The organism is Sphingomonas sp. GW821-FHT10F11, assembly GCF_058809095.1.
Genome location: NZ_JBXASH010000002.1, coordinates 834,199 through 889,826 on the forward strand (window position 1 = coordinate 834,199; position 55,628 = coordinate 889,826).

General features: G+C 65.5%; 55 protein-coding genes and 1 tRNA gene (2 of these 56 only partly in view). 23 read left to right on the plus strand and 33 right to left on the minus strand.

The window, feature by feature from the left end; genetic code table 11:
• Positions 1-580: the 3' portion of an alpha/beta fold hydrolase gene (locus AC1RT8_RS10260; RefSeq protein WP_493075512.1), read on the plus strand. The gene continues 191 nt to the left of window position 1, outside the view; only the last 580 of its 771 coding nucleotides appear in the window; the start codon falls outside the window, past its left edge; its stop codon occupies positions 578-580.
• Positions 581-739: 159 nt separating this feature from the next.
• Complete coding sequence (hmgA, locus tag AC1RT8_RS10265) at positions 740-2,023, plus strand: homogentisate 1,2-dioxygenase (RefSeq protein WP_493075588.1); 1,284 nt, start codon at positions 740-742, stop codon at positions 2,021-2,023.
• A gap of 64 nt (positions 2,024-2,087) precedes the next feature.
• On the opposite strand, the gene AC1RT8_RS10270 is transcribed toward hmgA, so the two are convergent.
• Entirely contained in the window at positions 2,088-2,885 is a 798-nt protein-coding gene (locus tag AC1RT8_RS10270) for a helix-turn-helix transcriptional regulator (RefSeq protein ID WP_493075589.1), read from the minus strand.
• 190 nt (positions 2,886-3,075) lie between these two features.
• Between AC1RT8_RS10270 and AC1RT8_RS10275 the strand changes: the two genes are divergently transcribed.
• The 4 genes from AC1RT8_RS10275 (at position 3,076) to AC1RT8_RS10290 (ending at position 6,034) form a co-directional block, all read left to right on the plus strand.
• A complete protein-coding gene (locus tag AC1RT8_RS10275) occupies positions 3,076-4,434 on the plus strand; it encodes an MFS transporter (RefSeq protein ID WP_493075513.1) in 1,359 nt (452 codons plus the stop codon).
• Between the two features lie 35 nt (positions 4,435-4,469).
• Complete coding sequence (locus AC1RT8_RS10280) at positions 4,470-5,063, plus strand: malonic semialdehyde reductase (RefSeq protein ID WP_493075514.1); 594 nt, start codon at positions 4,470-4,472, stop codon at positions 5,061-5,063.
• A gap of 84 nt (positions 5,064-5,147) precedes the next feature.
• Positions 5,148-5,528 (plus strand): nuclear transport factor 2 family protein, encoded by a 381-nt coding sequence (locus AC1RT8_RS10285; protein ID WP_493075515.1) that lies wholly within the window; start codon positions 5,148-5,150, stop codon positions 5,526-5,528.
• Between the two features lie 23 nt (positions 5,529-5,551).
• Positions 5,552-6,034, plus strand: coding sequence for a GlcG/HbpS family heme-binding protein (locus AC1RT8_RS10290; RefSeq protein ID WP_493075516.1), 483 nt, complete (start codon positions 5,552-5,554; stop codon positions 6,032-6,034).
• Positions 6,035-6,047: 13 nt separating this feature from the next.
• Here AC1RT8_RS10290 and AC1RT8_RS10295 read toward each other — a convergent pair whose 3' ends face one another.
• The 4 genes from AC1RT8_RS10295 to AC1RT8_RS10310 form a co-directional block, all read right to left on the minus strand.
• Positions 6,048-7,274: an MFS transporter gene (locus AC1RT8_RS10295; RefSeq protein ID WP_493075590.1), complete on the minus strand. Its 1,227-nt coding sequence runs from the start codon at positions 7,272-7,274 to the stop codon at positions 6,048-6,050.
• Positions 7,275-7,283: 9 nt separating this feature from the next.
• Positions 7,284-8,258 (minus strand): alpha/beta hydrolase, encoded by a 975-nt coding sequence (locus AC1RT8_RS10300; protein WP_493075517.1) that lies wholly within the window; start codon positions 8,256-8,258, stop codon positions 7,284-7,286.
• Positions 8,259-8,336: 78 nt separating this feature from the next.
• Positions 8,337-8,924: a cytochrome b gene (locus tag AC1RT8_RS10305; RefSeq protein ID WP_493075518.1), complete on the minus strand. Its 588-nt coding sequence runs from the start codon at positions 8,922-8,924 to the stop codon at positions 8,337-8,339.
• A complete protein-coding gene (locus tag AC1RT8_RS10310) occupies positions 8,921-10,462 on the minus strand; it encodes a class I adenylate-forming enzyme family protein (protein ID WP_493075519.1) in 1,542 nt (513 codons plus the stop codon). The genes AC1RT8_RS10305 and AC1RT8_RS10310 overlap by 4 nt, the downstream gene beginning before the upstream one ends.
• 177 nt (positions 10,463-10,639) lie before the next feature.
• Here AC1RT8_RS10310 and AC1RT8_RS10315 point away from each other — a divergent pair, with 177 nt between their 5' ends.
• On the plus strand, positions 10,640-11,728 hold the full coding sequence (locus AC1RT8_RS10315; protein ID WP_493075520.1) for a BTAD domain-containing putative transcriptional regulator: 1,089 nt from the start codon (positions 10,640-10,642) through the stop codon (positions 11,726-11,728).
• Between the two features lie 23 nt (positions 11,729-11,751).
• On the opposite strand, the gene AC1RT8_RS10320 is transcribed toward AC1RT8_RS10315, so the two are convergent.
• Both AC1RT8_RS10320 and AC1RT8_RS10325 read right to left on the minus strand, forming a co-directional pair.
• On the minus strand, positions 11,752-12,579 hold the full coding sequence (locus tag AC1RT8_RS10320; protein ID WP_493075521.1) for a hypothetical protein: 828 nt from the start codon (positions 12,577-12,579) through the stop codon (positions 11,752-11,754).
• Between the two features lie 28 nt (positions 12,580-12,607).
• On the minus strand, positions 12,608-13,213 hold the full coding sequence (locus AC1RT8_RS10325; RefSeq protein WP_493075522.1) for a nitroreductase family protein: 606 nt from the start codon (positions 13,211-13,213) through the stop codon (positions 12,608-12,610).
• Between the two features lie 223 nt (positions 13,214-13,436).
• Between AC1RT8_RS10325 and AC1RT8_RS10330 the strand changes: the two genes are divergently transcribed.
• Both AC1RT8_RS10330 and AC1RT8_RS10335 read left to right on the plus strand, forming a co-directional pair.
• A complete protein-coding gene (locus tag AC1RT8_RS10330; protein WP_493075523.1) occupies positions 13,437-13,871 on the plus strand; it encodes a lipocalin-like domain-containing protein in 435 nt (144 codons plus the stop codon).
• A 228-nt stretch (positions 13,872-14,099) separates the two neighbouring features.
• Positions 14,100-16,304: a TonB-dependent receptor gene (locus AC1RT8_RS10335; RefSeq protein WP_493075524.1), complete on the plus strand. Its 2,205-nt coding sequence runs from the start codon at positions 14,100-14,102 to the stop codon at positions 16,302-16,304.
• Between the two features lie 398 nt (positions 16,305-16,702).
• On the opposite strand, the gene AC1RT8_RS10340 is transcribed toward AC1RT8_RS10335, so the two are convergent.
• The 5 genes from AC1RT8_RS10340 to AC1RT8_RS10360 all read right to left on the minus strand — a co-directional run bounded on the left by AC1RT8_RS10340 (position 16,703) and on the right by AC1RT8_RS10360 (position 19,176).
• Positions 16,703-17,233 (minus strand): hypothetical protein, encoded by a 531-nt coding sequence (locus AC1RT8_RS10340; protein ID WP_493075525.1) that lies wholly within the window; start codon positions 17,231-17,233, stop codon positions 16,703-16,705.
• Complete coding sequence (locus AC1RT8_RS10345) at positions 17,230-17,712, minus strand: hypothetical protein (RefSeq protein WP_493075526.1); 483 nt, start codon at positions 17,710-17,712, stop codon at positions 17,230-17,232. Before AC1RT8_RS10345 ends, AC1RT8_RS10340 begins: the two co-directional genes overlap by 4 nt.
• A 44-nt stretch (positions 17,713-17,756) precedes the next feature.
• Entirely contained in the window at positions 17,757-18,347 is a 591-nt protein-coding gene (locus AC1RT8_RS10350) for a UbiX family flavin prenyltransferase (protein ID WP_493075527.1), read from the minus strand.
• 65 nt (positions 18,348-18,412) lie between these two features.
• Positions 18,413-18,859 carry a hypothetical protein gene (locus tag AC1RT8_RS10355; protein ID WP_493075528.1) on the minus strand — a complete coding sequence of 149 codons (447 nt, stop codon included), beginning with the start codon at positions 18,857-18,859 and terminating at the stop codon, positions 18,413-18,415.
• Positions 18,856-19,176, minus strand: a complete 321-nt coding sequence (locus tag AC1RT8_RS10360) for a hypothetical protein (protein WP_493075593.1) — start codon at positions 19,174-19,176, stop codon at positions 18,856-18,858. The genes AC1RT8_RS10355 and AC1RT8_RS10360 overlap by 4 nt, the downstream gene beginning before the upstream one ends.
• Between AC1RT8_RS10360 and AC1RT8_RS10365 the strand changes: the two genes are divergently transcribed.
• The 4 genes from AC1RT8_RS10365 to AC1RT8_RS10380 all read left to right on the plus strand — a co-directional run bounded on the left by AC1RT8_RS10365 (position 19,159) and on the right by AC1RT8_RS10380 (position 23,738).
• Positions 19,159-19,902, plus strand: a complete 744-nt coding sequence (locus AC1RT8_RS10365; RefSeq protein WP_493075591.1) for an alpha/beta hydrolase — start codon at positions 19,159-19,161, stop codon at positions 19,900-19,902. The genes AC1RT8_RS10360 and AC1RT8_RS10365 overlap by 18 nt on opposite strands.
• 2 nt (positions 19,903-19,904) lie before the next feature.
• Entirely contained in the window at positions 19,905-21,176 is a 1,272-nt protein-coding gene (locus AC1RT8_RS10370) for an alpha/beta hydrolase family protein (RefSeq protein ID WP_493075529.1), read from the plus strand.
• Between the two features lie 131 nt (positions 21,177-21,307).
• Entirely contained in the window at positions 21,308-22,852 is a 1,545-nt protein-coding gene (locus tag AC1RT8_RS10375) for a UbiD family decarboxylase (protein WP_493075530.1), read from the plus strand.
• 13 nt (positions 22,853-22,865) lie between these two features.
• Positions 22,866-23,738, plus strand: coding sequence for an enoyl-CoA hydratase/isomerase family protein (locus AC1RT8_RS10380; RefSeq protein ID WP_493075531.1), 873 nt, complete (start codon positions 22,866-22,868; stop codon positions 23,736-23,738).
• Between the two features lie 278 nt (positions 23,739-24,016).
• Here the strand turns inward: AC1RT8_RS10380 and AC1RT8_RS10385 are convergent.
• The 8 genes from AC1RT8_RS10385 to AC1RT8_RS10420 form a co-directional block, all read right to left on the minus strand.
• Positions 24,017-24,092, minus strand: a tRNA-Glu gene (locus AC1RT8_RS10385).
• Between the two features lie 51 nt (positions 24,093-24,143).
• Positions 24,144-24,539 carry a VOC family protein gene (locus AC1RT8_RS10390; RefSeq protein ID WP_493075532.1) on the minus strand — a complete coding sequence of 132 codons (396 nt, stop codon included), beginning with the start codon at positions 24,537-24,539 and terminating at the stop codon, positions 24,144-24,146.
• Between the two features lie 13 nt (positions 24,540-24,552).
• Entirely contained in the window at positions 24,553-26,316 is a 1,764-nt protein-coding gene (gene recJ, locus AC1RT8_RS10395) for a single-stranded-DNA-specific exonuclease RecJ (protein WP_493075533.1), read from the minus strand.
• Positions 26,317-26,388: 72 nt separating this feature from the next.
• Entirely contained in the window at positions 26,389-27,162 is a 774-nt protein-coding gene (locus AC1RT8_RS10400) for a hypothetical protein (protein WP_493075534.1), read from the minus strand.
• Positions 27,163-27,274: 112 nt separating this feature from the next.
• Positions 27,275-28,561, minus strand: a complete 1,287-nt coding sequence (locus AC1RT8_RS10405) for a glycosyltransferase (protein WP_493075535.1) — start codon at positions 28,559-28,561, stop codon at positions 27,275-27,277.
• A 32-nt stretch (positions 28,562-28,593) separates the two neighbouring features.
• Positions 28,594-29,292 carry a prolyl hydroxylase family protein gene (locus AC1RT8_RS10410; RefSeq protein WP_493075536.1) on the minus strand — a complete coding sequence of 233 codons (699 nt, stop codon included), beginning with the start codon at positions 29,290-29,292 and terminating at the stop codon, positions 28,594-28,596.
• A gap of 97 nt (positions 29,293-29,389) precedes the next feature.
• On the minus strand, positions 29,390-30,376 hold the full coding sequence (locus AC1RT8_RS10415; RefSeq protein WP_493075537.1) for an RcnB family protein: 987 nt from the start codon (positions 30,374-30,376) through the stop codon (positions 29,390-29,392).
• A 108-nt stretch (positions 30,377-30,484) separates the two neighbouring features.
• Complete coding sequence (locus tag AC1RT8_RS10420; protein WP_493075538.1) at positions 30,485-31,036, minus strand: (2Fe-2S)-binding protein; 552 nt, start codon at positions 31,034-31,036, stop codon at positions 30,485-30,487.
• Positions 31,037-31,128: 92 nt separating this feature from the next.
• Between AC1RT8_RS10420 and AC1RT8_RS10425 the strand changes: the two genes are divergently transcribed.
• Complete coding sequence (locus tag AC1RT8_RS10425; protein WP_493075539.1) at positions 31,129-31,929, plus strand: DODA-type extradiol aromatic ring-opening family dioxygenase; 801 nt, start codon at positions 31,129-31,131, stop codon at positions 31,927-31,929.
• Between the two features lie 32 nt (positions 31,930-31,961).
• Here AC1RT8_RS10425 and AC1RT8_RS10430 read toward each other — a convergent pair whose 3' ends face one another.
• The 5 genes from AC1RT8_RS10430 to AC1RT8_RS10450 all read right to left on the minus strand — a co-directional run bounded on the left by AC1RT8_RS10430 (position 31,962) and on the right by AC1RT8_RS10450 (position 37,865).
• The gene (locus tag AC1RT8_RS10430; protein ID WP_493075540.1) at positions 31,962-32,723 is read right to left on the minus strand and encodes a class II aldolase/adducin family protein; all 762 of its coding nucleotides are present in this window, start codon (positions 32,721-32,723) and stop codon (positions 31,962-31,964) included.
• 72 nt (positions 32,724-32,795) lie between these two features.
• Entirely contained in the window at positions 32,796-33,935 is a 1,140-nt protein-coding gene (locus AC1RT8_RS10435) for a CaiB/BaiF CoA transferase family protein (protein WP_493075541.1), read from the minus strand.
• The gene (locus AC1RT8_RS10440) at positions 33,932-35,068 is read right to left on the minus strand and encodes a CaiB/BaiF CoA transferase family protein (protein ID WP_493075542.1); all 1,137 of its coding nucleotides are present in this window, start codon (positions 35,066-35,068) and stop codon (positions 33,932-33,934) included. The genes AC1RT8_RS10435 and AC1RT8_RS10440 overlap by 4 nt, the downstream gene beginning before the upstream one ends.
• Positions 35,069-35,269: 201 nt before the next feature.
• On the minus strand, positions 35,270-36,454 hold the full coding sequence (locus AC1RT8_RS10445; RefSeq protein ID WP_493075543.1) for an acyl-CoA dehydrogenase: 1,185 nt from the start codon (positions 36,452-36,454) through the stop codon (positions 35,270-35,272).
• A gap of 166 nt (positions 36,455-36,620) precedes the next feature.
• Positions 36,621-37,865 (minus strand): TetR/AcrR family transcriptional regulator, encoded by a 1,245-nt coding sequence (locus AC1RT8_RS10450; RefSeq protein ID WP_493075544.1) that lies wholly within the window; start codon positions 37,863-37,865, stop codon positions 36,621-36,623.
• Positions 37,866-38,006: 141 nt separating this feature from the next.
• Between AC1RT8_RS10450 and AC1RT8_RS10455 the strand changes: the two genes are divergently transcribed.
• The 5 genes from AC1RT8_RS10455 to AC1RT8_RS10475 all read left to right on the plus strand — a co-directional run bounded on the left by AC1RT8_RS10455 (position 38,007) and on the right by AC1RT8_RS10475 (position 43,143).
• The gene (locus AC1RT8_RS10455) at positions 38,007-39,284 is read left to right on the plus strand and encodes an acyl-CoA dehydrogenase family protein (protein ID WP_493075545.1); all 1,278 of its coding nucleotides are present in this window, start codon (positions 38,007-38,009) and stop codon (positions 39,282-39,284) included.
• Positions 39,284-40,366 (plus strand): Zn-dependent alcohol dehydrogenase, encoded by a 1,083-nt coding sequence (locus tag AC1RT8_RS10460; RefSeq protein ID WP_493075546.1) that lies wholly within the window; start codon positions 39,284-39,286, stop codon positions 40,364-40,366. Before AC1RT8_RS10455 ends, AC1RT8_RS10460 begins: the two co-directional genes overlap by 1 nt.
• The gene (locus tag AC1RT8_RS10465) at positions 40,363-41,436 is read left to right on the plus strand and encodes a phosphotransferase family protein (protein ID WP_493075547.1); all 1,074 of its coding nucleotides are present in this window, start codon (positions 40,363-40,365) and stop codon (positions 41,434-41,436) included. Before AC1RT8_RS10460 ends, AC1RT8_RS10465 begins: the two co-directional genes overlap by 4 nt.
• A gap of 16 nt (positions 41,437-41,452) precedes the next feature.
• Positions 41,453-42,217 carry an SDR family oxidoreductase gene (locus AC1RT8_RS10470; RefSeq protein WP_493075548.1) on the plus strand — a complete coding sequence of 255 codons (765 nt, stop codon included), beginning with the start codon at positions 41,453-41,455 and terminating at the stop codon, positions 42,215-42,217.
• Between the two features lie 125 nt (positions 42,218-42,342).
• Positions 42,343-43,143, plus strand: coding sequence for an SDR family NAD(P)-dependent oxidoreductase (locus AC1RT8_RS10475; protein WP_493075549.1), 801 nt, complete (start codon positions 42,343-42,345; stop codon positions 43,141-43,143).
• Between the two features lie 385 nt (positions 43,144-43,528).
• On the opposite strand, the gene AC1RT8_RS10480 is transcribed toward AC1RT8_RS10475, so the two are convergent.
• The gene (locus tag AC1RT8_RS10480) at positions 43,529-43,942 is read right to left on the minus strand and encodes a helix-turn-helix domain-containing protein (protein ID WP_493075550.1); all 414 of its coding nucleotides are present in this window, start codon (positions 43,940-43,942) and stop codon (positions 43,529-43,531) included.
• 69 nt (positions 43,943-44,011) lie between these two features.
• On the opposite strand from AC1RT8_RS10480, the gene AC1RT8_RS10485 reads away from it, so the two are divergent.
• Both AC1RT8_RS10485 and AC1RT8_RS10490 read left to right on the plus strand, forming a co-directional pair.
• The gene (locus tag AC1RT8_RS10485) at positions 44,012-44,269 is read left to right on the plus strand and encodes a helix-turn-helix domain-containing protein (RefSeq protein WP_493075551.1); all 258 of its coding nucleotides are present in this window, start codon (positions 44,012-44,014) and stop codon (positions 44,267-44,269) included.
• Between the two features lie 250 nt (positions 44,270-44,519).
• Complete coding sequence (locus tag AC1RT8_RS10490) at positions 44,520-44,822, plus strand: hypothetical protein (RefSeq protein WP_493075552.1); 303 nt, start codon at positions 44,520-44,522, stop codon at positions 44,820-44,822.
• A gap of 9 nt (positions 44,823-44,831) precedes the next feature.
• On the opposite strand, the gene AC1RT8_RS10495 is transcribed toward AC1RT8_RS10490, so the two are convergent.
• Genes AC1RT8_RS10495 through AC1RT8_RS10520 form a run of 6 tightly spaced genes read right to left on the minus strand, consistent with a single transcriptional unit; the run spans position 44,832 to position 52,704 of the window.
• Positions 44,832-45,722, minus strand: a complete 891-nt coding sequence (locus tag AC1RT8_RS10495; protein WP_493075553.1) for an acyl-CoA thioesterase — start codon at positions 45,720-45,722, stop codon at positions 44,832-44,834.
• The gene (locus tag AC1RT8_RS10500) at positions 45,722-46,849 is read right to left on the minus strand and encodes an acyl-CoA dehydrogenase family protein (protein ID WP_493075554.1); all 1,128 of its coding nucleotides are present in this window, start codon (positions 46,847-46,849) and stop codon (positions 45,722-45,724) included. The genes AC1RT8_RS10495 and AC1RT8_RS10500 overlap by 1 nt, the downstream gene beginning before the upstream one ends.
• 46 nt (positions 46,850-46,895) lie before the next feature.
• Complete coding sequence (locus AC1RT8_RS10505; RefSeq protein ID WP_493075555.1) at positions 46,896-48,083, minus strand: acyl-CoA dehydrogenase family protein; 1,188 nt, start codon at positions 48,081-48,083, stop codon at positions 46,896-46,898.
• A complete protein-coding gene (locus AC1RT8_RS10510) occupies positions 48,080-49,399 on the minus strand; it encodes an amidase family protein (RefSeq protein WP_493075556.1) in 1,320 nt (439 codons plus the stop codon). Before AC1RT8_RS10510 ends, AC1RT8_RS10505 begins: the two co-directional genes overlap by 4 nt.
• Positions 49,396-51,426: a 3-hydroxyacyl-CoA dehydrogenase NAD-binding domain-containing protein gene (locus tag AC1RT8_RS10515; protein ID WP_493075557.1), complete on the minus strand. Its 2,031-nt coding sequence runs from the start codon at positions 51,424-51,426 to the stop codon at positions 49,396-49,398. The genes AC1RT8_RS10510 and AC1RT8_RS10515 overlap by 4 nt, the downstream gene beginning before the upstream one ends.
• 57 nt (positions 51,427-51,483) lie before the next feature.
• The gene (locus tag AC1RT8_RS10520; RefSeq protein ID WP_493075558.1) at positions 51,484-52,704 is read right to left on the minus strand and encodes a serine hydrolase domain-containing protein; all 1,221 of its coding nucleotides are present in this window, start codon (positions 52,702-52,704) and stop codon (positions 51,484-51,486) included.
• A gap of 202 nt (positions 52,705-52,906) precedes the next feature.
• Between AC1RT8_RS10520 and AC1RT8_RS10525 the strand changes: the two genes are divergently transcribed.
• Complete coding sequence (locus AC1RT8_RS10525) at positions 52,907-54,613, plus strand: class I adenylate-forming enzyme family protein (protein ID WP_493075592.1); 1,707 nt, start codon at positions 52,907-52,909, stop codon at positions 54,611-54,613.
• 10 nt (positions 54,614-54,623) lie between these two features.
• Here AC1RT8_RS10525 and AC1RT8_RS10530 read toward each other — a convergent pair whose 3' ends face one another.
• Complete coding sequence (locus tag AC1RT8_RS10530; RefSeq protein WP_493075559.1) at positions 54,624-55,088, minus strand: YcxB family protein; 465 nt, start codon at positions 55,086-55,088, stop codon at positions 54,624-54,626.
• 198 nt (positions 55,089-55,286) lie between these two features.
• Between AC1RT8_RS10530 and AC1RT8_RS10535 the strand changes: the two genes are divergently transcribed.
• Positions 55,287-55,628, plus strand: the 5' end (the start) of a protein-coding gene (locus AC1RT8_RS10535; protein ID WP_493075560.1) for a class I SAM-dependent methyltransferase. Its footprint extends 480 nt past the window's final position; only the first 342 of its 822 coding nucleotides appear in the window; it begins with the start codon at positions 55,287-55,289; its stop codon lies off the right edge, out of view.

Genomic DNA, 55,628 nt, shown 5'->3' on the forward strand with positions numbered 1-55,628 from the left:
TCTCGGCGAGGTCGCCGAGGATGCGATCGCGATCGCCGACGCGCTTGGCTGGTCGCGCTTTTCGATCGTCGGACACTCGATGGGCGGCAAGGTCGCACAACGGCTCGCCATCGCCCATCCCGGGCGCGTCGCCTCGGTCGCAGCGGTAACGCCGGTCCCGGCGACGCCGCTTGGACTTGATGAGGACACCAAGGCTTTCTTTACGCGGGCCGCCCAGGAAGACGAAGTTGCGCAGGCTATCGTTGCGCAGTCGGTCGGCGCGTCGCGCGATGCCGCCTGGATCGCCGGGCTCGTCACGCACACCAGGCAGACCGCCCGGCCCGAGGCATTTGCGCGCTATGCCCGTTCCTTCATCGACGACGATCTGTCGGCCGGCGCGGACACCTTGTCGATGCCGTTGCTTGTCCTGTTCGGGGCCGAGGACCGCGGGGTCGACCATCATTTTCTCGAGCCGGTCTACCGCGCCCTTTATCGCGATGCGCGGATCGAGGTGATCCCCGGAACCGGCCATTATCCGATGATCGATGGCCCCGCGGCGCTGGCCGGCCGGCTGGCCGCCTTTTTCGAAAACCCGGCATGATCGGGACTGTCACCGCCGGTTGTGACTGATCGCTTCAGGTGCCCCGCCTAGTCTTCCCACATGACAAACCAGGTCGATGAGATTGCCATGAGCCATGCCGCAGACTTCCAGACGCACGGCGAGGCCGTGCTTTCTCCGCCGGATGGCAGCCTTGCCTATATGCCGGGATTCCGGAACGGCTTCTCGACCGAAGCGGTCGCGGGCGCGCTCCCGATCGGGCGCAATTCGCCCCAGCGTCCGCCGCTCGGCCTCTATGCCGAACAATTTTCCGGATCGGCCTTTACCGCGCCGCGCGCGCGCAACCGGCGGACCTGGTTCTATCGCATCCGCCCTTCGGTGAGCCACGGGCGCGACTTCAAGCCGATGGACACGCGCCTGGTGCGAACGGCGCCCTGCCGCGACGAGAGCGAGATGCCGATCTCCCAGCTTCGCTGGCGACCGATCGCCATTCCCGACGACCCCTGCAACTTCCTCTCGGCGCTTCGCACCATCGTCACCACCGGCGATGCGTGGTTGCAGACCGGCATGGCGGCGCATGTCTATCTCGCCAACGAATCCATGGGGCGGCGATATTATCGCAACCTCGACGGCGAGCTGCTTCTCGTTCCGCAACAGGGCACCCTGTCGCTGTTCACCGAATGCGGGCGGCTTCAGGTCGGCCCGGGCGAGATCGCGATCATTCCGCGTGGCATGACCTTCAAGGTCGATATCGTCGAGGGTCCGGCACGCGGCTTCATCTGCGAGAATTACGGCGCCGCGTTCGAACTGCCCGAACGGGGGCCGATCGGCGCGAACGGACTCGCCAATGAAAGGGATTTCCTGACGCCGGTCGCTGCCTATGAGGAGGATGACGAGCCGGCCCGGCTCTACGTCAAGATGCTCGGCAAGATGTATGTGAGCGAGATAGCGCGTTCGCCGCTCGATGTCGTCGCCTGGCATGGCAATTGCGCGCCGGTCAAATACGACCTGCGCCGTTTCTCGCCGGTCGGGTCGATCCTCTACGATCATCCGGATCCGTCGATCTTCACGGTGCTCACCTCGCCTTCGGAAATTCCGGGGACGGCCAATGTCGATTTCGTGATCTTCCCTGAACGGTGGCTGGTCATGGAAAACACGTTCCGCCCGCCCTGGTATCACCGCAACGTCATGAGCGAATTCATGGGCCTGATCTACGGCGTCTATGATGCGAAGCCGGACGGTTTCGCGCCGGGCGCGATGAGCCTGCACAACGGGATGCTGGCGCATGGGCCCGACAGCCAGGCATTCGATGCCGCAACCAGCCGGGACCTCAAGCCCGACAGGCTGGCGGACACGCTCGCCTTCATGTTCGAGACGCGCACGGCGATGAATCCGACGGGCTATGCCAGCACTCTTGAATTGATCGACGGGACCTATCCGACCTGCTGGGACGGGCTCAAGGCCAGGTTCAAGGCGCCGGCCTGACTTGTCGGAATCCGCGCCTCATTCGCACAGTCCCGGCGGCGGGGCGCCGGAGCGCGGGCATCCGTCAGTTCATGACCGTCGCGACCTGCATCCGCACCGGGCCACCCGCCAGGCGGAGGAGTTCATTCTGGGAGGTGATGCCGAGCCGGGTATAGGCGCGCTTGCGATAGGTCAGCACGGTGTTGATGCTGATGCCGAGCCTGAGCCCGATCCCTTCCGAGCTGACGCCAAGGGCGATAAGCGCACATACCTGCCGTTCGCGCTCGGTAAGCACCGGAGCCACCTCGGCGAGCCGAAGGTCGAAATCCTCATAGGTCCGCAGCAGACGGTCGCTGCCCTTGGCGTGCCGCCACAGCAGCGGCATCAGCAATCCTGCAGCGTCGGCGATCGCGGCCTTTTGTTCGGGCAGGAAGCCGTGCGGATGGTAGAAGTTCGCGCGCATGATGCCATCGTCCCGCGTCTCGCAGAGCGAGATGCGCTCGGCGATCCGGACCGTCGTGTAGCAGTCGTCCCGATAATCGGCATTGTCGATGTCGTTCGGCCGAATCTCGATCATGTGGAAACCCGGAGCGAGTTGCCGCAACCGGGCATGAACGGGGTCGAGCTGCCAATAATGCCTGATGTAGCGGGTGCCCACTTCCCGCGCCACCTGGGACGCCCCTTCATTCCCGGCAAGCACCAGGAAGCGCCCATCGTCGCGGCCGAACGCGATCGCGTTCATGTGGATGCAGCCGATCGCATCGTGCACGAGGTGAAAGAGATCGTCCTCGAACCGGTCGATCCCCACCGTCTCGATCAGGTCAGCGACACTCCGCTGGAAAATATGCGCGCCCCGCGAAGCCGGGGGCAATTCGTGGATCATCACCGCTTCAGGACCCTCCCTCCAGCGCCGGAACGGGCCGGGCCCGTCCGCGCTGCTTTCGTCGAGCCTAGTGCGACGAAGGGGGCCTGACAATGCCGCGCCCAGCCGAGATGCGCCGTTCCGGGATTGGCGAGCGGCAACCGGCACGCATCGGGATTTCACGAACGGATAGAAAAGTTGGGATCAGGATATGAACCGCTCGGCCGCGCTTGTTGAGGAGAAGCCGGATGTCGACCTCGAGGCGTTCATCGATGAACGGCGCTTCGGCCGGCCGCATGTGCTTCTCATCGGATTATGCGCGTTGGCGGCCGCCATCGACGGATTCGACGCGCAGCTGATCACCTATCTCGCCCCGTCGATCGCGCGGGATCTCCATCTTTCGCGTGCGATGCTCGGGCCGGTCTTCTCGCTCGGCATCGTCGGCATGGCGCTCGGCTCGCTTGCCGGGGGCATGCTGGCCGATCGCTTCGGGCGCAGGCCGATCATCCTGCTGTCGCTTCTCTGGTTCGGCGTCTTCTCGATCCTGACGGCGTTCAGCACCGGCGCCGCGTCCCTTATCGCGCTGCGGTTCATTTCGGGCCTTGGCTACGGCGCGCTCATGCCGAACGCGGCGGCGCTCGTGGCCGAATTCGCGCCGAAGCGTTACCGGGCGACCGCCGTCATGATCATGTATTGCGGGGTGGCGGTCGGCGGATCGCTGGGCGGACCGGTGACGGCCCTAGTGCTCGAATATCATAGCTGGCATTTCCTGTTCGTCATGGGCGGCGTGCTCGGCCTGCTGATCGCACTCCTGCTCGGCGCGCTTCTCCCGGAATCCATTCGTTTTCTTCTCGCAACCGGCGGCACGCGCGACCGGCTTCAGAAGTCCATGCGGTTCATCGACGCGGGCTATGCGCTGGCGCCCGAGGCGCGCCTGGTTGCCGCGCCCGCGGCAAGCGCCGGGAAGGTTGCCGTGCGCCACTTGTTCCTGGACGGACGATTGCCGGTGACGCTGCTGCTCTGGGGAATCTTCCTGTGCGCGGCGCTCGATCTCTATTTCATCGTCACCTGGCTGCCGACCATTCTCCAGGATCATGGCGTGGCGCCGAGGGACTCGCTTCTCGTCACCTCGATGTTCCAACTCGGCGGCCTGCTCTTCCCGCTGCTGCTCGCCCGGATGATCGACGGGGAGCGCGCGATTGCGACGGTCTGTTGCATCTTCGGCCTGGGCGCGGTCACGACCTTCCTGATCGGTTTCGCCGGCACCTCGGTCGGCCTGCTTGGGCTGCTTGTCTTCCTGACCGGTGCCTTCGTCCAGGGCGGCATGACCGGGCTGACCGCGATCTCTGCCGGTCTCTACCCGACGTTGATCCGATCGAGCGGGGTCGGATGGGCGCTCGGGCTGAGCCGGGTGGGCGGAATCATCGGGCCGATGCTGGGAGCAGCCGCCGTTGCCGCCGGGCTGTCGTTCCAGGCGATCTTTGCGTTCTTTGCCATCCCCGCAATCCTCGCCGCGCTGGCGGCAGCCGGCCTCTCCCGGGTTGCTCGCCGGCAACCCGATCCCCGCTAGCGCCTGACCATTCAGCTCGATCTCAAGGAAATTTTATGAGCCACAAGCTTCAAGACACTGCCCTCGATGTGCTTTTCCGGGAAGCACGCAGCTACAATGCCTATCGCGCCGAGCCTGTCACCGAAGCCGACATGAAGGCCATCTGGGACATTGCGAAGATGGGCCCGACCTCCGCCAACCAGTTGCCGGCGCGCCTCGTCTGGGTAACCTCGCCGGAAGCGCGGGAGCGCCTGGCGAAGGTCGTCAGCGACAAGAACCGTCCGAAGATTCTCGGCGCTCCGGTCAGCGTCATTATCGGCATGGACGTGGATTTTCATCTCCATCTTCCCGACCTTTTTCCGCACATCGACGCGAAGAGCTGGTTCGAACACGACGCCGATCTGCGCTTCAGCTCGGCCTTCAGGAACTCGTCCTTGCAGGGTGCCTATCTGATCATGGCGGCGCGCGCCCTCGGGTTCGACACCGGCCCGATCTCCGGCTTCGATCACAATGGCGTGGAGGAAGCCTTCTTCTCCGAGACACCCAATGTGCGCGTCAATTTCATCATGACGCTTGGCTATGGCGATCCGTCATCGGTGTTCGGCCGGCTCCCGCGCCCCGAATTCGACCGCTTCAACCGGATCGCGTGAGCATGGGTCACATCGGCTGGTGGCTGCCGCGCGATCCAGCCCGGCGCATAGCCGGGCGGCGGATCAGCCCCGGGCGAACATGTCATGACCAGTGAAGCAGACCTGCGCGATCTCGAGGAGCGGCGCTGCCGGGCGATGATCGCCGTCGACCTGCCGGAACTCGACCGGCTGCTGGACGATGGCCTCGTCTGGATTCACGGTTCGGGCCGGGCCGAGGACAAGAAGGCGCTGCTCGCGACGATCGATCGCGAGAGACCCTATCGCGACCTGATCATCAGCCGGCACAGCGTTCGCGAGATCGGCACTGCCTGCATCTCGACCGGCATGGTCGAGATCACGCTCGCCTCGCCGAACGCGCCGCCGACCTATTTCAACCTGTTCACCAATGTCTGGCTGCTCGCAGGCGGGCAGCCCCGGCTTGTTCATGCCCAGTCGACCCGGTGCTCCGCGCCGGAGCCGCGCTGATTTTCACCGAAAGGACCGAGACGATGACCGCCGACACTCCAACGACCAACCAATCCGATCGCGCATGGATCGGACTCGCCCAGGCGTCGATCATCGTCGACCAGACGCTTCAGGCGGCGCGGGATCGCGAATTGCCGCCCATGACGGTCACGGTCCTCGATCCGGGCGGCCGGCTCGTCGCGGCGAAACGCGAGGACAATTCAAGCTTCTTCCGCGCCGAGATATCGAGCGCCAAGGCCTGGGGCGCCCTCGCCATGGGCATGCCGACCCGCCTGCTCGCCGACAGGGCGGCAAAGGCGCCGGATTTCACCCAGTCGCTGACGGCACTTACCCAGGGTCGTTTCATCCCCGTGCCGGGCGGAGTGCTCATCCGCGATGCGCAAGGGCGCCTTCTCGGTGCCGTCGGGGTCTCGGGCGCGCATCCGGACGATGACGAGGCCTGCGCTGTCGTCGGCGTCGCGGCCGCCGGCCTGGTGGCCGATATCGAAGGGCCGCCGCGCAAATAAGCCGGCGCGGGCCCTATTGCTCTTGCGGCGCCGGCGAACCGATCCGGCCAGGCAGCGCCGCAATCAGCACGCCCGCCACGACCAGGCCGATGATCGCGCCGACGACCGCGATCGAATAGGACCCCGACAGGTCCCGGCTGCGGGCAAAGACGATTCCGCCGGCCGCCATGCCGAAATAGAGGAACACCGCGAGCCCGCCAAAGATGGCGCTATAGGCCTTCATCCCGAACAGCCTGGCGCAGAAGAACGAGATGAAGGCATGCTCGGACCCGACGCTCAGGCCGAGCGCCAGCGTCCCGACAATCGCCAACGCCATCGATCCGTCGGGAACAAGCCAGATCCCGAGCCCGAGCCCCGATGCGATGAAGAAGGCGGCGGCGGTAAGCCCCGGCGCGAAGCGATCGAGGCTCCAGCCGGCGGCCACCCGGAAAACCAGCACCGACAAGGCGAGGATCGCCAGGAGAATGCCAGATCTCTCCGCCGGCGCGCCATATTCGATCGCCACGGACTGGAGTTGCGACACGAACCCGACCGACGCCGCGCCGGCGAGGAAGATCGCAGCGCCGAATTGCCAGAACGCCATGGTCCGGATCGCCTCGCGCCGCTCGAGCCCGTCCACAGCGCCGACCCGCGCAGCCCGATCGGTCGGGCGGATCAACCAGATAGCGGCCAGGCCCCCGACCAACGCGATCGCCGCGAGCAGTTGATAGCCGGTGCGCCATCCCCCATGGGCCAGCAGATTCCCCAGCACGGGTGACAAGATTATCCCCGATATCGAAATGCCCGACAATGCGATCGCGATCGCGGCCCCCTTCGACGCTGAGAACCGTGCCGCGACTGGGCGCGTATAGGCAATCGGTCCCGTGGCGCAGCCGAGCAGGTTGAAGCCGATGAAACCGATATAGAAGGCGGCGAGCGACGGGCCGATCACCGACAGATAGAAGAACGAGGCAGCCATCGCCGCCGCCGAAATCGCGGCGACCGGCCGGACGCCGAACCGGTCGATCAGGCGGCCGGCGAAGGGCAGGGCGATCCCGGTCAGGGGCAGGGCAAGCAGGCCGACCGCAAGCGCCGTTTTCGACCAGCCGAACTCGGCCTCCAGCGCCCGGAAGAACATGCTCGTGATCGGCGTGTACATGCCCACGCCGCAGGCAAGGCCGATCGTCGCGCCGACAAGCTCCCGCCAGTTCCGGCGGAATTCTCCCGGTGCCACCATCGCATCGCCTTCACTCGCTGACATGGTCAAGGCTCAGTTCCTTCGCACGAAGTTGAGGATTTCGCGGGTGAGCGATGTGTCCGGCGTGTTGATCGAGTAGATTTCGGACATGTGGTTGTGCCCGGCAAGCAGGACACTGCTCACGCTTCGCGATCTGCCCGGGGGCACGGCGGACAGGAACTGCCGGCGCTGTCGCAGAAAATAATCAGGATCGAACTCGGCATTGGCGAGCAGCAACGGGATTCGGGAAGCGAGCAGGCCGTCGAGCGATGATTCAACGGCGAACTTGTCCGGGTCGCCGCCGAAATAGGCCTTGGCTCGCGTCAGCAGCGGCCTGTCGGCCGGCACAGCCGTTTCGGGCGCTTCGACCGTGAAGCTCCCCGACAGGAGGATCATCCCGCGCACCCCGGGCAGGTCGCCCTTCCACAGCGCCCGGTCGGCGCCATAGGAGGCGACATGGGTCGCGCCCGCCGAATGTCCCATCAGAAACAGCTTTTCCGGGTCCCCGCCATAGGATGCCGCCTTGATGCGCGCCCATTGAACCGCGGCGCCCACATCCTGCGCCGCCGCCGGCCAGGTCGCCATGGGCGCGAGACGATAGTCGATGCTTATGACGACAAAGCCATGGCGCGCCGCCCAGAGCCCGACATTGTCGTAGAACGGGCTTTCCGCCGAAAGCCTGCGCGCGCCGGCCGTGAAGCCGCCGCCATGGACGAAGATCAGGATCGGGCGCTTGCGCTTCCCGCGATGCTGCTCGACGAAGATGTCGGCGACCTGCTGATCGAGCGGACCATAGGCGACGCCCCGCGCCACGGTGATCCCGCGATAGGGCTCCTGTTCCTGGAGCGGGCCATAAAGTTCCGCCATGGCGCGGCCATCGACCGTGCGGCCGCCGGCGACGATGGCCTGTTTGATCGCCGGTGGGACCTGTGCCTGGACCGGCGCACAACAGGCCAGCAGACACGCCAGCGACGCCAGCCAGACCGGATAATTCGGGCCGATCGTCATGCTGCGCCTCTCCTGTTTCTCCATCGCGATCCTGCGGGCAGGGCTTCAAGAGACTCTCAAACCGCGATGCTGTCCATGTCACGATCGCCGCGGCAGGAAGATGCCGAGCGGCGCCATCCGCCATATCACGCCGTCGCGCGCGACCAGGTGCTTCACCGCGCCGGCAAGATGCAGCAGGAGCAGGCCGAGCGCGATCTTGCCCAGGACCGAATGGGTAAGCGAGAAATCCACATGGAGTTTTGCAAGCTCTGCCGGCGCCAATCCGCGCAGGAGCGGGAAATAAGGCCAAGACACGACGCCGAAATAATGGATCGGCGGTGCCGACGCCCGGGTGGTCACCGCGATCCAGCCAGTCAGCGGTAGGCCGATCATGATCAGATAGAGACCCGCATGGACGGCTTGCGCCAGGCCGCGCTCCCATCGCGGCATCGCCGCGGGAAGGGCAGGGGGCCGGTGCAGGATGCGCCAGGCAAGCCGCAAAAGGCTGAGCATCAGGATCGTGAGCCCGATCGACTTGTGATAGTCGAGGATCGCGAATTTCTCCGGCGGACGCGCGTCGCGCCCCATGACCCCGAGCGCGATATTGCCGACGATCAGCGCCGCGATGGTCCAGTGGAGGATGATCGACCCGGTCGCATATCGGCGCGGATTGGTTTTCGCGGTCATCTCATGCTCTCCGCTTCCCGGGTCGCAAGGGCGTCGACGAGAAACCGCTCCCTGATCGCGGCGGTGGCGATCTTGCCCGCGCCGGTCTTGGTCAGGGGAGCATCCGAAAAGTCGATGCGTTTCGGCGCCTTGTAGCCGGCGATCAGGCTCCGGCAGTGCCGATGGAGGTCTTCGTTCGTCGGCGCGACTGCTTCCGGCGACGCGTAGATCACCGCGCAGACTTCCTCTCCCCAGCGTTCGCTGGGAATGCCGAACACCGCGGCTTCCGCCACCGCCGGATGCGCCAGCAGTGCGTTCACCACCTCGGCCGGATAGACATTCTCGCCGCCCGAGATGATCATCTCCTTCTTCCGGCCGACCACCCGGTACAGGCCGGTATCCGTGCAGGTGCCGAGGTCCCCGCTATGGTACCAGCCATCGGCGAAGGCATTCGCCGTTGCCGCGGGATCGCCCCAATATTCCCGGAACAGGCGAGGGCCCTTGAGGACGATCTCGCCAATCTCGCCCGGTGCGACCTGCCGCCCCTGGTCGTCGACCAGGGCGATGTCGACATGGCGCGTCGGCCGCCCGACCGTATTGTACGCCGTCTCAGGATCGGGATTGTCGCCGGCCTGCTCGTGGCACACGAAGCCGGATCCCTCGGTCAGGCCGTAAGCCTGGCGCAGGCCGCATTTCAGCACCGATCGGCACCGTCGATAGACGGCATCCTGCATGGGCGATCCGCCATAGCTGATCAGGCGAAGCGACCCGAGATCGTGGCGCAGGTCGGGCCTTTGCCGCGAGATCCAGTCGAGCAATGTCGGCGGAAGGCTGGTCTTGGTGATGCGCTCGCGCTCGACCAGCCCGCCGAACGCCACCGGATCGAACTGGACCGCGACATGTGCACCGCCGGCCAGCGACATGCCCCAGATCGCAAAGGCGTCGACCAGGTGGAACATCGGCGCCGAATGCAGCCACACATCGTCGCGCTTGAACTCAAGCCTCTCCAGCGCGTCGATCGCGCTGGCCAGCAGATTGCCATGGGTCAGGCACACTCCTTTGGGCAGTCCGGTCGTCCCGCTGGTAAAGAAGATCTGGGCGATCGTATCGGCGGTGCAGCGTTCGGGCGGCGCGGCATGCGGGAGCGCATGGGCGATCGCCTCTTCATAGGGATTCCGGCCTCCCGGGCCATCCGCGTCGTCCCATGGCAGATACGCGATGCCATGATGCTCCGGCAAAGCGCTCCCGAGCAGGAGCTTGCAGCCGACCCGTTGAAGGATATCCCCGATCTCGCCCGGCGCGAGCCTCGTGTTGAGGGGCACCAGCACCAGGCCCAGCATCGCGCTGGCGAAATTCACTTCGAGATATCTGAACCCGTTCGGCGCGAAGATCGCCACCCTGTCGCCGGCCGCCAGGCCATGGGCCGCGAGCACCGACGCGAGCCGGCGGGAGCGGGCCAGCAGCTCGGCATAGGAAAAATGCCTGCCGTGAGTCGACACCGCGACCTGGCTGCCATGGATGGCATCGACTTGTTCGATCAGATCATACAGCGTGCGCATGGCGCATCCCTTCGAGCCCCCGGCTCAAAGGAGCGTCAAAAGCCGCGTCTCCGCGCCAGGCGATTGACTCGGCGATGCGATCGAGCGCACATCGCCGAGAGAATGAGACAGGGCGGCCCGAACGCCCTCGGACCCGCACCGGCGCGCAAATAGCCGGACCGCAGCAGGAGGGGAGGCATGTCGCACCTCGAAATGAAGGCCTTGGGACCGCTCCGGTTCGAGGATCCCAACGGCCAGGAACGGCGGCCGCCCACGCGCAAGACGGCGATGCTCGCCGCCTATCTCGCGATCCACCCTGAGCGCAGGTTCAGCCGGGAGATGATCGCCGGCATGCTGTGGGGCGAGAAGGATGAGGCGCGTGCTCGCCACAGCCTCAGTCAGGCGCTCTCCGACCTGCGCCGCACCTTCGGCGACCAGCTGGTCCTTGGCGATTCCCAATTTGTGTGGAGCCCATCGAACGCGATCAGCGTCGACGTCGCCCGCCTTTCGGCGATCGAGCCGGCCTATGCTTCGCGCGAGGAGCTGGAACTTTTCGAGACGCTCCATCAGGGCGAATTCCTGCAAGGATATGATTTCGCCCAGACCGGCCTGTCGAGCTGGCTTGAAGCCGAACGGGAGCGCCTCAGTCGCAGGCTCCACGACGCGCTGGCCCGGCTGGCCCAGATCCGCCTGTCAGCGCGGGAATATGATCTCGCTTTGTCGACGGCGCAGCGCATCCTCGACCTCGATCCCTATGACGAGACGGCGCATCGCACGATCATGCGCTCCCATGCCGGCAAGGGATTTCCGCGCCGCGCGCGCGATCATTACGAGGCGCTGTCGCGAGAACTCGAACTCGAACTCGGCGTGGCGCCGGAGGACGAGACGACCGATCTTTTGGGCCGGATCCTGAACGGCGAGGACCTTTCCTCCATTTCCCGGACGCTCGCCGATTTCGCGTTCGTGCTCGAGCAATTGCCCTATGCCGTCGCCGTGACCGACACGGAAAACCGCATCGTCGGCTGGAATCGCATTGCCGAGGATTCGCTGGGTTTCGCCAAGGACGAAATGTTCGGCCGCCCGCCGACTGCCGTTTATGCCCAGGGCGGGGATGCCGGTCTCGCCGAGCAGATCCTGCGCCAGGCCATTTCCGGGGGACGCTGGGTGGGCGATGTCTTTCTCACCTCGAAGGACGGGAACACCTTTGCCCAGCGCCGGATCGTCAGCCCTCTGTTCGGGCAGGACGGCAATATGGTCGGCGCATTCGGGCACGGCATCACGCTTTAGCGTGTCGATACCGGCTCGCGCCGTCAGTGCGTGTTGAAAGGACCAGGATAGGGACCGGGGAAGCGCGCCCTGATCTCCGACGCGTCGAGGATATAGCCGTCCCACAACCGTTTCCACAGCGCGGTGCGGCCGAGCGGCAGCGAGATCAGGAACACCACCGTGACGCTGCCCAGCGCGATCGCGAACCAGCGGTCGTGCCGCCCCGTCATCCACCATTTCAGGAGATAGAGCAGCAGCCCGAAGCAAAGCACGGGGCCGTAAGCGTACAGCGGCGGGGTGGCGGCCAGCAGGTCGGCGACCGGCACGCGGGCAAGCGCGCCGGACGCGATGACGATCGTCGCGGTCAGGATGAAGGGGCGATGCACCTCGGCCCTGGCGCGGTTGGCGATCGCGATCGCAATCAGGACGCCGAACAGCCCGATCTCGGTCAGCATCTCCATCAGGAAGAATTTCGGCCCGCTGAACATCATATAGGCCGTCGGATTGTAATGGGCGGAGAGGATCGCCATCGCCGCGCCGAGCCCGACCACGGCCACCGCGAGTACGGCGCCGACCCAGCCCCACATCCGATGCTGTCGCAACTTGCCGCGATAGACCAGCAGGCTTTGAGCCACGAGCAGGATCGTCCAGCTCGACATCGCGAAGGCATGCGGCAGGATGATGGAAACCACCTCGGGCGTCAGCGGATTGCCCATGAAGCCCTTGCCGCCCATGAGATAGAAATAGCGAAAGCCCAGCACCGCCGTGCCGAGCGAGATCAGGCTGGCAACGACGTAGAATAGCCGCTCGCGTTTCAGCGCGGCCCGTGGCCCGTCGTTCCTGGAGGGTAGCTCCTCATCCCGATCCTGCATGGTTTTTCGCTCTCCCCGGCCGGCCATTTTATGCCGTGGTTCCGCCAAAGCGCCCCTGCCAGGCGAAGGAGGTAACCGGATTGCGGCCGCTGGGCGCTTCGCGCGCACGCAGCGGCTCGGGGAGCGCGTCCCTGTCCGCCCGGCGGCCGACCACGATGGCCGCCTCGATGTGGAAATCGTCGGGAATGCCCAACTCGGTTTGCGCGCGTTCGAAATCGACCCCCGCCAGCCCATGGGTGGACAAGCCAATCCGGGTCGCCTGAAGCGCAAGGCAGGCCCAGGCCGCGCCCGCATCGAACGAATGGCTGCGCGAGACTTCGGGCCCCTCCCTGCCGGGGAGCTGGATCATCCTGTCCGACACCACGAAGAGGATGACGGAAGCACCTGCGGCCCAGGCCGCATTGAAGGGCCTCAACAGGCCCAGAAACCTTGCCCAGTCATCCGAATCGCGATGGGCATAGACGAAGCGCCAAGGCTGGCGATTATAGGATGAGGGAGCCCAGCGCGCGGCCTCGAACAGCACGCCAAGCTCCCGATCTTCCACCCTCGATCCGTCGAAGGATCGCGGCGACCAGCGCTGGGTGAAGATCGGGTCGATATCATGATCGGTGCTTCTTGGCGCTGCGGGCTGCATCAGGCTGGTTCCTCGTTCATCGAGAACTGGGCAGGCGCTGGCCGGGTATCCGATCCGCGTCGAAGGCTGGAGCGTTCGGGAATCCAGACCCAGTCCCAATTCATCATGACCGACCTGTCAGCGAGCACTCAAAGGAATCTCAAAGCGTCGCGACCATTTGACGGTTGCTTGATGCTGCCACCCCATTGCGGCGTGATCGGATGCCCGATCGGAGGACAGGTTCATGACACCAGCCAATGCCGAACTCGTCGGGGTTTGGGATATGCTTGGCGAGGAGGACGTGGACGAGCAGGGCAATCCGCTGCATCCGCCGGTGCCGCGCTCGGGCCGTCTCGTCTACACGCCCGGGGGCCTGGTGTCGGTGGTCTCTACGCCGGCGGTCCGGCCGAAGATCGCTGGCGTGAATCCCCGGCCGGTTATCGTCGGGGCGTCGGATGCCGATCTCAAGGCCGCCGTCACGGGATGCGCCGCCTATTCGGGGCGATACCGGATCGAGGACGATGTGGTGACCCATATCGTCGAGGTGGCGCTCAACCCGAATGCGATCGGTGCCGAACTCTCGCGGCGTTTTGCCATCGAGGGGCAGCACATGACCTTCCTGGCCGCCCCCATCGCGGGCGGGGCCGCGCTTCGAATCCGCTGGCGTCGGATCGGCTGATCGGCTCGCCGCGCCACGACTTGACCCCCCTTGAGTCAGAAGTTTTCCGACCCGTCGCACAGACCTGGAGTAGCAGGGCGAAGGTGCCGGCCGCGGCGCCGTAATTGACCTTGCTCGTCTCCATAGAATTCCCTGCATCCGGCTTTTGACGCTGCTTTGACTTCGCTCTCCTAGCTCGGCCGCCAATCCAGTGGTGACGCGGTGAAGCCGCGCAAAAAGGAGGGGACATTGTCAATTCAGCTCTCACGCGGAAATCTGCCACGCAAGCGCCGGTTGCTTCTGGGCGTAGCCTTCGTCACCGGCATCGGCTGGGCGAATGTCGCGGTGGCGCAGTCCGAACCGTCCCAGGAGGCCGCAGCGCCAACGGTCGAGGATATCATCGTCACGGCGCAGCGTCGGCAGGAACGCCTCCAGGACGTGCCGATCGCGGTCACCGCGATCACCTCGGCAACGCTCGAGACCCGGGGGGTGACGACCTCGTCGGATCTGGCGCAGGCTGTTTCGGGCCTCTCCGTCACCAACAACAGCGGTTATGTCCAGCCGCGCCTGCGCGGTGTGGGCAACAACGTCATCGGCCTCGGTTATGAGGGCGGGGTCGCCACCTATATCGACGGCGTCTATATCGGCTCGGCGCCCGCCTCGCTGATGTCGCTCAGCAATGTGGAACGGGTCGAGGTCCTGAAGGGCCCGCAGGGCACGCTCTTCGGGCGCAATGCGACGGGCGGCCTGATCCAGGTGGTCACGCGCGAGCCGAGCGCTCAACCGGGCGGCCAGATCTCGATGGGCTATGGCAATTACGGCACGATCTCGGCCGATGCCTATGTGACGGGCGGGCTGGGCGATTCCCTCTCGGCCGATCTTGCCGGCCACGCCATGGCGATGAAGGACGGCTTCGGCCGCAATGTCCATAACGGCCAGGACGTCAACAAGACCGACCGCGATCTCGCGCTGCGCTCCTCGCTGCTCTACAACAAGGGCGGCACCAGGATCCGGATCAGCGCCGACTATTCCGAGCTTGCCGGCTCCCTGTTCACGACCCTGCGGCCTGCGCCGGCCGGGCCGACCTATCTGCCGGTGGCACCGCTGCCGAACCGCTGGGATGTCGATAACGACTTCCAGCCTTATTACGCCTTTCGCGGCTGGGGCGTCGCCGGCACGATCAATCAGGATCTCGGCGGAGTCCGCGTCACCAGCATCACGGCCTATCGCCGTTCGCGCATGACCTTCAACCAGGATACCGACGGCACCGGCACGCCCGGCCTGAATATCCGCCTCGCCCAGACCGACAAGCAGTTCAGCCAGGAAGTGCAGCTCTCCTCGACTCCGGGATCGTCCATCAGTTGGGTGGTCGGCGCCTATTATTTCCATGCGACCGGCCTCAGCGATCCGACGACTCTCGACTTTTACGGCGTGGTCCGGCCGGTGATCCCCGGCTTTGGCGTCGTTACCAACAACATCAACTACGCCACGACCAAGACCGAGGCCCTGGCGGGCTTCGCCCAGGCGACCGTACCGGTCGCCCAACGCACCAATCTGACGCTCGGCTTTCGCTATAGCACCGAAAAACGCTCACTCGACAGCGACCTGACGACGGTGATCTCAGCACCGTTCGTTCCCTTCCCGATCACCAACCAGGCGGTGTCGTCGCAGTCGAAGCGCTTCTCGGATCCGACATGGCGCGTTTCCCTCGATCATCATTTCAGCGACGATGTGATGGTCTATGCCTCGTACAATCGCGGCTTCAAGAGCGGCGGCTATAATGCGGCCCTGGCGACCCAGGCGCCCTATAGCCCCGAACAGCTCGACGCCTATGAGGTGGGCGTGAAGAGCTCGCTCCTCGACCGGAGAGTCAGGCTCAACGCTTCGGGTTTCTATTACGATTACAAGGATATCCAGGTCGGCGGCTTCGCCCTTGGCCAGATCTATTATTACAACGGCGCGCGCGCGCGGATCTGGGGTGCGGAGCTCGAGCTGGAAGCTCGGGTGACGTCCGCGCTACGCCTGTCCGGCGGACTGACGGTGCTGGACGACAAGTTCACGTCCTTCCCGAACGCCATCTATTTCGTCGGCTTCAACCAGGTCGTCACGCGCGATGCCAAGGGCAACCGGCTGCCACAGACCGCTCGGTTCACCGGGAATGTCGCCGCCGATTACGAAATCCCGGTGAGCATCGGAAAGATCAACCTTTCAGCGACCTACAGCTACAATAGCGGCTATTATACCGAGGTGGACAACAACCTCTATCAGCCGCACTTCGGGCTGCTCAACGGGGGCGTCGGGCTGAACCTCGATAGCGGCATCGGCATCCGAGGATGGGTGCGGAACCTGACGAACGCCAAGGTCACCAACTCGATGAACACCACGAACATCGGCGCCACGACCAATTACCAGCCGCCACGGACCTATGGCGTGACGGTCAGCGCGTCCTTCTGAGCTGGGGGCGGGGGCGGGGCAAGGGCGCCGAAAGGCGACCTTGCCCCATTCGCGGGAGCGACACTCGGCACCGGCCTCATGCGTCGATTCATCATGACGGCCGATCATGGCAGCATGGGATCGGGCGGCACTCGGGAGCCGCTCGATCTTTCTCATGACAGTCTGAAATGCCGGTGCTTCGTCCGTCCCTGTTCCTGCACGAACGCTCCCTGTTCCGCATGAATTTCTCCCTGTTATTCAGGAACAGGGAGAATTCTGGTCAATATATTGAAATATAACGGAAATATCTCCAACAAAGTTGGAGATAACAGGGAGGAAAAATTTCCACCCTCTTCCGACCCAGTTATCGGCCCCTAACAGGGTGAAATGGGCGCCCCGCGGCGCCTATGTCACCCCGATCAATCCGTCGAAGTAGCGCGGGAATCCCGGAATTCGGCCAGGGTTCCAAGCAAGATGACGGGCATGAAAACAAGCGCGATCAGGCACCCGTGAAACATGTTCAGCGCGAAATGGCTGCCGACATTCATGGGCAGCAGTCCGAGGGCCTGGATGAGGACGAGGCGCAGCGGCAGCAGGAGCGGGAGCGCGATCAGGGAGAGCGCGACGGCCCGCACGATCACCTGGCGCGGCAACCGCGAGAAGCGGGCAAGGGAAATGGTCGACTCCATCGGCAATTGCCGTCCGAAACGCGCGCGCAGGACGATGGTCATCAATATCGTCATCAGCAGAACCGGGCAGATCGTCGCAAGCGTCCCGTCGAGCACGGCGCCCTCAGGGCCCAGTATCTCGCGCGGCGGCGGCAGGCCCGCTGCGCGGAGGAGAATGGGGAAGACGACCGCGTTCACGAAAACGGCGACCAGCGTGTCGATGATCAGCATCCGGCGCAGCGTCACCGCCTCCTTGCCTGCGTGCGTAGCCATGCCGTTCACGCCCCCGGCGGCGGGCCGCGCCGGCCGCCGCCCCGGGCGATCTCGAGATAGGCCGCGGCAAAGTCCGGCGGCAGGAACTCGCACATCCGCATATTCTCGATCCAGAATTCCATGACCGGGAATTCGGCGCGGTCGTTGCGCCGGCACAGCCAGCCTTCGCGATCGGCGATCGCCTGGATCTCTTCGCTCGGCCGCCGCACGCTCATCGCGAAATGCGTCGGACCATAATCGGGTGCGCGCGGTACGGCCTGCTCGAAGCCAGAGCCTTCCGGCACCAGCACCGTGCCCGTTTTGTGGATTTCGATCATCGTGCCGAATTCGTCCTTCTGGAAGACGAAGAAGCTGCCGGCATTGGGCGGGAACGGCCGGAAATCGCCTTCCATGACGTCGGCGAGCACGCGCGCGACCCGGTCGGGCTGGTCCACGCTGATCGAAAGGTGATGCAGCATCAAATCCTCCAGATATCCGGCTTCGGCCACCGAGCCATGGTCCGGCGGCATGGCGATGCGTCGTCAAAAAAGGGTCAAACAGGCTGCCGCGTGCCTTGCCAGCGATGGACTCCCGCGGCACTGACCCCGAAAAGATCGAGCACGCGCCCCACGGCGTGATCGACGAGGTCGTCGATCTGCTTCGGCCGGCCGTAAAAGGCCGGGACGGGCGGGGCGATGATCGCGCCCATCTCGGTCGCCGCGAGCATCGATTTGAGGTGCCCGGCATGGAGGGGCGTTTCGCGGACCATCAGCACGACCCGCCGCCGTTCCTTCAGCGCGACATCGGCGGCGCGCGCGAGAAGGCCGCTCGTCACTCCGGTCGCGATCTCGGACAGGCTCCGGATCGAGCAGGGCGCGACCAGCATGCCGAGGGTCCGGAAGGAGCCGCTCGAAATCGCCGCGCCGATATCGTCGGCGCGGTGCACCACGCTCGCCAGCGCCTCGACCTGGGCGACCTTGAAATCGGTCTCGTGCGCGAGCGTGACCTTCGCCGCTTGGGTCATGACGAGATGAGTCTCCACGCCCGCCTCGCGCAATCGCTCAAGCGCGCGGATGCCGAAGATCACGCCTGACGCCCCCGAAATGCCGACGACAAGGCGATCGGAACTGGATTCTGGTTGCATGAAAACCTCCTCGCGTACGCACGAGGGTCGCGATCCTGTCGCGGCGATGTCAAGCGTAGCCGATGTCACGGGGCGAAAGAGTGCAATCGGGAGATCTGGTTTCGCCATCGTTCCAGGGTCGAGGCCGTATCGGCAAGCTCGAAACCGATCATCGCCCGTACCTCGGCATAGGGCGCGCGGTGGCGGATGGTCTCGACGACCTCCATCTCGGCCATGAAAAGCCGGTTGTCGGCGAACAGTCGGCTCACCGTCAGCCGAGCTTCCCAGACGATTCCCCCGGCCGCCGCATGAAGGCTCGCGCGGCCGGATGCCTTGAGATTTTGCGCGGTGCCCGATGTCGGCCAGAGATACAGGCGCACCCGCTCGGGCGACACCGCAAGGATCTCGCCGCAGCTCAGATAGGCGACATGAGGCCAGCCGTCCCCGGCCGTGGCCAGAACTGCCGAGACGCCGGTCTTGCCCTCGATCGCGGTACCGTCGAACTGCGCCATCCATGCCGGGAATGTCGTCATCGCGCCGTGTCCGCCAGCGCGCGCCGAGCTTTGACGCTTCTTTGATCCCGTTGCCCAATTGGCGCGATCTTCGATCGGACAGGGATGGAGTTTTCAGGCGCATGGTGCTCGAGCGCATTTCCGAGACGATCAGGGCATCCGGCCAGGTGATCGATCTTCGGGAGATGGTTTCCCTTTACGCGCCGTTGCACGAGGCCGAACCCTATCGGGACGTGACCGTCCGACGCGACCTTGCCTATGGTCCCCACCCGCGGCACCGCGCGGACCTGTTCGTCGCGCCGGGAGCCGGCGATCGACCGGTGCTCCTCTTCGTCCATGGCGGGGGCTATATCGCCGGAGACCGGCGGGTGCGCACCGGAAGCCCGTTTTACGACAATGTCGGGCTCTGGGGCGCGCGGCATGGATTCCTCTCGGTCAACATGAGTTATCGGCTTGCTCCCGATGCGCCCTGGCCAGCCGCCCAGGAAGACATTGCTGCCACGCTTGCATGGCTCGATGCGAACGCCGCGGCGTTCGGCGGCGATCCACGGTCCGTCGTCCTGATGGGCCATTCGGCAGGCGCCACGCATGTCGCCTGCTTTCTCGGGCAGCCCGCCCATCGGCCCGACCCGATCTCGGTCAAGGCCGCGATCCTTCTTTCCACGACCCTGCAGGCCACCGCCGACAAGGACATTGGCCCCGAGGACGCGCCGTTCATCGAGCATGAGCGCGCCTATTTCGGGCATGATCAGGCCAGCTATCCGGCCCGGGGCGCACTGCCGGGCATGATCGACTGCGGCATTCCGGTCATGTTGCTGTCCCCGGAGTTCGATCCGCCCTTTTTCAAGCGCCACCACGACCATATCGCCCGGCTCCTTCCTTCCGACCGGAGCATATATCAGGTGCGATCGCTTGCCGGTCACAACCACATGTCACAGATTTTCTGCCTGAATACGCGCGATACCTGTCTTGGCGATGCTATCCTCGCCTTTGTCGGAAGTGCGCTGGGCGAAACGCCGGAAACAGGGGCACCAGCCCTCTCCCGACACTTCGATGGAGTATGATCATGAGCATGCCGCAGCTGTCACGCTATCGTCCGGGGACTGACCTGCTCGGCTTCGACCGTCCGCCCGAAGGCGTGGTCCCCGAAATCGTCCGGCTTGTCGCCAGGGACGGGCCCGGCTCGCGCGGCGTGCTCTATGCGAAGGGCGGCGAGAAGACCGTCATCTGCATCGTCCACCCCAAGGGCGACATGTCCCGCCATTATCTGATCCCGGGGTTCGTCGACGCCGGCTTCGCCGCCTTCGGGCATGAGAGCCGATCGCCGAACAACGATGCCAACATGACTCATGAGGCGCTGCTGGCCGATATCGACGCCGCCATGCGTTTCCTGCGCGGTCGCGGTTTCGAGAAGGTGGTGTGCCTTGGCTATAGCGGCGGCGGGGCTGCCTTCACCTTCTACCAGGCCCAGGCCCTGATCGCCCCGCCAGGACGGCTCACCGACACTGCCGCCGGCGACCCGTTCGACCTCAATGCGTTCGAGATGCCGCCGGCCGACGGGTTCATGTACGCAGCCGCCCATCTCGGCACCGGGGTCACCATGCAGGACGAGATCGATCCATCGGTGGTCGACGAGCATGACGGCCTTTCCTGCGATCCCGCGCTCGACATGTACGATCCGGCCAACGGCTTTCGCGAGCCGCCGGAGCAAAGCCGCTATTCGGCGGACTTCCTGGAGCGCTATCGCGCCGCCCAGCGCGCCCGCGTCGCGCGCATCGACGCCATCGCGCGCGACATGATCGCCACGCAGCGCACGTTCCGGGCACTCGTCCAAAGCGAGGATTCCGATCGCCTGCCGCCGCGCGAGCGCATCCTTCTCCAGCGCCGCGCGATGCACGGCCGGTTCCTCCAGATCCATCGAACGACCGCCAATCCGGCGCTGGTGGACCTTTCGATCGATCCTTCGCGGCGCACGATCGGTGACATCAATTGCCTCCGGCCGGATCTGTGGAACTACACCGAGAATGGCTTTGCCCGGATCCTGTCGCCCAAGTCGTGGCTCAGCCAATGGTCGGGAATCTCGTCGCGATCATCGATGCTCGACAATCTTCCCAAGGTGACCCAGCCGACCATCGTCATCGGGCTTTCGGGCGACAATGCGATCCTGCCGCATGTAAGCAAGGCGATCTTCGACACCAGCGGGGCCGCCGACAAGCGTATCGAGCGAGTCGATGGCGATCATTTCGGCATGCCGCTCGACGGAAATTCGGAAGGTGCCGGGCGGGCGGAGATTACGCGAATCCTGGTCGAATGGCTGCGAGAGCGGTTCCCGAGTTGATCCATTTGCGGCGCTGGCCGAAGCAGTTGGTTTGATGATCCTTTGAACTGTCGGAAGCAGGACGCATCCATGAAATCGAACGATTATCCTAGGGATAGCTTCTTCCGCACCGCCCTGTCCGGAGAGGCCGCATGACCGATTTCGCGCGCTTCCGTCTGCGGACCTTCCTCGAAGAACTCGTCAAGGTCGGGGAATGCCTCGTCGTGGAGGAGCCGGTCGACCTCATCGACGTCGCCGGCAGGCTCGAGGGAGAAACCCGCGCGATCTGGTTCAAGGCGGCTGGGCCGGACCGTCAGGAGCTTGTCGGCAATGTCGCCGGCGCCAGGAGCCGGCTTGCTTTGGCCTTCGGCGTTTCGGCGACCGAGCTTCCCCTTCGCCTCCGCGATGCGGCGACCAAGCCGATTCCGCCCGAGGAAGTATCGTCAGCCGATGCGCCGGTGCATCAGGTCGTCCAGCTTGGCGACGAGGCGAGCTTCTATTCGTTGCCGGTCCACCTCCAGCATCAGTTCGACGGCGCGCCCTATATTTCGGCGAGCCTGGATTTCGCGCGGGATCCGGCCACCGGCGGCACGAACATCGGCATTCGCCGCATGATGCTGCGCGGCGGCAGCGCCGCCGGCATCGATCTCAATGCCCCGAGCGATTTGCGCGTCATCTTCCAGGCGCGATGCGCCGAAGGCGCGCGCACCGAGGTCGCCTATGTCGTCGGATCGCATCCCGCCGATTTGCTCGCGGCCACGGCCTCCAATCGCGTGGCCGATGAGCTTGCGCTGATGGGGGCGATGCGGGGCAGCGCAGTTCCGGTCGTCAAATGCAGGACCATCGACGTGATGGTGCCGGCCGACGCCGAATATGTGCTTGAAGGCTATCTCGAACCGACCGGCTTTGCCGAGGCCGAGGGCCCCTATGGCGAATTCCTCGGCTATTATGGCGAGGTCAAACGCAACCCGGTGTTCCATCTGACCGCGATCACCAGGCGCGCTGACGCAGTATTCCAGACCGCCACCATCGGCGGCAAATATCTCTCCCGGACCGACACCGCGCAACTCGTCGCCGCGAAGACCGAGGCGACGATCTGGAGCGCGCTCGAACAGGCAGTGCGCGAGCCGCGCGCGGTGTGCTGCACGCCCTCCTGCGGCGGGATGTTCAACGTGCGCGTATCCTTGCGGCAGCGTTATCCCGGCGAGGCGCGCAATGCGATCGCCGCCGTGTTCGGCTCGGTTGCCGATATCAAGCATGTCTTCGTCGTCGACGACGATATCGACGTCTTCGACGACGGACAGGTCGACTGGGCTCTCGCGACGCGTTTCCAGGCTGACCGCGATATCGTGATCGGATCGGGCTTTCGCGCGGTGCCGATCGATCCGTCGCTGGCCGGCGCGCGCGTCGGCGCGAAGGCTGGCTTCGATTGCACGCGGCCGGTCACGGCCGAGCGTGGTCTCTCCAGCCATGTGCCGCTGCCGCCGATCCTGGAATCGAGCCCTTATGAAACCGCGCTGGCCGCGCTCGAAGCGGGTCCCGCCAGCTTCGTCGAACTCATGGCGGCCGAACATACGCGGGATGAGCGCGTGGTCCTGCGCCTGCTCGAGCCGCTCTACGCCGCCGGCCGCATCACCCGGGACCCCGACGGGCGGTACCGGTTGCTGCCTGACGACATCGCCATTTCCAGGGACTGAACGGGAGAAGATCGTGGCATCGACCACCAAGAACCAGAACGAAGCCGTCGTCCTCGACGACAATGGACTTCCGGAGGGCTTCCTCAACCTCACCGAGGATCGCACCCAGATCCGCTATGAGTTGACGGACGACGGCATCGGCATCATCACGCTCGCCCGGCCCGAAAAGCTCAATGCCTTTGATGAGCGCATGATCCGGGAAATGCGCACCGTCATCTGGCAGGCCAATTTCGATGACAAGGTCCGCGTCCTCATCATCACCGGGACGGGGCGGGCCTTCTGCGCCGGGCGCGACATCAACGGTCTCGATTATGAGAACAATCTCACCACGCCGCAATATCGCGCCTATGTCCGCGCCAACCACGAACTGTTCGACGACATAGAGGCGATCGAGAAGCCAGTGATCGCCGCGGTCAACGGCATCTGCGCCGGCGGCGGCATTGAAATGGCGATCGCCTGCGATTTCCGCATTGCCGCCTCCACCGCGACCTTTTCGCTGCCCGAGAACCAGCTTGGCGTGATTCCGGCGTCGGGTGCGTGCTCGCGCATGATCCAGATGATCGGCATCGGCCGCCTCAAACAGATGATCATGGCGGTCGAAACGGTCGATGCCGAAGAGGCGCTCTGCATCGGCCTGGTCGGGCAGGTGCATGCGCCGGAGGTGCTGCTCGACCGCACACTCGATTTCGCGCGTCGCCTTTTGACCAAGGCGCCCCAGGCCATGGGCATGGCGAAGCACATCATCAACGCCTGTCAGAATGTCGATACCGAGACCGGGCGCCTGCTCGAGCGGCTCGGCCAGTCCGTATTGATCCGCACCCAGGACAACAGCGAGGGCATGTCGTCTTTTCGGGAAAAGAGAGCGGCGCAGTTCAAAGGTCGCTGACGTCTGGAAAAGCCGCCTCGAGCGATCCGGCGAACGAAGACAGCTGTCGCGTATCCACGACTTCATCAAGTCCGGCGAAATCCCGATCGCCAGGGACCGCCGCTGCCCGTCCATTTTTCGTCGACAGCCTCGAGGCGGCGCCTGAACGTCGCCCGGTGCGGCGCTGCGCGTTTTCACTGATCGAGCATCTCGTCCGAGCGAATCCGGCCACGGATAGTCGAAGATTTCGACATGCCGCGTTTTGCAACGCAGCCTTCCACGCGAACCGTTGAAAAGACTGGTGACCCCTACGGGAATCGAACCCGTGTTTCAGCCGTGAAAGGGCCGCGTCCTAGACCGCTAGACGAAGGGGCCATACCCGTTACCGAGCGTGGGCGTGCCGGTTAGGCAAATGCGGAGGGCTGGTCAACCCACTGCGTGATCGACACGACGATGACATACCGCCTGGAGCTTGTTGCCATCGGGATCGCGAACATAGGCGCCGTAATAGTGGGGGTGATAATGCGGCCTGAGCCCGGGGGCTCCTTCGTCCGTACCGCCATGAGCGAGCGCCGCTGCATGGAACGCATCGACCGCAGCGCGATCGGGCGCAAGGAACGCCGCATGCGGTCCGTTGCCCGGATGGGCGTCGCCGCCGTCGAACGGGCTGACGACGAACAGCTTGAGGCCCGCCAGCTCTCCGAACACGAGCGTGCCCGGCAGCTTGAACGGCTGCTCGACGCCGAGCGTCGCCATCACCGGCTCGTAGAAGCGGCGCGCCCGTTCGATATCGTCGGTGCCAAGCGTGATGTGACTGAACATCGCAGTCTTCTCCTCAATCGGCCCAGGCCGCGTCGTCGAGATGAAGCTCGGCGGCCGGTTTCGCCCCCCAATCGTCGATCCGCGCTCGACCCGCGAGCCACAGCCGGCGATGCGGCGGCGCGCCGAGCAGGGCCGCGCCCAGCGCGGTCTCGGCCTGGCGGAACGCGACGGTCTTCAGCACGCGCCCGTCATCGCCGCTGACGATCGCGCGGACATGGCCGTTGCCGACGATATCCGCCTTCACGATCCGCACCGGCCCGGCGACCACGCGCGGCTGCGGCCAGCCCATGCCATAGGGTCCGCCCGCATCCATCGCTTGCACCAGGGCCGGGGTTACGCCGCCCGCGGTCAGCAGCGCATCGAGCAGCAGCGCCCGGTCGCCGATCGATCGGGTGACGGCTGCGTCGAGGCGCTCCTCCAGGAAATCGGCAAAGGCCTCGAGCTGGTCCTCGGCGATGGTCAGGCCCGCCGCCATGGCATGTCCGCCGCCCGCGACAAGCAGCCCGCTGTCCTTCGCCGCCAGCACCGCCGCGCCGAGATCGACGCCCGGGATCGACCGGCCCGATCCCTTGCCGATACCCTGCTCGTCAAGTGCGATCACCAGCGACGGCCGCCCGAATTTCTCCTTGAGCCGCCCCGCGACGATGCCGATCACGCCCGGGTGCCAGCCGCGCCCGGCAACGACCATCACCGCGCGGTTGCCCTTGGCACCGGCCAGCCCCTCGGCCGCTTCCTGCACCACCCCCTCGATCGCGCGGCGTTCCTCGTTCAGGCGATCGAGTTCGGCGGCGATGCCGGCCGCCTCGGCCGGATCGCGCGTGGTGAGCAGGCGCACGCCGAGATCGGACTTGCCGACCCGCCCGCCGGCATTGATCCGCGGCCCCAGCGCGAAGCCCAGGTCGGTCGCGGTCGGCGCGCGCGTCAGCCGCGAGGCGGAGATCAGCGCGTTGAGCCCGATATTGCGCCGTTGCGCCATCACCTTCAGCCCCTGGCTGACAAAGGCGCGGTTGAGCCCCTTGAGCGACGCGACATCGGCAACGGTACCGAGCGCGACGATATCGAGCAGATCGAGCAGGCGCGGCTCGGCGCGGCCCTCGAAAAAACCGCGCGCCCTGAGCCGCCGGATCAACGCCGCGCCGAGCAGGAACGCGACCCCGACCGCGGCGAGATGTCCGAACGCGGCGCCCTCGTCCTCGTCGAGCCGGTTCGGGTTCACCAGCGCATGGGCATGGGGCAGGGCGGCCGCGCATTTGTGGTGATCCACCACGATCACGTCGACGCCTGCGACACGCGCCATCTCCAGCGCCTCGAATGCCTGTGCGCCGCAATCGACCGTGACGATCAGGCTTGCGCCCTCCTCCTTCAGCCGGACCAGTGCCTCGCCCGAGGGCCCATATCCCTCCATCAGCCGGTCCGGGATATAGGCCCGCGCCTCCAGCCCCAGATCGCGCAGCAACAGGATCATCAGCGCGGCGGAGGTCGCCCCGTCCACGTCGTAATCGCCGAAGATCGTCACTTGTTCGTCGGCCTGAATCGCATCGGCGAGCCGCTCGGCGGCGCGGTCCATGTCGCGGAAGATGGATGGGTCAGGCATGAAGCCGCGGATGCTCGGCGCCTTGTGCGCGTCGAGTGCCTCGCGCGGGCACCCACGCGAGAGCAGGAGCTGGGTCACCAGGTCGTCGGGCGAAAAGCCCGGATCCCGCGTGTCGGTCTCCAGCGCGCGCCAGCGCCAGGGTTGGCCAAGGATCGAGCGCGAGATGTTGAGGACGGTGTTCACCCGACCTCTGTAGCGCCCGATGACGCCGGCGTGAAAGGCTGATCGCTGTTCCGGTGCCCGGGCGCGGATCGCTCAGCGCCGGCGCTCGCCCGGCGGGGTCGGATCCATCATCGGCTGGCCCGGGGTGAAATTGACATTGCCGGACGGGCTGGATTCGCTGCCGGGTCCGTCGGCCGGCCCCATTTGAGATTCCATCGGCCTGAAATCACTGCTGCCGTCGCGGTGCTGGCAACCGAGGCGACGCTGCTCCGCATCGAAGGCGTTCAGCCGTATGCCGGTCGCGGCGACCTGACCGATCGCGCCACGCAACGATTCGGGGCGTCCACCGGCACCGGCCTCCATATTCGCATCCTGGAAGCGCTCGAACAGTTTGGCGCAGGCCTCTGGATCGCCCGGTGCCGGCAGGGTCAATTCGTTGAGCTCACCCTCCAGCGCCATCGAGAACAGGCCGAGCGTGAGGCCCTTCGACCGAAAAGCCGGGGAGACGAAATCGTCGGGCGCGTTGCCGCGTTCGACATGCGCCGTCACATGGGTGCTCTTGCCGTCCGCGCTCGGCTTGAAATCGGCGATCATCGTCACCGCGATCTTGTCGCCGCTCATCACCTTCCACCGCATGGAATTGTCGGTGCGCTCCAGGTTGAACACCGGCGTGACGCCGCCCGACCGCGAGGGGTCGGTGCCGGGAGATCCGGGCTGGTCGCGGATGTCGAGATCCTCCAGCGCGCGCATCACCTCAGCCTGGGGACGCGCCACGTCGCGCGACCAGCCGCCACCGCCGAGCGCGCCGCCGACGTACATTCCGCCGAGAATCACTGGCAACGCGATCGCAAAGGTCTTGAAGAACATCGTAAGCCCCCGGAATTCCGATGGGGAGATGCTAGGCGGTCGTAATGAATCCGCCGCTAAGAGCGATGGTTAAAACCGCTTCTATTCAGGTGCTTGAGCGTTCGTTTCGGCTTTATCCACGCAAGGGTAGGAGCCGTTCGATCGCGATCGCCGCCGCCTCGGCGCCATTTTCCGGCCGGATGAGCGCCCCGATGCGCTCAGCCTCGATGCGATAGGCAGGCGTGTCGAGCAGGGCGGCGATCATCGGCGCAGCCCGGCGCGCTGTGAATCGCCGCGCCTTGAGGATCTGGCCGATGCCCAGTTTGCGGATGCGATGCGCATTGTCCGCCTGGTCGCCCATATGCGGCACGACCAGTTGCGGCTTGCCCGCCCGCAATGCCTGGCCGGTCGTGCCGATGCCGCCATGGTGGATGACGACCGCTGCCCGGGGGAACAGCATCGAATGCGGCGCGTAGGCACGGACCAATATGTCGCCGTCGGACCGCAGTTTCGTCTTCTCGCCGGTCAGCAGCACGGCACGGGCGCCGAGCAGCCGTGCCGTGGCCGCGGCCTCCTCGTAAAAATCCCCAGGCGCGTAAACCGCGAACGACCCGAGCGTGAAGACCAGAGGCGGCGGACCATCGGCCAGAAAGGCCTCAAGCTCCGGGTCGCGCGCCTCGGTATCGCCACCCTGACTGTCATAGACCGGGAAGCCGACGATCTCGGTATTGGCCGGCGCATCCTTCTGCGGCGGGCCGAAGACGGACGAATAGCAGCACAGGGTCAGCGCGGTTTCTCGGCTGATGTCGAACATCGAGGGATCGCATGCCGGGCTCAGGCCGTGGCGCGCGCGAACCTCGTCGACCTTCCGGCCATAGCGCAGCCGGAGGATCTTGCGGATGACGCCATAAGCGAGCCGATTCCACCTGACGCCGATCGGACCGCCCGGGGCCTGGATCAGCATCCAGAAATCCGAGGTCTTGGGCGGCGTGTGGACCGAGAGGATCGCCATCGGCTGAAGGATCACCGAGACGAGCGGCACGCGGCGTTTCTCCGCGATGATCGGCGCGCCGAACACGAACAGCGATCCGACCAGCACGTCGGCGTCGTCGATCACCGCGTCAAGCGCCGCCGTGCTCGAGTCGAGCCAGGGCAGCAGCAGCTGTTCGAGCAGATAGGTCTGGTCGGCCATGACTCGCTTGACCGCGTCGTCTTCGCCCAGGCCCATGCGTTCGCGGATCGCATCGAAGCTCGGCAAGACGGCAACGGCATCCAGCCCGGCGGCACGCGTCTTCGCGACGTGGTCCTCCGGCACCGCCAGGACGGGATGATGTCCGCGCCGCTTGAGCGCGAGGCCGATCGCGATGAAGGGATGAAGGTCGCCGAGTGTGCCGACGGTGGTAAGCAGAATCTTGTGCATGACTGGCTCGACGACACTCGGCTCGCGCCGCCTTACTGCTTCAGCCAGGCGCCCTCGCGGAACCACTTGGTGACGATGTATTTCGTGCCCTTCACCACTGGCATGCCCTCATGCAAGGTGAATTCGTTCGGGCTGCCATCGGGGTGCATGTTGTTCCACGCGAGCAGCAGCCCGCGCTTCGGCGCCACGCGGATGCCGGCCTGGGGGAACCAGGTCGCGCCGCCTTCCTCGACATTGTTGAGGTAGATCATCGCCGTCCAGGTGCGCTGCCCGCCGCTCGCCTTCATCGCCTCCCAATAATGCTGGCCTTCATGGAAGAAGTCGTGATGGGCGCGGAATTGCTGGCCGGGCGCGTAGCGTTGGCCCTGCATCGTCTCCCCGTTCGCCGGGGGCAGGCCGAGCAGATTGGCGATCGATTCGTCGATCGGCTGGACCGCCGGCGACCAGCGATCCATGTCGCAGCTCTCGCTCGTACGGAAGGTCGTGTCGCCGGATTCGGACAGCAGGGTGGAAGGCCGGCGGTTCGAATCGATCAGTCGCATCAGCGCGGTGCACTGCGCCGGGCTCAGGAAATCCATGTGGTAATAGACTTGCGCCTGATCGATCCTGGCGCGCTTCACCGCCGGATTCGCCTCCAGCCGTTGCGAAACGGTCTCGCCCGCCAGCTTGCGGATCGGGGAGGGGCCGCCCGGCTTTTTCGGGACGAGGGGTTTCTTCGAGAACAGGGACATCGCGCTGCAATCTGCCGCCATGCCCCCAAAAAACAAGGGCTCAAAAACAAGGGGTCCGGCGACCATGCCGCCGGACCCCTCGCTTCATCTCATCCTCTTACCAGAAGATGTCGTAGACCGTGTCGACCACCTGCCCGGTATAGATGTCGACCAGAAGCGCGTCGTTGTAATAGCGCACCCAGCGATACGGGCCGTAAGCCGGCGGCAGGCCATAATATTCCGGATCGTCGATCCAGTAGTTCTGCTCGAACAGGATCGAGTTCAGCGTCAGGCCGATGCCGAAGCGGCGATAGCCATAGTCCCAGCCATACGGCGCGTAGTAGCGCGGCAGATGGTAGTTGTTGCGGTACTGGTTGCGGCGCGACTGCCAGTTGTAGCGATTGTCGCTGCGCCAGCCGCGGTTCCAGTTGCGGCCGTCATTGCCGTTCCAGCCACCGTTGCGGCCGTTATTGCCCCGCCAGTTGCCGTCGTTCCGGCCATTATTCCCACGCCAGTTGCCGTCGTTGCGACCGTCATTGCCACGGCCGTTGTTGTTACGCCAATTGTCGTCGCGCCGACCGTCATTGCCACGCCAATTGCCGTCGCCGCGACCGCCATTGTTGTTGCGCCAGTCGCGATTGCCGTTGCCCTGGCCCTGCTGCCAGTCGCCACGGCCACCCGGGCGGCCGCCATTGGCCTGGGGCTGTTGCGGCTGAACGACCGCGCCGCCATTCCGGCCGTCACCACGGTTCCCGCCGCGGAAATCCGGGCGTCCGTCGCCCCTCTGCGGGTTGAACTGCGGGCGCGGCTGCTGCTGCGGCTGCGCCTGGACCTGTGGCTGCTGCGCGCGGCCCTGCCAGTTGCCGCGGCCGCCCCGGTCGCCACCGCCGCCCCAGCCACCGCCGTTATTGGCAGGCCGTTCGACGCGCGGCTGCGGCTGTTGGGCGGGTTGAGTCTGGGGGCGCTGGAAATCCGGGCGCGCCTGGCGCTGCTCGCCGCCGCGATCCCCACCGCGATCCTGACGGTCCGTATCGCGCGCATAGGCAGTCGCCGGCACGATCGCCGCCGTCGCCGCCAGAAGCGCGATGATGAAAGAAGTACGCATCTTAGTCCTTCCGGTACGTGGGCGCATGATTGGCCCGAACGATGCACAGGTTTTGCAGTATTGGCGATGAGCCGTTTCTGAATTGGGGTGACAGCATTGCGAAAGGATTCACCTTTGCTGTCGGCCGCCCGGTGTCAGCGCCGGTACAAGCTTCGCGGCGCTGGCCGGATCGATCCCGGGTGAGGCGCCGGCGTCGATCGTCTCGTCGCCGCGCTGGACCCGGGCCGCCCGCATCACCGCCTCGACCACGCGCGGATAGACCCCGCACCGGCACAGATTGGTGATCGCGCCCTTGATGTCGTCCTCGGACGGATTCTTGTTCTTCTTGATCAACACGGCCGCGGCCATGACCATGCCCGGGATGCAGAAGCCGCATTGTGGCACATTCTCGGCGATCCAGGCGAGCTGCACCGGATGAGTACGTTCGCGCGACAGGCCTTCGATCGTGGTGACGAAGCTGCCTTCGATTGCGCCGATCGTGGCCTGGCAGGATAGTACCGCCTCGCCGTCGATATCGACCGTGCAGGCCCCGCATTCGCCATTGCCACAGCCATATTTGGCGCCCGTCAGGTTCGATGCGTCGCGCAGCGCCCAGAGCAGGGGCGTCTTCGGATCCATCTTGTATTCGACGGGCTGGTTGTTGACGGTGAAGCGGGTCATGCCGACAGCTTACGTCAAAGGCCGGTATTGGGAAACGGCGTGTTTCCGGGCGCGCGATTGCTGTGCGGCGGGGCGGCGCCGATATCAGCCCCATGACACTTCCCACGCTCTTCGTGCCGCACGGCGGCGGCCCCTGCTTCTTCATGGATCCGGCCGGTGGCCCGCCCGATCCGATGTGGCGGCCCATGCAGGCCTATCTCGCCGGCCTGATCGAGTCCCTACCCGAACGGCCTGAGGCGATCCTGATCATCTCGGGCCATTGGGAGGAGAGCGAGGTGACGGTCCATGCCGGCAACGGTCAGCCGCTGCTCTATGATTATTACGGCTTTCCCGAGCACACCTATCGTCTCCGCTGGGATGCCCCAGGCGCGCCCGACGTCGCGCGCCGAGTCGAGGCATTGCTCGAGAATGCCGGCTTCCCGGTGCGCGAAGAGACGGCACGAGGCTGGGATCACGGCGTGTTCGTCCCCATGAAGGTAGCGGTGCCCGGCGCCGACGTTCCGCTCGTCCAGATGTCGCTGCGCAACGATCTCGATCCCGCTGCTCATATCGCCATTGGCCGCGCTCTCGCGCCGTTGCGCGACGAGGGCGTGCTGATCGTCGGATCGGGCATGAGCTTCCACAACCTCCGCGCCCGCGGGCCGCAGGTCGCGCCGATCGCCGACGAATGGGATGCCGCACTGACCGATGCCGTGACCGATCCCGATCCCGCGGCGCGTGCCGATCGTGTGGCGCGGTGGGAGGGCCTGCCGCACGCAAGGTTCGCGCATCCCGAGGCGGAGCATCTGCTGCCACTGATGGTCGCGCTGGGCGCCGGCGGTGATGGGCCGGCAGTACGCGATTATACCGATCATGTGCTCGGCTGGGCCTTGTCAGGCTACCGCTTCGGCTAAGTGTTCCTCCCCGTGCCGGGGAGGAATGAAATTTAATTCCGCCAGCTCGTGTCGATCTTGTCGACCAGCCGCACCATCGCCTCGAAATCCGCCTTGCCCGGCCCGCCGGGGATCTGCACCTGATGCAGGTCGCGCTGATGCACCGCGACAACCTCGGGCGACACTTCGATCGGCGTGCCCATGCCGGCCGTCGCGACCTGGATCTCGCAGGCGCGCTGCAGCACCCAATGCTTGATGAACGCCTCCGGGAGCGTCCGGCCCATCACCAGGATGCCATGGTTCTTCAGCAGCATCACGCGCTTGTCGCCGAGATGCTCGAGCAGCCGCTCGCCTTCTTCGTCGCGCACGGTGACGCCCTCGAAATCATGATAGGCGATCTGCCCGTAGAAATTGCATGCATAGAAGTTGACCGGCCGCAGCCCGCCCTCGACCGAACTCACCGCCATGCCCGCCGTGGTGTGGGTGTGCATGATGCAGTGCGCATCGGGCAGATGCCGGTGGAACAGCGCATGCTGGACGAAGCCCGCCCGGTTCACCGGATAGGGATTGTCGTCAAGCTTGTTGCCGTCGATGTCGATCTTGACCAGGCTCGAGGCGGTGACCTCGCTGAAATGCAGCCCGTACGGATTGATCAGGAACGCGCCTTCCTCGCCCGGGACCTTCAAGGTGATATGGTTGTAGATCAGCTCGGACCAGCCGAGCATCGCGAACACGCGGTAGCAGGCGGCGAGCTGCTGACGCGCTTCCCATTCGGCTTCGCTCACCTGCGAATTGCGAAGGACTGCGGTGGCCATGGCGCTTTCTCCTATGGGTTCTTCTTTGCAACCAATATCGCATGATGGGCCCGGGCAGGCAACGGCCCGAGGTCAGGCGTCGCCCATCGCCCCGGCCCTGTGCAGCGCCGCGATCTCCTCCCTGGAAAAGCCATACTCGGCCAGGATCAGGAAGGTTTCGGCGGTGTCGGCCATCACCGGCGGCACCGTGCTGCTCATCGAATAGCGGGGGGCTGGCGCCGGCTGGGTGACGCCGCCGGCCACGACGAAGGTGCCGCGGTCGCGGTTGTGCGGGTGCTCGACCGCCTCGTCGAAGCCGAGCACGGGGGCGAAGCAGATGTCATGGCCCGCAAAGGCCGCAACCCATTCGTCACGCGTCCGGCGCTTGAACCGCTGCTTGAGTTCCGCCTTCAGCCCGGGCCACGCCGCGGGGGCGAATTGCGCATCCCACTCGGCGCTGTCCAGGCCCATCGCGTCGCGGAGCGCCTGGTAGAATTGCGGCTCGATCGAGCCGATCGACACCCATTTGCCGTCGGCGGTTTCATAGGTGTCGTAGAAATGCGCACCGCCGTCGAGCAAATTGGTGCCGCGGGCGTTGCCCCAGCGGCCCATCGCGCGGAATCCCCACATCATGCTCATCAACAGGGCTGAACCATCGGTCATCGCGCAGTCGACCACCTGGCCGCGTCCGGTCGCCTGCGCCTGAAGGATTGCGGCGAGCATGCCGAAGGCGAGCATCATGCCGCCGCCGCCGAAATCCCCGACCAGGTTGATCGGCGCCACGGGCTTTCCGCCGGCCTCGCCGAACGCATGGAGCGCGCCCGAAATCGCGATGTAATTGATGTCATGCCCGACATCCGCCGCCATCGGCCCGGTCTGCCCCCACCCGGTCATGCGGCCGTAGACGAGCTTGGGATTGTCGGCGAGCAGGGTCTCCGGCCCGAGCCCGAGCCGCTCCATCACCCCGGGCCGGAAACCCTCGATCAGCCCGTCGCTGCTCTCCACCAGCCGCCGCACGACCTGCACCGCCTCCGGTTTCTTGAGGTCGAGCGTGATCAGCCGCCGCGACCGGAGCAGCGGGTCCTTCGCGGAAACCGAAATGCCGCCGCCTTCGTCGGGCCGGCCGATGCGGATCACCTCAGCGCCGTGGTCCGCCAGCATCATGCCGCAGAACGGCCCCGGGCCGATGCCGGCAATCTCGATGATGCGAAGACCGGCAAGGGGTGCGCTCATGCGGGGTCATCCTGTCCTAGCATCGGTGCGGCGCGGTCAAGCGCCAGTTGCGATTCCGAGAAGCGGATCGGCGTGCGCAGGCCGGGCAGGGCAATGCCGTCCCGGTCGAGCGTCAGTGCCATGCCGCGATGGATCACCTGAGGATCGGCAAAGGCCTGCGCGACGCTGTTGATCGGACCGGCTGGCACGCCCACCGCCTCCAATGTCGCGAGCAGCGTATCGCGCTCGTACCGCGACGTCGCTTCCCGGATCGCCGCGAACAGCGGCTCGCGATGCTCAAGCCGCCCGGCATTGGCGGCGAAGCGGGGATCGGTCTTGAGCGCATCCAGCCCCAGCGCATCGCAGAACCGCACGAACTGTCCGTCATTGCCCACCGCGAGGATGAACCAGCCGTCGCTTGTCGGGAAAACCGCATAGGGCGAGACGTTGAGATGCGCATTGCCGAGCCGGGGCGGTGTCGCGCCGCTGACGAAGAAGTTCATCGCCTGATTGGCCAGCACGCCGACCATCGTGTCGAGCAATGCCATGTCGATCTGCTGCCCGCGCCCGGTCTTCTCACGCTGGGCGAGCGCCGCCTGGATCGCGATCACCGAATAGAGCCCGGTCATGATGTCGGCGAACGCCACGCCCACCTTTTGCGGCGCCCCGTCCGGCTCGCCGGTCAGGTCCATGATCCCGCTCATGCCCTGGATGATGAAGTCGTAGCCGGCGCGGCTCGCATAAGGCCCGTCCTGGCCGAAGCCAGTGATCGAGCAATAGACCAGCCGTGGATTGATCGCGCTCAGGCTGGCATAATCGAGCCCGTATTTGGCGAGCCCGCCGACCTTGAAATTCTCGATCAGCACGTCGGCCTCGGCAGCCATTCGCCGCACCTCGGCCTGGCCCTCGGCGGTGCGGAAATCGAGCACCACCGATTTCTTCCCGCGATTGGTCGCATGGAAATAGCCCGCGTCGCGGCTGCCGTCCGGATTCTCGATGAACGGCGGCCCCCAGCTGCGGGTGTCGTCGCCCTCCGGACTCTCGACCTTGATCACCTCGGCGCCGAGATCGGCCAGCGTCTGCCCCGCCCATGGTCCCGCGAGGATGCGGGCAAGTTCGATGACCTTCAGGCCGGCGAGAGGAGGCCCGCTCACCCTCTCACCCTTCACCTTCCCCGGCGAAGGCCGGGGTCCAGTTGGGAAGGCGGAGGTAACGAAGCACGGCACCTGCCAACTCAAGATGCTCCAACTGGGCCAGCGCCGGGTTGAACATGCCCCGCATGTTCAAGGATCGTCCGGGGGACGATCCGACCCGGCACTCCTTCGCCGGGGAAGAAGAGGGGGAAGCGCCCAGGCTCAAAACGCAGCGATTCCCGTGATCGCCCGCCCGAGGATCAGCGCATGAACGTCATGCGCGCCCTCATAGGTGTTGACCGTCTCCAGGTTCATCAGATGCCGCATCACCTGATATTCGCCGGAGATGCCGTTGCCGCCATGCATGTCGCGGCTCATCCGTGCGATATCGAGCGCCTTGCCGACATTGTTGCGCTTCACGATCGAGATCATCTCGGGCGCGAACCTGCCGGCGTCCATCAGCCGCCCGACCCGCAGGCTCGCCTGCAGCCCAAGCGCGATCTCGGTCTGCATGTCCGCCAGCTTCTTCTGATAAAGCTGGTTCGCCGCCAGCGGCTTGCCGAACTGTGCCCGGTCAAGCCCATATTGCCGCGCCGCATGGAAGCAGAATTCCGCCGCCCCCATCGATCCCCAGCTGATCCCGTAGCGCGCACGGTTGAGGCAGCCGAACGGCCCCTTCAGCCCCTGCACGTCGGGCAGCAACGCGTCCTCGCCGACCTCGACATCGTCCATCATCACCATGCCGGTGATGGAGGCGCGCAGGCTCAGCTTGCCCTCGATCTTGGGTGTGCTCAGGCCCTTCATGCCCTTTTCCAGCACGAAGCCGCGAATGCCGCCGCCATGCTCGTCGGATTTGGCCCAGATCACGAAGACGTCAGCGATCGGCGCGTTGGAGATCCAGGTCTTGGAGCCGGAGAGGCGATAGCCATCGGCGGTCTTCACCGCACGGGTCTTCATGCCGCCAGGATCGGATCCGGCGTCGGGCTCGGTCAGCCCGAAACAGCCGATCCATTCCCCGGTCGCCAGCCTGGGCAGATATTTCCGCTTCTGCTCCTCGGACCCGTATGCATAGATCGGATACATCACGAGGCTCGACTGGACGCTCATCATCGATCGGTAGCCCGAATCGACTCGCTCCACCTCGCGCGCGACCAGGCCGTACGCCACGTAGGACGCGCCGACGCCGCCATATTCCTCCGGTACGGTCGGTCCGAGCAGGCCGAGTTCGCCCATCTCGCGGAAGATCGACTCGTCGGTCGTCTCGTTGGCGAAGGCGTCGATGATGCGCGGGGCGAGTCTGTCCTGGGCATAGGCCCGCGCCGTGTCGCGGATCATCCGCTCGTCATCTTCGAGCTGATCGTCGAGAAAGAAAGGGTCTGCCCAGTCGAATGCGCCCATGCCGGCCATTGGTAACTCCTGCTGCGCATCGTTGGCGCGATTTCATTTTTACCGTTCGTGTCGAGTAGAGACCGAGCTTGTCGAGGGCTCGTATCGAGACACATGTGTCCCTCGATATGCCATCTCGGCAGGCTCGATGGCTACTCGGGACGAACGGCGGTGGCGGCGGGGCGGCTCACAAGTCAAGCACCCGATCGTCGAACAGCCCGAAAGCGAGCGTCGAGGCGTAGAAGGCGACGGCCTTCTCGCGCGGCATGGTGCTTGCCCATTTGCGCATGTCGAAGGCGGCGTTCTGCAGTGCCATCAGCGCCTGCGACGCGACCAGCGCATCGACCGGCCGGATCGATCCTTCCGCGATCCCGTCCATCATCGTCCCGGCATAGCGCCGCGCGATCCGGTTGGAGCGCTCGACCATCGCGCGCCGCACCGTGCGCGGCAGGCCCGACAGCGCCGTGGTGCGCAAGAGCGGCCCGCGCTCGGAAAATTGCACGTCGAGCAGGGTCGCGATCGTGCCCGTCAGCCGTTCCCAATGGCTCCCGCCGCGCTCGTCGGCGAGCTGCTGCGCATCCGCGATCGTGTCGAAGCTGCGCTTGTAGCAGGCGATGACCAGATCGTCCTTGGCATCGAGATGATGATAGAAGCTGCCCTTGGTGACGTTCAGCTCGGACGCGATCTTCTGCACCGAGGCGCCACGATAGCCGAGCTCGTTGATCAGCCGGGTCGCCGCGAGCAGAAAAGCTTCGCGCCCGGGCTCGGGCTCCTCATGCTCCAGATTGATCAGCGTTGGCGCCCAATTCTGCTTCGGCCCGGCGATGCCATGTTCGAACACGTCCATCAGCCGATCCTCGATCCGGCCGAACTGGTCGAGCTCGTACCGGACCAGCCAGAGTGGCAGCCAGAAGGTATTCTCCAGCAGCACATGCGCCCGGGCGCCGTGCAGGTCGGTTTCGGCGCGGTTGGCGGTCGGGCCCCACAAGGCGCGAGTCTTGCGGAACACCTCGCGCCAGCTCGCGAGCAACCGGCTCTTCACCGGCTCCTCCATCGCGCGCAGGTCGGACAGCACGGCAAAGGCCTGTTCCTCGCCGCGCTCGATGCGGGCGAAGCGCTCCATGTTGAGCGCCAGATAATGCGCGACTCGCGCCTGCGGCGTCGGTTTTTGCTGCGATTCGTCGAGCATCGCCTGAAGCCGGTCGAGCGTATGCTCGAAACAGGCGGCGGCCAGATCCTCCTTGCGCTTGAAATAATAGGTGACGCTGGTGGTATTCAGCCCCACGCGCCGCGCCACATCGGCGAAGGTCATGCCCTTCGCGCTCTGTTCGTTGATCGCTTCGGCGGCGGCGGCGAGAATCGCATCCCGCTTGGCGCGGAAGCGCTTCGTGCCTGCCTCCTCCTCCCCCTGGACGTCTTCGGCAGCTTGCATGACCGAAACTGTAACATCTTCTTTTCGAAGAGACAGTGTTTTTTCTGTGCGCCCGTTCGACCGCGATTTCGGCCGCAAAGACGCTTTACCGAAAACGCGGTACGGTCTAACGCCCATGGAAAGAGCGATGGAGGATGTGCCATGGATTTCACGCTGAGCGAGCGCGAGACCTATTTTCGGGACCGCGTGAAGACCTTCATCGACCAGAACATCCGGCCCCGTCAGGACGAGTATCACCGCCAGGAGCATGAGGGCGAGCGCTGGAAGGTGATTCCCGTCATCGAGGACATGAAGGTCAAGGCGCGCGAGGCGGGCCTGTGGAATTTCTTCATGCCGCCGCATTCGGGCCAGGCCCATGTCGACGACAGTTTCGAATTCGAGGGCACGCAGCTCACCAATCTCGAATATGCGCTCTGCGCCGAGGAGATGGGCAAGGTCGGCTGGGCGTCGGAATGCTTCAACTGCTCCGCGCCGGACACCGGCAATATGGAGGTGTTCCATCGCTATGGCACGCGCGAGCAGAAGGAGCGGTGGCTCAAACCGTTGATGAATGGCAAGATCCGCTCAGCCTTTCTGATGACCGAGCCGGCGGTCGCCTCGTCCGACGCGACCAACATCCAGACCTCGATGGTCCGCGACGGCGACGAATATGTGATCAACGGCACGAAATGGTGGTCCTCGGGCGTTGGCGATCCGCGCTGCAAGGTCGCGATCGTCATGGGCAAGACCAATCCGGAAAGCTCGCGCCACAGCCAGCAGAGCCAGATCCTGGTCCCGCTCGACGCCCCCGGCGTGACGATCAAGCGCATGCTTTCGGTTTACGGGTATGATCACGCGCCCCATGGGCACGGCGAGGTCGAGCTCAAGGATGTGCGCGTTCCGGTCGAGAATCTGCTGCTCGGCGAGGGCCGCGGATTCGAGATCGCGCAGGGCCGGCTCGGGCCGGGGCGCATCCATCATTGCATGCGCACGATCGGCGTCGCCGAGGTCGCGATCGAGGCGATGGCGAAGCGCCTGCTCAGCCGCGTCGCCTTCGGCAAGCGCATCGCCGATCACTCGATCTGGGAGCAGCGCATCGCCAAGGCGCGCATCGATATCGAGATGACCCGGCTGCTCTGCCTCAAGGCGGCCGACATGATGGACAAGGCCGGCAACAAATCCGCCCAGCTCGAGATCGCGATGATCAAGGTCGCGGCGCCCACCATGGCGCTGCAGATCCTCGACGACGCGATCCAGGCGCATGGCGGCGGCGGCGTCAGCCAGGATTTCGGGCTCGCCCATGCCTGGGCCGCGATGCGCACCCTGCGCTTCGCCGACGGGCCTGACGAAGTCCACAACCGCGCCATCGCCCGCAATGAGTTCGGGAAATATGCCGATCTGCCCGAAGCGGTCGCAGCGAAAGAGGCGGTGCGCCGCTGATGAAAGCCGCCGTCCTGTTCGAGCCGAAGACGCCGCTGCGCATCGAGGAGATCACCGTCTCCAACCCCGGTCCGCGCGAGGTGCTGATCCGCACCGTCGCGGTCGGGGTGTGCCGGTCGGACCTGCATTTTGTCGACGGCGCCTATCCGCACGCGCTGCCGGCCATCCCCGGCCATGAGGCCGCCGGCGTGGTCGAGGCGGTCGGCGGCGAGGTCTCGACCGTGAAGGTCGGCGACCATGTCGTGACCTGCCTGTCGGTATTCTGCGGCCACTGCGAATTCTGCGTGACCGGCCATATGTCGCTGTGCGTCGATCCGGGCGTGCGCCGCGCCAAGGGCGCCCCACCGCGCCTGATGATGGGCGATCAGCCGATCGCGCAGATGCTCAACCTGTCGGCCTATGCCGAACAGATGCTGGTGCACGAGCACGCCTGTGTCGCGATCGACCGCGACATGCCGCTCGACCGCGCCGCGCTGATCGGTTGCGCGGTGACGACCGGGGCGGGCGCTGTGTTCAACACCACCGACGTGACCCCGGGTGAGACGGTGTGCATCGTCGGTTGCGGTGGCATCGGCCTTGCCGCGGTCAACGCCGCGAAGATCGCCGGCGCGGGCAAGATCATCGCGCTCGATCCCGTGCCGGAAAAGCGCGCGCTGGCCGAGAAGCTCGGTGCGACCCATTCGATCGACGCGCTGGCCGATACGGCGGCGGACCAGGTGGTCGAGATCAGCAAGGGCGGCGTCCACCACGCGATCGAGGCGGTCGGCCGTCCCCAATCGGCCGCGACAGCGGTCAAGGTGCTGCGCCGGGGCGGCACGGCGACGATCCTCGGCATGATGCCGCTTGGCGAGAAGGTCGGGCTGTCGGCGATGGACCTGCTCGCGGGCAAGAAGCTGCAAGGCGGGCTGATGGGCTCGAACCGCTTCCCGGTCGATATCCCGCGCCTCGTGGATTTCTACATGCGCGGGCAGCTCGATCTCGACTCGATCATTGCTGATCGCATGCCGCTGGAAAGGATCAACGACGCGTTCGACGAATTGCGGAAGGGCGATTCGACGCGGTCGGTGATCACCTTCGCATGACGGCGCGCGAGGACGCCAACATCACCATGGTCGGGACCATCCCGGTTCCCGATGACGATATGATCGATCCGCGCGCGGTCGAGCGCTGGATGACCGGCCACACGCCGGGCTTTGTCGGCCCGGTCGCCCTGTCGAAGTTCAAGGGCGGCCAGTCCAACCCGACCTATCGCGTCGACACGTCAAACAAGAGCTATGTCCTGCGCCGCCAGCCCTTCGGCAGACTGCTTCCCTCGGCGCATGCGGTAGATCGCGAATACCGGCTGATTGCCGGGCTGCATCCGACTGGCTTCCCGGTGCCCGCGCCCTTCGGCCTGTGCCAGGATCCCGACATCATCGGCTCGATGTTCTACATCATGGAACTGGTCGAGGGCCGCAACCTGTGGGATGGCGCGCTGCCCGGCATGGCGCCTGATGCGCGGCGCGACATCTACAATGCGATGGTCGACACCCTCGCCGCGCTCCACAACACCGACTATGTCGCGGCCGGCCTCGGCGAGTACGGCAAGCCAGGCAATTATTTCGAACGCCAGGTCGCCCGCTGGACCAAGCAGTACCGCGCGTCAGAGACCGAGCATATGCCCGATGTCGAGGCGCTGATCGAGTGGTTGCCGCGCACCTTGCCGGAGCAGACGCGGACCTCGATCGTGCATGGCGACTACCGTATCGACAACATGATCTTCGCCGGCGACGAGGCCCGCGTGACCGCCGTGCTCGACTGGGAGCTGTCGACCCTCGGCGATCCGCTTGCCGACTTCTCCTATTTCCTGATGAACTGGGTCACCCAGCCCGAGGGCCGCTCCGGTGTGATGGGGCTTGCCGGGCCGGAGACTGGCATCCCGACGATCGAGGACATGGTCGCGCGCTATTGCAAGGCGACGAAGCGCGACGGCGTGCCGCAGCTCGACTGGTATTTCGCCTACAACCTCTTCCGGCTGACCGGCATCGTCCAGGGCATCAAGAAACGCATCGTCGACGGTACCGCCTCCAGCGCCCAGGCGGCGAAGACCGCTGAGCGCGTGCCGGGGTTGGCGTCGGCGGCATGGGGATTCGCGAAGCGGGCAGGGGCCTGACGAGAAGGGGACGAGGATGAGCCAGTTCGATCTGACCGGAAAGGTCGCCATCATCACCGGCTCCTCCAAAGGGATCGGCAAGGCCAGCGCCTTCGAGCTGGCCGAACATGGCGCGAAAATCGTCATCTCCAGCCGCAAGCAGGATGCCTGCGACGCGGTCGCCGCCGAGATCAATGCGCGCTATGGCGAGGGCACTGCCATCGCGGTCGCCGCCAACATCTCGGACAAGGCTGGCCTGCAGAACCTGGTCGACGAAACCCGCCGCGCTTTCGGCCAGGTCGACGTCCTTGTCTGCAACGCCGCGTCCAACCCCTATTACGGCCCGCAGCAAGGGATCGCGGACGATCAGTTCCGCAAGATCCTCGACAACAACATCGTCTCAAACCACTGGCTGATCTCGATGGTCGCGCCCGAGATGCGCGCGCGCAAATCGGGATCGATTGTCATCATCTCCTCGATCGGGGGGCTGCGCGGGTCGCCGGTGATCGGCGCCTATTGCATCTCCAAGGCGGCCGACATGCAGCTCGCCCGCAACCTCGCGGTCGAATATGGCCCGGACAATGTCCGCGTGAACTGCATCGCGCCCGGCCTGATCAAGACCGACTTCGCTCGAGCCTTGTGGGAGGACGAGAAACTGGCCGAACGCCGCAACGCGACGACACCGCTGCGCCGCATCGGCAACCCCGAGGAGATTGCCGGCGGCGTGGTGTTCCTGGCCTCCACCGCGAGCGCCTTCATGACCGGCCAGACGATCGTGATCGACGGCGGTGTGACAATCTAGACCACCCGTCACCCCGGACTTGTTCCGGGGGTCCACGGTGCCGCGAGTGCGCGGCTTGAGTTTTGAATGCCGGGCCAGCCGCCCGGCGGATGCCCGAACAAGTCCGGCATGACGGAGAAAGACAGATGGCAAGGTTCACCGGCAAATCGATCATCGTCACCGGCGCCGGCTCGGGCATCGGCCGTGCCGCTTCGCTCCTCTTCGCCGGCGAAGGCGGGCAGGTGATCGCCGCGGACAAGTCCGACGCGGTGTTCGAAACCGCCGACCTGATCGACAAGGCCGGCGGCACCGGCCACGCCATCCAGATCGATGCCGGCACCGAGGAGGATGTCATCCGCGCCGTCTCGGTCGCCTGCGAATATTATGGCGGGCTCGACGTGATGTTCGCCAATGCCGGCATCTCGGGTGGCATGGCCAATATCTTCGACACCGATGTCGCGCTGATCACCGAGGTGCTGCGCGTCAACCTGATCGGCCCCTATCTCGCGATCAAGCACGCTGCCCCCAGAATCGCCGAGCGTGGTGGTGGTGCGATCGTGCTCACCGCCAGCGTCGCCGGCATCCGCTCGGGCGCCGGCAGCCCGGCCTATTCAGCCTCCAAGGCCGGCGTGATCAATCTGGCGATGGTGTCGGCCCAGCAACTTTCGGGGTCGAACGTGCGGGTCAACGCGATCTGCCCCGGTCTCACCGAGACCGGCATGACCAAGCCCACTTTCGACTATGCCCGTGAGGCTGGGAAGATGGACCGGGTCGGCCGCCTCAACCCGCTGCGCCGCGGCGCCCAGCCTGAGGAATTGGCAAAGGTCGCCGCCTTCCTCGCCTCGGACGACGCGAGTTACGTCAACGGCCAGGCGATTGCGGTCGATGGCGGCCTGTCGTCGAGCCATCCGGTGATCCGCCAGGAATATGGCAAGACCGCCGTCTAGGACGATCGACCTTCAGCGAGGGGGGCGTCGATTCAACCTGACAGCGACTCATGGCAGCGTGGGATCGGACGACGCTCTCGCTGGGCGCCGCCCCGCTCTTTCTCAGCTTGAAGATGCAGGACGATCGGCGCCGGCTTTTTTCCGGCAGAACAGCCAGCATGCTGGCTGATAGCTGGCTGTTATTCGATAACAGCCAGCATGGCCGCAAACGCTTGAAATATGGCCGTAAATCCCGGTTCAAAATCCAACATAACAGCCAGCAAAAAAATTATCAGCCAGGAACAGCCAGCACGGGGGTCTTTTTACTGCCCTTTTTGCCGGGCGCCTCTCATGCCGCGAACAGCCGGCAGTTGAGTGTCGATTTGCCCTGGCAGCGCCTGGCTGCTCAATTGTCGCCTTCGCCCCTGAAATCCCGGCGCGGGGCGTGGAGCGTGCGCGACGGGCGCTCCACCGGCGCATGCTCCATGTCCATCTTCCCGGTGAGACTCGCCACCATCGTCACGATCGCGTCCCGTTCCCGAACGTCGAGCTTCGCGAACATATCGATCAGCCGGCGTTCCTCATCCCCCTGGCTTCCATCCTCGCGCCGGCCGGTGAGGATATAGCCGATATCGACGCCGTGCCCGGCCAGCCGGTAGAGATATTCGACGGTCGGGGCGGTCTTACCGGTTTCATAGGCGACCTGACTATTCTTCTTCACGCCCCCCAGCGCGGCGAATTCCTGCTGGTTCGCGCCAACAAGAATCCGCATCTCGCGCAGCCGGTCGCCGAACCTGCGAAGTTGTTCGTCGCCGGTCATGATGCCTTGCAAGGTACGTAATTCCGGTATAAGTACGAAATATCGTTCCATAATTCACGGTGCGACGTGATGTTGTTTGCTGGAATGCACAAGGAGGACGTCAAGGCGGCGTTGCGCAAGAAGTTCGGCTCCGTCGCCGCGTTCGAGCGGGCGCATGCGCTCGCCGCCCAATCCGTTTCCGAGATCCTCAGGGGGCGGCAGAGCAAACGGACGAGCGACGCTGTCGAGCGGGTGCTGCGCGAGCAGGCGGAGGCGACCGAATCCATAACTTCGGTTGATACCGGCGTACCGCCCGCATTTCATCGTCTAAATGCCGGGAACCGTTAGGCATGGCGACGCTCTGCGCGAACAATCCCATGGACGAATGCCATCATGGGCGATATGCGCCCCGGCGCCCGACGTGCAGGGGATGGCTCCTGGCCGGAACCATCGGGTGGCTCCGTAAGTACATGCCCTGCATCGACGTCGCGGCCGATGCGCCGGTACGGAGATGCAACCAACGGTGCCGCACAGATTTTGCACCGTTCTGCGTTTCATGTCCCGTTCATCGCCCAAATGCAGAGATTTGCCAGCTATGATGACAGTGTACGCCAACGACCTCGACCACGGCCCGCTCAGCGACCCGGAGCGCACTGCGCTGCGCGCGCTTCATCGCGGCTGGCGCTTCGGCGTTGACGCGCAGAGCGAACAGAGCCTCGAACGGCGCGGGCTGCTGACGGTCGGCAACTGGCAGGTCGGCGTGCTCATGTTCCACGAAATGCCCTTCCTGACCGATCACGGCGCGCGGATCGCCGCCCGGCTGGTCGAGGAGCAGGACTCGGCATCGGGCCGTCGCCAGTTGCCGCCGGGTTTCTCGGTCATCCAGGGCGGCCTGGCCTGATCCCCTGAATTATTCGCGCAGCCGCATCAGCCCTTCCTGCGCGACGCTTGCCACCAGCCGCCCGTCGCGGCTGTAGATGCGACCGCGATTGAAGCCGCGGGCATGGCCGGCCCAGGGGCTGTCGCAGGAATAGAGCAGCCAGTCGTCGGCGCGGAATTCCTCATGCAGCCACAGCGCGTGGTCGAGGCTGGCGGTCTGGAGATTGTGAGTCATCCAGTTGATGCCATGCGCCAGCAGCGAGGTGCCGAGCAGCGACATGTCCGACGCATAGGCCAGGATCGCGCGGTGCATCGCGGCGTCGTCGCCGATCGGCGCGACCAGCCGGAACCAGCTGTCCTGTTTCGGCTCCTGCTTGACCGGGTTGAACCAGCTGCGCGGATGTACCGGCCGAATCTCGATCGGCCGCGACCGCAGCATGTGCCGCCGGAACTTCTCCGGGATCTCGTCGATCATCTCGCGGCGCAACTCGACGTCGGATTTCAGTTCGTCCGGCCCCGGCACGTCGGGCATCTTGTCCTGGTGATGCAACCCTTTCTCGGGCAGCTGGAAGCTCGCCGCCATGTTGAGGATCGGCTGGCCCTGCTGCATCGCGATCACCCGCCGTGTCGCAAAGCTGCGCCCCTCGAAATCGCGCACTACGCGAAAGATGATCGGGAAATCCTCGTTGCCCGGGCGCATGAAATAGGCGTGAAGCGAATGGGCGATCTTGGGCGCATCGGTCGATCGTTGCGCCGCCTGCAGCGCCTGCGCGATCACCTGCCCGCCGAACACGCGGCCAATGCCGCCCGGCTGGCGCTTGCCGCGATAGAGATCGGTATCGATCTCCTCGATTTCGAGCAGGTCGACCAGCCCCTGCGCGAGCGTTTCGGGCGGCATGTCGGGCGGGGTGTTGAGGTCCATCAGTAGCCCGCCGCCCGCGCGAGCTTGTCGGCATGGAAGTTCGCATCGCCGAACATCTCGGCCAGGACGCGCGCGCGCTTCATGTAGAAGCCGATGTCATATTCGTCGGTCATGCCGATGCCTCCATGCATCTGCACGCCTTCCTGCACGCTGAGCGTGGTGGCAAGTGCGGTCATCGCCTTCGCGACTGACACGGCTGCATCCGCCGCCCCGTCACCCGCATCGAGCAGTTGCTGCGCCTTGAGCACGGCAGCGCGCGCAACCTCCATCTCGGAATAGAGATGCGCCGCGCGGTGCTGCAGCGCCTGAAAGCTGCCGATCGTCACGCCGAACTGCTTGCGCTCCTTGAGGTAGGAGACGGTCATGTCCATCGCACCGCCGCCCACGCCGAGCAGCTCCGCCGACGCGCCGGTACGCCCCGCCGCGAGCAGCCGCGCCAGCGGATCGCGACCCGCATCGACCTCGCCGATCACCGCGTCGGCCGTCAGCTCGACTCCGTCGAATTCAAGCCGCGCGGCGATGCTCGAATCCGCCAGCCGCTCGGCCTCGGCGGTCAGCCCAGCCGCGTCCTTCTCGACGGCGAACAGGGTAATGCCGTGGGCGTCGTCCGCCGAACCGGCGGTGCGTGCGGCGACGATGATCAGGTCGGCGACATGGCCATGCGTGACGAACTGCTTCCTGCCCGACAGCCTGAAGCCGTTGCCCGATCGCTCCGCCTTCAGCGCGACGCTGTCGCGGTGTTTGGCGCTCTCGTCGATCGCCAGGGCGGCCACGGTCTCGCCGGCCAGGATGCCCGGATACCAGCGCCCGGCCTGAGCGCTGCCCTTCAACGCCTCGACCGCCGCGACGGCGGTGGAGAGGAAGGGCGAGGGGGAGAGATTGCGGCCGATCTCCTCAAGCACGATTCCGGCATCGACATGACCGAGCCCGAGCCCGCCATCCTCCTCGCCGATCAGGATGCCGGTGAAGCCCATCTCGGCAAAGCTCTTCCACAAGTCGCGCGAGAAACCGGCCGCGTCCTTGTCATCGCGCAGCTTTCGCATGTGCGACACCGGCGCATGCTCCGCCACGAAATCGCGCGCCGTGTCGCGGAGCATCGTCTGTTCGTCGTTCAGATAGAGAGGCATTTCATTTCCTTCTCCTCTCCCGCGAAAGCGGGAAAGGCTAATCCGGTCAGTTGCTCGGCAGATCCAGGATCCGCTTCGCGATGATGTTGAGCTGGACCTCGCTGGTCCCGCCCTCGATCGAATTCGCCTTGGTCCGCAGCCACGCCCGCGCGCCGGCGCCGCCCGACGACCGTTCGCTTTCCCATTCGAGCGCGTCCGATCCGCCCGCCGCCATCATCAGCTCGTGCCGGCTCTTGTTCAGCTCGGTGCCGTAATATTTCATCATGCTCGGCTGGGCCGGATGCGTACGGCCCGCCTTCAGCTCGTCGATGAACCGCTCCGACATCATCCCAAACGCCTTTGACCGAACCTCGAACAGCGCGATGCTCGCACGCAGCAGGGGGTCGGCGAGCCGGCCGTCATGATCCAGCCCGACCGTCGCGATCGCGCCGTCGACCAGCGGATTGCCGCCCACCGCGCCGAGCCCCATGCCGGAAATCATCTCGCGCTCATGCCCGAGCAGGTATTTCGCGACGTCCCAGCCCTTGTTCTCGTCGTGCACGCGCTGCGATTTGGGCACTTTCACATTGTCGAAGAAAGTCTCGCAGAAGGGCGAATAGCCGGAGATCAGCAGGATCGGCTTAGTCGACACGCCTTCGCTCGCCATGTCGAACAGAACAAAGCTGATGCCGCCCTGCTTGGTCGTCTTGTCGGTGCGGACAAGGCAGAAGATCCAGTCGGCCTTGTCGGCATAGGACGTCCACACCTTCTGGCCGTTGACCAGATAGTGGTCGCCCTTGTCCTCCGCCGAGGTCGCGAGCGCGGCAAGGTCGGACCCGGCATTGGGTTCCGAATAGCCCTGGCACCAGCGGATTTCGCCACGTGCGATCTTGGGCAGATAATCGAGCTTCTGCTCCTCGGTGCCGTATTTCAGCAGCGCCGGGCCGAGCATCGAGATGCCGAAGCTGTTGAGCGGATTGCGCGCGCGGATGCGACCCATCTCCTCGCGGAGGATCTTGGTCTCGGCCGGGTTCAGCCCGCCGCCACCATAAGCCTTGGGCCAGTCCGGCACGGTCCAGCCGCGCGCACCCATCCGGTCCATCCAGGCCTTTTGCGCCGGCGTCAGCATGCTCTGATCGCGGCCGCCCCATACGGCATCCTTCTCGGAGCGCATCGGCTCGCGCATCTCGGCCGGGCAATTCTCCTCCAGCCAGGCACGCGTCTCGGCGCGGAAGGTTTCGAGATCGGTCATCATGAGCTCCAGACTAGATCGTGCGCGATGCGGGCGACGGCGATGGCATTGTGGTCGCGGTTGAGGCCGGCGATCACCTGCATGCCGATGGGCAGGCCGCTTTCGGTCCGGCCGATCGGCACCGAGGTCGAGGGCAGGCCGGGATAGGTGGCGAGGCCCGGCCAGGCGAATTGCTGGGCGAACGGGGTCTGCTCGCCATCGATGGTCAATTGCCGGTGCCGCAGGTCGGTATCGTCATGCTCGAACGCCGCGCTGCCCAGCGCCGGCGCGAAAACCACGTCGAACTCCTCGAACAGCCTGGTCCAGGCGCGGGTGTTGCGGGCCTGGTCGTCGAGCATGTCGAACCACTGGATCAGCGTTGCCGGGGTGCCGCCCTGGGGTGCGGCGCCGCGCGCCATGGCGACGGCGAGCATGCGCATATAATCGCCCTGCTGCTTCGCCAGGTCCGGCAGGAGATCGGTCGAGCGCGATACCTTGGCGCCGGCGGCTTCAAGCTTCGTCGTCGCCTGCCCGATCGCGGCAACGATCGCCGGTTCCGCCTTGGCCAATGGATGCTCGGTCAGCAGCAGGATGCGCAGGCCCTCGGGGCCGATCAGCGTGGTCCGCGGCTGCGGCACATCGGCAACGAGGTCGAACGCCAGCGCCAGATCGGCGCCGTCACGCGCCATCGGCCCGATCACTGACAGGACGACGCGCGCGCCGTCAGTCCCGGGAAAGAAATGCCCCTCGGTCGGGAGGATACCGAAGGTCGGCTTGTGTCCCCAGACGCCGCAAAAATGCGCCGGCACCCGGATCGACCCGCCGATATCGGAGCCATATTCGAGCGGCACCATCCCGCTCGCCAGCGCCGCCGCCGATCCGCCGGAGGAACCGCCCGGGACTCGGCCATGGTCGTACGGATTGTTGGTGCGGCCATAGATCGGATTGACCGATTGCAGATCGGCCAGGCTGACCGGCACATTGGTCTTGCCCAGGAACACCGCGCCCGCCGCCTTCAACCGCTTGACCGCCACCGCATCCTTCTGCGCGATATGCCCGCGATGCGCCTCGAAGCCCCAGGTTGTCGGCAGGCCGGCGATGTCGTAGCTTTCCTTGATCGTCATCGGCACGCCGAGCAGCGGGGCTGTGTCGCCCGCTGCCCGGCGGCGATCCATCTCCGCCGCTTGCTGCCGCGCCCGATCGAAATCGCGCACGACAACGGCGTTGATCGGCCCGTCGCGCGCCTCGATGCGGGCGATCGCCGCCTCGCATTCGAGGAGCGCGGTCGTCTCGCCGGAGCGGATCGCCGCGGCGGTTTCGAGGGCCGAGCGTTCGCTCAATTGAACCGCCCGCCGGTCTCCGCCTTTTCCTTCAGCAGCGGCGCGACCGTGAAGCCATGCTTCTCCAGCCCGGCGACGATCTTCTTCAGGCCCTCGGTATCGGCCCAGAACATCGGGCCGCCGCGATAGACCGGCCAGCCATAGCCATAGATCCACACCACATCGATGTCCGACGCGCGCTGCGCCATCTTCTCCTCGAGGATCAGCGCGCCCTCGTTGACCATGGTGTAGAGCGTCTTCTCGATGATCTCCTCGTCGCTGATCTCGCGCTTGGCGAGGTTCGACTTGGACCGGAACTCCTCGATGATCTCGGCGACCCGCGGCGACGGGGTCGGGTTCCGCTTCTCGTCATAATCGTAGAAGCCCTTGCCGGTCTTCTGGCCCCAGCGGCCCTCGGCGGCGAGCGCGTCGCGGATATTCTCGATCCGGGTCGGGTCGCGGTGCCAGCCGATATCGACGCCGGCGAGATCGCTCATCTGGAACGGCCCCATCGGCATGCCGAATTCGACATGCACCCGGTCGATCTGCTCGGGCGTCGCGCCTTCCATCAGCAGCTTGTTGGCCTCGACCTGGCGCGGCATCAGCATGCGGTTGCCGATAAAGCCGTGGCAGACGCCGGCGACCACCGCGACCTTCTTGATCGTCTTGGCCAGCGCCATCACCGTCGCGAGCACGTCCGGCGCGGTCTTCGCGCCACGCACCACTTCGAGCAGCTTCATCACATTGGCGGGCGAGAAGAAGTGCATGCCGAGCACGTCCTCGGGCCGCGAGGTGCTCGCCGCGATCTCGTCCACATTGAGATAGGAGGTGTTGGAAGCGAGGATCGCACCCGGCTTGGCGATCGTATCGAGCTTGCCGAAGATCTCCTTTTTCACGTCCATATTCTCATAGACGGCCTCGATGATCAGGTCGCAGTCCTTGAGCGCCTCGAAATCGAGCGTCGGGTTGAGCGCGCCCATCGCGGCCTCGACCTGCTCGGGCTTCATCCGGCCCTTGGCCGCGCTCGCCTCGTAATTTTTGCGGATCGTGCCGGTGCCGCGATCGAGCGCTTCCTGCGCCATCTCGACGATCGTCACCGGAATGCCGGCCGAGAGGAAATTCATCGAGATGCCGCCGCCCATGGTGCCGGCACCGATCACGCCGACGCGCTTGATCGGGCGGAGCGCGATATCGGCGGGAACGCCATCGATCTTCGCCGCCTGGCGCTCGGCGAAGAAGATGTGACGCTGCGCGGCTGACTGAACGCCCATGATCAGCTTCATGAATTCCTGTCGCTCGAAGGCGACGCCTTCGGCATAGGTCGATCCGTCCGATGCCTTCTCGACACAGGCGATGTTGGCGGCCGGCGCCTCGAAACCGCGGAAGCGCTTGGCATTCTCCTTCTTGAACGCAGCCACCGCGTCCGGGTCGGGCGTCGCGGTCTTCTGGCTGGCGCGGGGCAGGGGCATCGTGCCGGCGACCGCGCGCGCAAAGGCGATCGCATCCGTCTCAAGGCTGTCCTCGCCGGCGAGCTTGTCGATCAGGCCCGCATCGAGAGCACGCTTGGCCGAGATCGGGTCGCCCTTGGCGGTCATCTCCAGCGCCAGCGGAACCCCGGCGATGCGCGGGATGCGCTGCGTGCCGCCCGCACCGGGGAGCAGCCCGAGCTTCACTTCTGGCGTGCCGATCTTCGCCGAGGGCACGGCGATGCGGTAATGGCAGGCGAGCGTCACCTCGCAGCCGCCGCCCAGCGCGGTGCCGTGGATTGCCGCGACCACCGGCTTGTCCGACGCCTCGATCATGTCGACCAGCGTCGGCAGGCCTGGCTCCTGCATCGGCTTGCCGAACTCGGTGATGTCGGCGCCGGCAAAGAAGGTGCGGCCATCGCACCGGATCACCATCGCCTTGATGCTCGCATCGGCCAGGCCTTCCTTGACGCCTGCCTCGAGCCCCTGGCGGACCGCCGCGCCGAGCGCGTTCACCGGCGGATTGTCCGAGATGATAACCAGCACATCGTCATGGCGTTCGGTACGGATGGGGGAAGTCATGGGTCTCTCCTGCAATCTTGAATAGGGTTCGCCGTCCCGCATGGGATGGCGGAGGGATCAGGTCAAAGCCGAATAGATCATCGTCTTCAGCTCGCGGCGAATGGGGTAGACATTGGACGGGCTCATCTGGGTCATGAACACCATGGTCAGCCGCTCGACGGGGTCGATGAAGAAGGCGGTCGAAAACATCCCGCCCCAATAATATTCACCGACCGAGCCGGGGATCATCGATCGTGCCACATCGACATTGACCGCGAAGCCCAGCCCGAAGCCGGTACCCGCATTGGCTGCCTCGCTGAACAGGGATTTCGACATGCGCGACAGGTCCGAACCGCCAGGTAGATGATTCCGGGTCATCAGGTCGATCGTCTTGCGCCCGACGATCCGCGCACCGTCAAGCTCGCCGCCGTTCAGGCACATGCGGCAGAAACGGTGATAGTCGAGCGAGGTCGACACCAGCCCGCCGCCGCCAGAGGCGAGCCTGGGCTCGCGGCTCCATGCACTTTCCGCGCCGCGGTCGTACATGACGCGGCCCTTGCCGGGCACGAAAGTGTAGCAATCGGTCAGCCGGTCGATCTTGTCGGCGGGCACTGCGAAGAAGGTGTCATCCATCTTCAGCGGCGCGAAGATTCGCGTACAGAAGAACTCGGCGAGCGGCATGCCGGACACGCGCTGCACCACAGCGCCGAGCACATCGGTCGACACCGAATAATTCCACGCCTCGCCGGGCGAGAATTCGAGCGGGATCTGTGCGAGCGCGGCGACGAACTGGTCGAGGTCGAGATTGCCGTGCCAGTTCTCGATCTTGCCCTCGCGGTACGCCGCGTCGACGTTCGACCGGTTCTGGAAACTATAGGTCAGCCCCGAGGTGTGGCGGAGCAGGTCGACCATGCGCATCGGCTCGCTGGTCGGCTTCGTCTGGAACGGCACGCTGCCCCCGCCGCCATTATAGACGCCGAGTCCCTTGAACTCGGGGATGACGTGATGGACCGGCGTGTCCACCGCCACCTTGCCCTCCTCGACGAGCATCATGAAGGCGATCGAGGTGACCGGCTTGGTCATGGAGGCGATGCGGAACAGGGAGGATTCGTCGATCGCCTTCCCGCCCTCCCGCGCGGCGCCCAGATTGGCGAAATGCACGATCTCGCCGTTACGGCCGACGAGCAATTGGGCGTTGGCGAGCTTGCCGGAATCGACATAGCGATCCTGCAGGAAAGCATCGATCCGGGCGAGCCGAGACGCGTCGAAACCGTGCGACTCGGGCTTGGCGATCTTCATGTGCGGCCCATACCCCTCATTCGAAACCTTATCTTTCCTATTGCCTTGAGCGGCGCGCGAATCAACACTAACCTTGGAAAAAATGGCGGATAAGCCAAACCCGACATTCAAGTCCCGCTTGCGCGCGCCGGCGGACGAGACATGGAGAGAATGCGTCTTGGATACCGAACCGCTCATCGCGCTCGATCCGGCCTGGCCGAAAATGACTCTGCCCGAAGTGCAGGCCGCGCTCACCGGCCCCGGCGGGCGGTTCGAGATGGAGACGGTGACGATCAACGGGGTGCCGACGCGGACATGGAAGAACGCGCCGCCCTCGCTTGCCTGGCTCGCCCAGGCCTCTCGCGCGCATGGCGAGCGGGTCTTCACCATCTATGAGGACGAGCGCGTCACTTATGACGCGAACTTCCGTGCGGTCGCGACCCTGGCGGGCAAGCTGCAGGACATGGGCATCGCCAAGGGCGATCGGGTCGGGCTCGCCATGCGCAACCTGCCCGAATGGCCGGTGATCTTCTTCGCCGTGGTGAGCATCGGCGCGATCGTCGTGCCGCTCAACGCGTGGTGGACGGCGGGCGAGCTCGAATATGGCATCGACGATTCGGGCGCGCGGCTTCTGTTCGTCGATGACGAGCGATATCAGCGCCTCAGCGCGCATGGCGCCGCGCTGCCGGCGCTCGAGCGGATGATCGTCTCCCGTGCCTCGACCGCGCTCGACGATCGCGCGTCGCGGCTTGAGGATCTGATCGGCACGCCGGGCGATTATGCCACGCTGCCGGACGCTGCGCTGCCCCAGGTCGAGATCGCGCCCGACGACGAAGCGACGATCTTCTACACCAGCGGCACCACCGGGCATCCCAAGGGAGCGCTCGGCACCCACCGCAACATGACCAGCAACATCATGTCGGGCGGTTACAACGCCGCGCGCTCGCTGCTCCGCCGCGGCGAAGAGATTCCGGCGCCCATGCCCCGTGTGACGCTCACGGTCATCCCGCTGTTCCACGTCACCGCCTGCAGCGCCGGCATGATGGGGTGCATCGCGGTCGGCAGCTCGCTCATCTTCATGCGCAAATGGGACACGGTCCGCGCGATGGAGATCATCGAGCGCGAGAAGGTCAACATCACCGGCGGCGTGCCGACCATCGCCTGGCAACTGCTCGAACATCCGGACCGCAGCAAATATGATCTCTCCTCGCTTGAGGCGATCGCCTATGGCGGCGCGCCCTCCGCGCCCGAGCTGGTCAAGCGCATCCACACCGAATTCGGCGCGCTGCCCGGCAACGGCTGGGGCATGACCGAGACCATGGCGACGGTGACCGGCCATTCGAGCGAGGATTATCTCAACCGCCCGACCAGCGCCGGCCCGCCGGTGCCGGTCGCCGACCTCAGGATCATGGACGAGGCGGGTGTCAATGAGCTGCCCGTCGGCGAGGTCGGCGAACTCTGGGCGCGCGGGCCGATGATCGTGAAGGGCTATTGGAACAAGCCCGAAGCGACGGCGGCGACCTTCATCGACGGATGGGTGCGAACCGGCGATCTCGCCCGCGTCGACGAGGAAGGCTTCGTCTATATCGTCGACCGGGCGAAGGACATGATCATCCGCGGCGGCGAAAACATCTATTCGAGCGAGGTCGAGAACGTCCTCTACGCCCACCCCGCCGTCACCGACTGCGCGCTGATCGGCATCCCGCACCGGACGCTCGGTGAGGAACCCGCGGCCGTGGTGCACCTCGCGCCCGGCATGGAGGTGAGCGAGGCCGAGCTGCAGGCCTGGGTGCGCGAGCGGCTGGCGATCTTCAAGACGCCGGTCGCGATCCGCTTCGTGCATGAAACGCTGCCGCGGAACGCCAATGGCAAGATCCTGAAAAAGGACCTGAAGGTCCTGTTCGAGGATCGGGTCGGCCAGGCCGCCTGACCTGACCTTGCTAGCGTGCGGCCGCGACACGCTCCTTCGCGGTCGCCACGAAGGTCGCTCGTACGGCCGGCGTATCGAACGCCCGCGGCGGGATGATGAACGCGTTTCCGCTGCTGCCCTGAACGACCACATAGCCCCGTTCTTCGGTGACCGACCGGATATTCTTCCACGAAATCCGGCCGCTCTTGCCCCCGACCACCGTCGTGACGCCGGACGTGCCGATGGTGATGGTCCTGACCTGCGGCTTGAAGCGGAACTGCGGGTAGAGCGTCAGCAGGACGACCGGAACCGCGCCGATCGCCAATGGGCCGGCCAGCGTCGAAAGGGACGGCGGCGCGGCATGGGACAGGAACAGATACGTCACGCATGCGACGATCACGAAGATCCGCAGGTGCGATTTCCACAGCCGTTGGCGCCATGCTCGCCAATACCAGATCCAGATCTCCCCGCGGTGGGAGGCATATTCGATCGTCACGGTGCGGATTCCTCAGGAGCTGAGGCGGGCTTGAAGCATTTCATGCGGGGTGTTTCAACCGAGTCCGCGGGAAGGGAGTATGTGTAATATTCCAGCAATACTCTAACGTTTGCCCGACCCTCCGGCAGCACGCTATGGTCCGTGCCGACACGCCAGAAGTCAGTCGCGAGGCCATGATCTCGCCTAGGGAGAGTCATCATGCGCATGCCGTTCATCGCCCTTTCGTTCGCCTGCCTGTCCTTGGCAGGCGCCGCCGTCTCCATGCCGCTGCTCCAGGCCGAGCCGATGCTGGCCGCAGCCGTCGAATCCTCGGCCCGCACCCCCGCCAATGTCGCGCGCGACCCGTATCGCCATCCCGCCGAGACGTTGGCCTTTTTCGGCGTGAAGCCGACCGATTCGGTGGTCGAGATCTGGCCGGGCGGCGGCTGGTATACCGAGATCCTCGCGCCCTATCTCGCGACGGACGGCAAGCTGACCGTCGTGTCGCCGCCGGGGCGCCCTTCGGAAGGCATCAGCGCCAAGCTCGACAAGGATGCCGCG

What these genes read in the sequence shown, in the direction of transcription:
- AC1RT8_RS10520 (WP_493075558.1), bottom strand. Translation starts at nt 52,704, where the DNA reads ATGAAGATCGCCAAGCCCGAGTCGCACGGTTTCGACGCGTCTCGGCTC.
- AC1RT8_RS10270 (WP_493075589.1), bottom strand. Translation starts at nt 2,885, where the DNA reads ATGATCCACGAATTGCCCCCGGCTTCGCGGGGCGCGCATATTTTCCAG.
- AC1RT8_RS10360 (WP_493075593.1), bottom strand. Translation starts at nt 19,176, where the DNA reads ATGGACGAAGAGGAGCACCGGTCGATCGCCGGCTCCCGGCGCGACGAA.
- AC1RT8_RS10435 (WP_493075541.1), bottom strand. Translation starts at nt 33,935, where the DNA reads ATGAGCGCACCCCTTGCCGGTCTTCGCATCATCGAGATTGCCGGCATC.
- AC1RT8_RS10445 (WP_493075543.1), bottom strand. Translation starts at nt 36,454, where the DNA reads ATGGCCGGCATGGGCGCATTCGACTGGGCAGACCCTTTCTTTCTCGAC.
- AC1RT8_RS10325 (WP_493075522.1), bottom strand. Translation starts at nt 13,213, where the DNA reads ATGCAGCCCGCAGCGCCAAGAAGCACCGATCATGATATCGACCCGATC.
- AC1RT8_RS10420 (WP_493075538.1), bottom strand. Translation starts at nt 31,036, where the DNA reads ATGACCCGCTTCACCGTCAACAACCAGCCCGTCGAATACAAGATGGAT.
- AC1RT8_RS10350 (WP_493075527.1), bottom strand. Translation starts at nt 18,347, where the DNA reads ATGCAACCAGAATCCAGTTCCGATCGCCTTGTCGTCGGCATTTCGGGG.
- AC1RT8_RS10500 (WP_493075554.1), bottom strand. Translation starts at nt 46,849, where the DNA reads ATGCCTCTCTATCTGAACGACGAACAGACGATGCTCCGCGACACGGCG.
- AC1RT8_RS10505 (WP_493075555.1), bottom strand. Translation starts at nt 48,083, where the DNA reads ATGATGACCGATCTCGAAACCTTCCGCGCCGAGACGCGTGCCTGGCTG.
- AC1RT8_RS10525 (WP_493075592.1), top strand. Translation starts at nt 52,907, where the DNA reads ATGACTCTGCCCGAAGTGCAGGCCGCGCTCACCGGCCCCGGCGGGCGG.
- AC1RT8_RS10300 (WP_493075517.1), bottom strand. Translation starts at nt 8,258, where the DNA reads ATGACGATCGGCCCGAATTATCCGGTCTGGCTGGCGTCGCTGGCGTGT.
- AC1RT8_RS10295 (WP_493075590.1), bottom strand. Translation starts at nt 7,274, where the DNA reads ATGTCAGCGAGTGAAGGCGATGCGATGGTGGCACCGGGAGAATTCCGC.
- AC1RT8_RS10490 (WP_493075552.1), top strand. Translation starts at nt 44,520, where the DNA reads ATGACAGTGTACGCCAACGACCTCGACCACGGCCCGCTCAGCGACCCG.
- AC1RT8_RS10400 (WP_493075534.1), bottom strand. Translation starts at nt 27,162, where the DNA reads ATGTTCTTCAAGACCTTTGCGATCGCGTTGCCAGTGATTCTCGGCGGA.
- AC1RT8_RS10425 (WP_493075539.1), top strand. Translation starts at nt 31,129, where the DNA reads ATGACACTTCCCACGCTCTTCGTGCCGCACGGCGGCGGCCCCTGCTTC.
- AC1RT8_RS10320 (WP_493075521.1), bottom strand. Translation starts at nt 12,579, where the DNA reads ATGCAGGATCGGGATGAGGAGCTACCCTCCAGGAACGACGGGCCACGG.
- AC1RT8_RS10285 (WP_493075515.1), top strand. Translation starts at nt 5,148, where the DNA reads ATGACCAGTGAAGCAGACCTGCGCGATCTCGAGGAGCGGCGCTGCCGG.
- AC1RT8_RS10305 (WP_493075518.1), bottom strand. Translation starts at nt 8,924, where the DNA reads ATGACCGCGAAAACCAATCCGCGCCGATATGCGACCGGGTCGATCATC.
- AC1RT8_RS10465 (WP_493075547.1), top strand. Translation starts at nt 40,363, where the DNA reads ATGACGGCGCGCGAGGACGCCAACATCACCATGGTCGGGACCATCCCG.
- AC1RT8_RS10495 (WP_493075553.1), bottom strand. Translation starts at nt 45,722, where the DNA reads ATGGACCTCAACACCCCGCCCGACATGCCGCCCGAAACGCTCGCGCAG.
- AC1RT8_RS10415 (WP_493075537.1), bottom strand. Translation starts at nt 30,376, where the DNA reads ATGCGTACTTCTTTCATCATCGCGCTTCTGGCGGCGACGGCGGCGATC.
- AC1RT8_RS10275 (WP_493075513.1), top strand. Translation starts at nt 3,076, where the DNA reads ATGAACCGCTCGGCCGCGCTTGTTGAGGAGAAGCCGGATGTCGACCTC.
- AC1RT8_RS10475 (WP_493075549.1), top strand. Translation starts at nt 42,343, where the DNA reads ATGGCAAGGTTCACCGGCAAATCGATCATCGTCACCGGCGCCGGCTCG.
- AC1RT8_RS10470 (WP_493075548.1), top strand. Translation starts at nt 41,453, where the DNA reads ATGAGCCAGTTCGATCTGACCGGAAAGGTCGCCATCATCACCGGCTCC.
- hmgA (WP_493075588.1), top strand. Translation starts at nt 740, where the DNA reads ATGCCGGGATTCCGGAACGGCTTCTCGACCGAAGCGGTCGCGGGCGCG.
- AC1RT8_RS10330 (WP_493075523.1), top strand. Translation starts at nt 13,437, where the DNA reads ATGACACCAGCCAATGCCGAACTCGTCGGGGTTTGGGATATGCTTGGC.
- AC1RT8_RS10310 (WP_493075519.1), bottom strand. Translation starts at nt 10,462, where the DNA reads ATGCGCACGCTGTATGATCTGATCGAACAAGTCGATGCCATCCATGGC.
- AC1RT8_RS10375 (WP_493075530.1), top strand. Translation starts at nt 21,308, where the DNA reads ATGACCGATTTCGCGCGCTTCCGTCTGCGGACCTTCCTCGAAGAACTC.
- AC1RT8_RS10455 (WP_493075545.1), top strand. Translation starts at nt 38,007, where the DNA reads ATGGATTTCACGCTGAGCGAGCGCGAGACCTATTTTCGGGACCGCGTG.
- AC1RT8_RS10355 (WP_493075528.1), bottom strand. Translation starts at nt 18,859, where the DNA reads ATGACGACATTCCCGGCATGGATGGCGCAGTTCGACGGTACCGCGATC.
- AC1RT8_RS10450 (WP_493075544.1), bottom strand. Translation starts at nt 37,865, where the DNA reads ATGCAAGCTGCCGAAGACGTCCAGGGGGAGGAGGAGGCAGGCACGAAG.
- AC1RT8_RS10410 (WP_493075536.1), bottom strand. Translation starts at nt 29,292, where the DNA reads ATGTCCCTGTTCTCGAAGAAACCCCTCGTCCCGAAAAAGCCGGGCGGC.
- AC1RT8_RS10370 (WP_493075529.1), top strand. Translation starts at nt 19,905, where the DNA reads ATGAGCATGCCGCAGCTGTCACGCTATCGTCCGGGGACTGACCTGCTC.
- AC1RT8_RS10405 (WP_493075535.1), bottom strand. Translation starts at nt 28,561, where the DNA reads ATGCACAAGATTCTGCTTACCACCGTCGGCACACTCGGCGACCTTCAT.
- AC1RT8_RS10515 (WP_493075557.1), bottom strand. Translation starts at nt 51,426, where the DNA reads ATGACTTCCCCCATCCGTACCGAACGCCATGACGATGTGCTGGTTATC.
- AC1RT8_RS10390 (WP_493075532.1), bottom strand. Translation starts at nt 24,539, where the DNA reads ATGTTCAGTCACATCACGCTTGGCACCGACGATATCGAACGGGCGCGC.
- AC1RT8_RS10280 (WP_493075514.1), top strand. Translation starts at nt 4,470, where the DNA reads ATGAGCCACAAGCTTCAAGACACTGCCCTCGATGTGCTTTTCCGGGAA.
- AC1RT8_RS10460 (WP_493075546.1), top strand. Translation starts at nt 39,284, where the DNA reads ATGAAAGCCGCCGTCCTGTTCGAGCCGAAGACGCCGCTGCGCATCGAG.
- AC1RT8_RS10315 (WP_493075520.1), top strand. Translation starts at nt 10,640, where the DNA reads ATGTCGCACCTCGAAATGAAGGCCTTGGGACCGCTCCGGTTCGAGGAT.
- AC1RT8_RS10290 (WP_493075516.1), top strand. Translation starts at nt 5,552, where the DNA reads ATGACCGCCGACACTCCAACGACCAACCAATCCGATCGCGCATGGATC.
- AC1RT8_RS10430 (WP_493075540.1), bottom strand. Translation starts at nt 32,723, where the DNA reads ATGGCCACCGCAGTCCTTCGCAATTCGCAGGTGAGCGAAGCCGAATGG.
- AC1RT8_RS10485 (WP_493075551.1), top strand. Translation starts at nt 44,012, where the DNA reads ATGTTGTTTGCTGGAATGCACAAGGAGGACGTCAAGGCGGCGTTGCGC.
- AC1RT8_RS10480 (WP_493075550.1), bottom strand. Translation starts at nt 43,942, where the DNA reads ATGACCGGCGACGAACAACTTCGCAGGTTCGGCGACCGGCTGCGCGAG.